Here is a 56,180-nt window from a genome sequence, read left to right as displayed (position 1 = left end):
ATAGGCAAGCGCCAACACGCCCCACAAGGCGGAGGCCACCACCAGCAAACTGCCGAGGCTACGCCCGAAGACGGCTGCGCTGCGATGCAGCCAGCCGTGCGCCACCCGCTTATCCCCCCGCATGCTGCGTGATGATTTCAAGGACGCCGTTGATCACGAACTGGACCCCCATGCACACCAGCAGGAAGCCCATGACGCGCGAAATGGCTTCGACGCCGCTTTGGCCGATCACCGCGACGATGCGGCCTGCCGAACGCAGGCAGATCCAGAAGAACACGCCCAGCAAGGCGAACACGATGACCGGCGTCACCGCGATCACCCACGGCGCGTAGTCAGGGGTGATCGCGGTATCCATCGACGCGGCCCCGCTGATGATCATGGCGATGGTGCCCGGCCCCGCGGTGCCGGGCAGCGCCAGCGGCACGAAGGCGATGTTGGGCGTTTGCCGCTGGTGCTGGGCATCGGCGGCCACCTCGGCTTCCAGCATGCGTGACTCGGCCTTTGGAAACAGCATGCTGAACCCGATGCTGACCACGATCAGCCCACCCGCGATCCGCAAGCCGGGGATCGATATGCCGAACGTGTGCATGATCCACGCGCCGGCGTAGTACGTCACCAGCATGATGCCGACCACGTAGAAGGCCGCCTCGGTGACCTGGCGTTCGCGCTCTTTGTAGGGAATCTGCTGCCCGAGGGACAGCAGCAACGTCATGGAGGTCAGCGGATTGGCCAGCGGCAGCATCAGCGCCAGGCCCAGGCTGATCAGTTTGCCCAGTTGGATCAGGTCGTCGATCATGGAGCTCACGGAAATTAGGCGTGGGCCGCAACGAGCGGCTTGCCTGGTTCAACGGTTCAATCGTGTAATGCACTGTACCTCACCTCTTCACGCCGCACCTTGACTCTGACTCCCAAGCCCTTGCTTGCCGCCCTTCTGGCGCTGGCGCCCCTTGCCCCACCCGCGCTGGCCGCGGGCATGAATTGCGCGCAAGCGAAAACCCCTACTGAAGTGGCCATCTGCGCCGACGCGGAGCTGCTGCGCCAGGATAGCGAGCTATCGGCGATATACGGCAAGCTGGGCGCCGCCCGGCCCGACGGCCGCGCCGCGTTGCGGCAGGATCAGCGCGATTGGCTGCGCGCGCGCAACGGCTGCGGCGCGAATGCGGGGTGTCTTCGCGACCAGTACCTGGTACGCGTGAGCGTCTTGCAGGATCAACTGCGCAGCGCCACGGCCTACGTGCCGGATGAAACCGACCGGCAGGCGCTTGAAGACCTGCGCCAAGCGGTAGAGGCAGCAAGCCGGAACAACGCCGAGTTCCCGCTGGAAGACGCGTTGGCGTCCCTGTCCATCAAGCGCGGCACCACCACTTTCTCCAATGTCCGAGCGAACGAGGATGACGATGAAGCCAGGTTCCCGGTCACGCGGCCCGACGGCGTGACGCCGGACGAATGGAACGCGTTGCAAGCGTCCGGCATCGATGCCGGCGGCGAAAACGGCGCCGCCTCCTACACGTTGATGGACCTGGACGGTGACGGCCAGCGCGACCTGGTGATCAATTCCTACACTGGCGGCACCGGCCTGTTCTCGGACATCAGCGCCTTGCGGCACGCGGGCGGCCGCTATGCCGAAGCCATCGACGCCCATGGCAATGCCGCATCCAGCCTGTACACGCTGAACGGCCGCGGCTCGAACCAGGCCGGCGAGTGGATCCGCCTGCGCGGCCGCGTCTACGCGGCATACCGCAACAGCTACTACGGCGTCGATCATGTCCATCTGCTGCGGCCGCTGCATGCCGTGGGCGAAGTCCCCACCCTGACCATCCAGTACCGCTATCAGCTGCAAGTGCCGAAACAGCAGAAGCGCGCCGACAAAGACGCGGTCCGCGTCCTGGACGACGCCTTGCATGCGGGGTTGACGCAGGCGCTGGCAACCGTCGACGCCGAATCCGCGCGTGGCGACGGGGATGCAGACAACCTGGCCGGCGCGCCGGACCGGCCGTTGTGCCCGATTCCCGCCGATGTGAAAGAGGACGAGCGGGACCGCTACTACCAATACGGAGCGGGCCACTATTCCTACGAGACCGTGGCCGACGTGGCGGTGCATGTGGGCACGCATTGCTACGTCGCGCGGCTTATCGACTGGTTCGGCGGCTATGACGCGAAATTCGGCTTGTCCGCCATGATGTGGCTGCGTGAGCCCGGCGCGGACGACGGCGATGAAGAGATCTCGGTGCAGGGCAAGCGCCGCGCCATCCGTTTCGGAACGTCGGTCGGACCGATCTAGAACAGCGGCGGGCGATCCTTCGCCCGCCTTGCCAAGTTGCCCGCACCGCAACGCGGCGCCGGCTGGCCCATCATGTCAGTCCGCTTGCGGCGCTTGCCAGCGGCTGGCGGCCAGCGCCAGCAAGGCCTCGTCGGTGCCGGCTGCGGCGACCAGTTGCAAGCCCACGGGCATGCCGTTCACCCAGCCCGCGGGCAGGCTGATGGCAGGCAACCCCAACACGTTCCACGGGTTAGTCAGGCCTAGCAACGTTTCGCGCACGCCAGCGCTGCCCGGGCCCGCCACGGTGCGTTGCTGCAACGCGGGCGCGGTAATGGCGACGGCGGGCAGCGCCAGAACATCCACCTGCTGGAACAGCCGCGCGAACTCGGCTTGCAGGCGGGTTCTTTCCTTCAGGGCCCGCACATATTCCCACCCCTGCACGGGGCGCGAGGCGCGCAAGCGTTCCAGCACCTCCGGGTCGAACTTTCCCGGTTCGGATTCGACGCGCTCGGCGTGGACTTCGTAGGCTTCGGCGCGTTGGATCGCGCCGAGTGCGCTTTGCAAGGCGCGCGCGTGCTGCGTGACGGCGGGCGCCGGCTGCACCGCGCCGCCGGCGAAGCGCTCCGCCGCGGCGCGCACGCACGCGGTGACGGCCGCATCGTCGATCGCGAACGGCGCGTTGGCCACCCAGCCCACCTTCACGCCATCGGCGGCCACTGAAGCAGGCGCCAGCGTGCCGCCGCTTAATGCCTGCATGAAAACCTGCGCGTCTTCCACGCAATTGGCCAGCACGCCCGGATCTTCCAGCGTAGGCGCAAGGGGAAACACCCCCGCGTCGGACACTCGGCCATGGGTGGGCTTGAAGCCGACCAGGCCGCACAGGGCGGAAGGCACGCGCACGGAACCGCCGGTGTCCGTGCCCAGCGCCACGGGCACCATGCCGGACGCGACGGCCGCCGCGCTGCCCGCGCTGGAACCGCCCGTCATCTGGGTGGTGCGCCAGGGATTGCGCGCCGCGCCCTGCACGCTGCGGTCGCCGGTGGGGCCATAAGCGAACTCGTGCGTCAACGTCTTGCCGACAACGATGGCGCCGGCTTCGCGCAACAGCGCCACGCAGCGCGCGTCGGCCTGCGGGCGGTGGCCCAGGAAGTGGGCGGCGCCCATCGTGGTGGGCATGTCGGCCGTGTCGACGTTGTCTTTGATGGCGACGGGGATGCCGTGCAACGGCCCCCTGACCTTGCCGCTTGCGCGTTCGGCGTCGCGTTCACCGGCGACGGCCAACGCGGCGGCGATGTCGACATGGACGAAGGCGTTCAACTGCGGGTTCAGCCGTTCAATGGCGGCGCCCGCGTGACGCACGAGGTCCTGGGCTGTCAGGCTGCCGCTGGCCATGGCCTCTTGCAGGTCGGCGATGCGGCGCCCGCGGAAGAATCCGGGTTCCACGGCAAGGTGGGGAAAAGAAGAAGAAGGTTGGGTCATTTGGCGGCTTCCGATGGCAAGGCCTGGCTGGCGGGCATGCGCGGGCCCACGCCCGGGCGCACCTGAAGCATAGCGACCATGCCGACGGCTGTCGCGACCGACGCGGCGATGAACATCACCGAGTAGCCGTGGCGCGCCGTCAGGTAGCCCGTCAGCGTCGGGGCCAGAATCGAGGCGATATTGGCGAAAAAGTGCATCAGGCCGCTGAACGTGCCCACGCGGTTGGACGGCGCGGTATCGATCACGACTGCCCAGTACACCGAATTGGGCAGGGCGTTCAGCGCATTGGCCAGAGTCATCAGGGCGATGACGGCGAATACCGACTGCGCCTGCGACACCAGCAGGAAGCACAACGTAGTGGCCAGCAGGCAGGCGGCGGCGAACCAGCTGCGCGCGATTTTCAGGCTGCCCGTGCGCTTGAACAGCAAGTCCGAAATGCGGCCGCCCAACAACACGGTGACGCAGGCGCCCGTCCAGGGAATCATGCCCATGTACCAAAGGGAGGACAGGCTATAGCCGAAGTTGTCCTGCAGGTACTTGGGCGTCCAGGTCAGCAGCAGGAAGTTCACGTACATGAACGCGAAATAGCCCAGCGTATTCAGCAGCAGCGTCTTGCTGCGGAAGAAGCTCCACCACGGCAACACGGGCGCATCGGCCGCTTGGGCGCCCGTGGCCGATTGGGCGCGCGATGACTGGATTTCGGCCAGCTCTTGCGGCGACACGCGGGGATTGGTTTCGGGGCGGTCCGTGAAGATGCGCATGAAGAACACCAACACCACCAGCCCCGCCCCGCCCAGGATGAAGAACATGGCGCGCCAGCTGTCGGTCAGCGTCAGCAGGCCCACCGCCACAGGCGCCGTCAGCAAGGCGCCCAGCGGCGTGCTGAGCAGGCCGAACCCCACGACGAAGCCGCGTTCGCGGGTGGTCGCCCAGTTGGCGATGGTCTTGTTGATGATGGAATACGCCGGGCCTTCGGCGGCGCCGAACAGGATGCGGATGGTCGCGAAGCCGGCCAGCGCCGAACCGCCCAGGAACGCCAGGCCGAAATCCCCTGCCCAGGCGGTAGCGATTTCGAACACGGACCAGGCCACGCCCGCCACGATCCAGACTTTGCGCGGGCCGTAGCGGTCGGCCAGCATGCCGCCGAACAGCGCGCCGACCATGTAGCCATAGCCGAAGTAACCCAGCACCGACCCCCATGCGCCGCGGTCGAGGCCGTATTCGCCCGTGATGTGCGCGGCCGCGTAGGACATGGCGCCGCGGTCGATGTAATTGATCAGCGCCAGCAGCACGACCATGGTGAATATCCGGTACCGGAACCGGGAATCCTGGCTTTCAGTTGTCATTGCGTTTCGATCCAGTCGGTTTACCCAAACGTTTGGGTTGCGCAATGCTAAGGGCTCCAAACCCAAAAATCGACTCGGTGAAAACCCTAGGTTGCCGGGATACGCCCTGCCGCGCTATTTCCGCGTGTATTCTCCAGCCCCATGAATAGATCGCGCCCTGTCACGCTGCAAAGCCTGGCGCGGCAGCTCGGGTTGAACGTTTCAACCGTGTCCCGGGTCCTGAACGGATCCGCAGACGATGCGCGCGGCGCAGCGGCCCCGGACACGGTGAAACGCATCCGCGCGCTGGCCGCCGAATTGCAGTACCAGACCAATCCCCATGCGGCCAGCTTGAAGACGCGCCGCAGCCGCACGATCGGCGTGCTGGTGCCCCGGCTGTCGGACATGGTGCTGGCCACCATTTACGAAGGTATCGACGAGGCCGCCGCCGAACACGGCTACCTGACCTTCGTGTCCAACACGCAAGACGAGCCGGACAAGCAGCGCAAACTGATTGACATGGCGCTGGCGCGCCGCGTCGATGGCCTGATCCTGGGCGATGCGCACAGCGCGCCCGCGAATGCGCCGCCCAACCCGCTATTGGCCGAACTGGCGCAACGCGACGTGCCTTTCGTGCTGGTCAGCCGCCATGCCGATCACCATTGCGCGGTCACCTGCGATGACCTGGAAGGCGGCCGACTGGCGGCCAGGCACTTGCTTGACATGGGCCATCGGCGCATTGCCGTGATGGTGGGCGAACCGTTCGCCAGCACGGGCCGCGACCGCTCCGACGGCTTCTTCAGTTACTGCGCCCAGCACGGCGTGGACGTGCCCGCGCACTGGCGCATCGAAAGCCCGTTCGACACGGACGCGGGCCGCGACATCGGCGCCAGGCTCCTGGCGCCCGCCGACCGCCCCACCGCGATCTTCGCCGTCAACGACTTCCTGGCCGTCGGCGTCATGGGCGCCGCCCGCGAGCAGGGCCTGGAAGCCGGCCGCGACGTCGCCATCGTGGGCTACAACGACACGCCGCTGGCGGGCGCGCTGCCCATCGGCCTGACGACGGTGCATTCGCCCATGCACGAGATGGGCCGGATGGGCCTGGAGCTACTGTTGCAGAAGCTGGCGGGCGGCCAGCCCGGCAGCGTGCGACTGGCGCCCCATCTGGTCGTGCGCGACAGCAGCAAGCGCCGCATCGCGGGCTGAGGCCGGCGCGCGGCCCGAACATAAGCGGCGGTTCAGGCCAGAACTCAGGCCCCGGCGGAGGCGTGAGCCATGGCCGCGGCCTCGTCGACCAGCGGGTGGAAACAGGCCGCTGACCGGCCCCCGCCCAAGGACGCAAGCGGCGGCACGCGCTGGGCGCAATCCGCCTGGACCCGCGCGCAGCGCGGATGAAACGTGCAGCCGGGCGGCAAGTGCGTGGGCGCGGGAATCTCGCCTTCGATCTTGAGCAAGCGGATGCGCGCCGCCGGGTCCGGTACGGGCGAAGAATCCCGCAAGACCCGGCTGTACGGATGCAAGGGACGGTCCAGCACCTGCGCGGTGGGCCCGTGCTCGATGATGCGGCCCAGGTACATCACGCTGACCGTGTCGCAAAAGTGGCGCACCACGCCCAGATCATGCGAGACGAACACGAACGACAGGCCGCGGTCCCGCTTCAGGCGTTCCATCAGCTGCAGGATCTGCGCCTGGACCGACACGTCCAGCGCCGACACGGGCTCGTCCGCCACGATCAGTTCCGGGTCCAGCACCAATGCGCGGGCGATGCCGATACGCTGGCGCTGGCCTCCCGAGAACTCGTGCGGATAGCGGTCCAGCGCCGACACCGGCAATCCCACTTCGCCAATGGCCTGCTCCACCTTGGCGGCGATCTGCCTCGCATCGCCCAGCTTATGGACGACCAGCGGTTCGGACAGCGCCTGGCGAACGCTGCGCCGCGGATTAAGCGACGCATAGGGATCCTGGAACACGATCTGGATGCGGCGGCGCAATGCGCGCATGGCGGACGCGCCCGCCTGCCGGACGTCCAACCCGTCGAACACGATGCTGCCCTCGTCGGGTTCGATCAACCGCAACAAGGTGCGCGCCACGGTCGACTTTCCGCAGCCCGATTCTCCGACCAGCCCCAGCGACTGTCCCCGCGCGACGCTGAACGATACGTCGTTCACCGCCCGCACCACCTGTTTTTCGCCGCCCAGCCAGCCGCCGCCGCTTTCAAAGCGCTTGACCAGGTTGCGGACTTGCAGAAGATCGCTCATGCCTTGCCTCCATGCGGTTCGGCGCGCACCACGCAACGCACCTGGTGAGACGGGCCGATGCGGGTCAGCGCGGGCCGTTCGGCCTCGCACCGCGCCTCCTTCAGACGGCAGCGCGGCGCGAATGCACAGCCTTTCGGCATCGCCGTAATGGCCGGCACCCCGCCCGGAATGGATTCCAGCACCGCGCTATCTGCATCCACACGCGGCATCGCGCGCAGCAGCGCCTCGGTATAAGGGTGCGTGGGCCGTGCAAAAAGCGTCTGCACATCGGCGGTCTCGACGACTTCACCGGCGTACATCACCGCGACGCGGTCAGCGATTTGCGCCACCACGCCCAGGTTGTGCGTAATGAACAGCACCGCCATGCCATGCGCGGCCTTCAAATCAGACAGCAGCGTGAGGATCTGCGCCTGGATCGTGACGTCCAGGGCCGTGGTCGGCTCGTCGGCCAGCAGCACCCGGGGCTTGCATGCCAGGGCCATCGCGATCATGACGCGCTGGCGCATGCCGCCCGAGAACTGGTGCGGATAGTCGCCAAAGCGCTTGGCGGCGGCCGGAATCTTCACTTCTTCCAGCACGGCCAGCGCCAGCCGGCGTGCCTCTGCCCACGGCAGCCGGCGGTGCTGGCGAATGGCCTCGGCGATCTGGTCGCCCACCGTCATCGTCGGGTTCAGCGACGTCATCGGCTCCTGGAAGATCATGGCGATGGATTCGCCGCGCAGTTTCATCATCTGCTTTTCGGACAGCGCGGCCAGGTCGGCGCCATCCAGCAGGATCTGCCCGCCGCCATGGCGGGCGCCCGCTTCCGGCAGCAGGCGCAGCACCGACAAGGCCGTCACGCTTTTGCCGCTGCCGGATTCGCCGACCACCGCCAACGTTTCATTGCGCCCCACTTGCAGCGACACGTCGCGCACGGCGGCATGCCAGGCGCCGCCCACGCGGAACTCCGTGCGCAGGTCGCGAAGCTCCAGCACGGGGGCCTGAGAGCCAGAGAGAGGGTTCGGGTGAGGATTCATGAACGCTCCGAACGCAGCTTGGGATCAATGGCGTCGCGCAGGGCATCGCCCAGCAGATTCAGCGCCAAAACGGTCAACAGGATGGCAACGCTGGGAAACACCGTCAGCCACCAGGCGTCCAGGATGTTCTCGAACCCTTCGCGGATCATGCTGCCCCATGTGGCTGCGGGGGGGGGCACGCCCAGGCCGATGAAGCTCAAGGACGCCTCGGTGCGGATGGCCGAGGCCATCCACAGTGATCCCAGCACCACCACGTCCGACACCATGTTGGGCAGGATGTGCACGCCCATCAGGCGCAACGGGCCATAGCCCAGCGCCCTGCCCGCTTCGACGAAATCGCGTTGTTTCAAGGCGATGGTGGGCGCGCGCGCCACCCGCACGAACGGCGCGATTTCGGTGATGGCGATGGCAATGATCAGGTTTTCCAGGCTGGCGCCGAGCATGGCGGCCACCATCAGGCCCAGCAGCAAGGTGGGAAAGGACAGCAGGACGTCGACCAGGCCCATGATGAGCTGATCGACCAGGCCGCCCAGATAGCCCGCCAGGATGCCCAGCGCCGAGCCGATGCACATGGCGATCAGGATGGCGACAAAACCCACCAGCAGCGACACGCGGGCGCCGTAGACCAGGCGCGACAGCACGTCGCGCCCGTAGCTGTCGGTGCCCAGCCAGAACTCCGCAGAGGGCGGCTCCAGCCGATACGCGATGTTCTGCTGCAAGGGATCGTGGGGCGCCAGCCACGGCGCGAACACGGCGGCCAGCACGATCACGAGCAGCAGCCCAAGGCCGATCCACGACAGCCGGTTCTTGGCCAATGCCTGCCACAAGGCATTGGGACGGGACGAGGGGATAGCGGCGACAGCGCTCATTTGTATTTCACCCTGGGATCGACCAGCCCGTACACCAGGTCGGTCAGCAGATTGACGACGATCACACATGACGCGAACACCACCATCAGCCCTTGCAGCAGCGTGTAGTCGCGGCTGTTGAGCGCGCCCAGGATCAGCTTGCCCAGGCCCGGCCGGTTGAACACGATTTCGGTCAGCACCGAGTTGCCGATCAGCGTTCCGAAGTACAGGCCCACCACGGTCACGATGGGAATAAGCGCATTGCGCAACCCATGGCGCAGGATCAGGCGCATCGGCCGCACGCCTTTGGCCCGCGCGGTGCGCACGTAGTCTTCGCCCATCACGCCCAGCATCGACGACCGGGTGACACGCATCACGTACGCCATCATGATCAGGCCCAGGTTGAACGCGGGCAGCGCCAGCCCGCGCAATTGCGTCGTCCAGTCGCCCGCGCCGACGGCGCCGATGACGGGAAACCAGCGCAGCTGGATGGCAAACACCAACAGCATCAGGATGGCGGACACAAAAGCCGGAAAGGACAGTCCCGTAAGCGACAGCAGGCGGCCCAGGTAGTCCGGCCAGGCATTGCGGCGCAGCGCCGCCCAGATACCCATGGGCAGGCCGAACGCCACGCCGATCACGATGGCCGCCGCCGTCAGTTGCAGCGTCCAGGGCAGCACCAGCGACACCTCCTGCAGCACGGTGCGGCCGCTGGCCATGGACACGCCGAAATTGCCCGTGAGCATGTCGCCCAGAAAGCGCAGGTACTGCACGTGCGTGGGCAGATCCAGCCCCAGGCGCAAACGCAGCGCCGCCAGGGCTTCGGCGCTGGCCTGATCGCCCAGCATCACCGCGGCCGGATCGCCCGGCACCAGCCGCACCAGGATGAAGACGGCTGTCAACATGGCCAGCAGCGTCGGGACGGCCAGCAGCAGGCGCTTGATGGCGTAGCGCATCATGATGAATGCTCCGAAGCGGACGGCGCGGCGCCCTTCACCCGCATCAGGCGCTGCGCCTGCAGGTTGCCGATGGCGCGGCCGGTTTTTCCATGGACCACCAGGTCGGTCAGCGCGGCGCCAACCACGGGCACCAGCTCGAAGCCGTGTCCCGAAAAGCCGAATGCGTGGAACACCCCTGGCGCATTGGGCGACGGGCCGACGATGGGCAGCATGTCGTCCGTTTTTGCTTCCAGGCCCGCCCACACCCGGACGATGCGAATGTCGCGCACGGCCGGGAACAGATCCGTGGCGGCATGCGCGCCTTTGGCCAGCACCCGCATGCGCGCCGTGGACGTTTCACGGTCCAGGTCGGGGATGCCCTGCAGGCCGCCCCCGATCACCAGCGTGCCCTGGTCCGACTGCTTGAACGACAGCGACCGGCCCATGATGGCCACCACGGGTTTGATGAAGGGTCGCAAGCGCTCGCTGACCATCATCATGGACGACTTGGTCGCCAGCGGGATGTCGTCGCCCACCATGGCGGCGATGCGGGCGGACCACGCGCCGGCCGCGTTGATCACATACGGCGCGGTCCAGGCCCCGGCGTCGGTCTGCGCGCGCCAATCCTGGCCCACGCGCGCCAGGCCGGTCACGCCGCAATGTTCGATGATCGTCACGCCGGCCGCTTCGGCGCTGTGCCGAAATGCGCGCAATGCGCGGTGCGGGTCGGCCGCGCCGTCGCGCCGCGCGATCGATGCGCCCAGGCAATGGTGGCTGAGTTCCGGCAACAGCCGCCGCAGCTCGTCCGGGCCGATCAGTTCTTCGTGCGTGTAGCCACTGGCGCGCAACCCGTCGACGCGGGTCCGCAGCGCGGCGAGCGCGGCAGGCGTTTCGGCCACGCATATCTGTCCGTTGGCATGAAAGCCGCAGTCGTCGCCGACCAGCGAAGCCATGTCGTGCCACATGTCCATCGCCTCCAATGACAGATCCAGTTCGCCCTGGTCGCGGTTCAGCGTGCGCACGCCGGCCGCCGTGGCGCCCGACGCGTGCCGTCCAACCCAATGACGTTCGATCACCACGACGCGTTTGCCTTGGCGCGCCATCTGCAACGCGGCCGACAGGCCGTGCAGGCCGCCGCCAACCACGATCACATCGCAAGTGCGCGCGCTCATGGTTGCGCTTCCTCGATGTCGAGCGACGCCAGTTCGCCCAGCGTCAACGGCTTGAGCGGCGGGCGGATGCGATAGAACCCCACTTCGGCCACCGGCCGCTTCTGTTCCGCCGCGAGGATATGCGCGATCGTGTAGCCGCACTGACGGCCTTGGCACGGGCCCATGCCGGCGCGCGTATAGGACTTGATTTGATTGGGTCCGGGCTGGCCGATGGCCGCCGCCTTGCGGATGTCGCCCGCCGTCAGCTCTTCGCAGCGGCACACGATGGTGTCGTCAGGCGGGGAAAAAATGCCTGGCCGTGGCGGATACATGGCATCCAGCATGGGGCGCAGACGCAGCAGCGACGCCAGCTTGCCGCGCAACGGCGCGGCTGTCGCCGCGGCGGCCTGCGGCGTCAGCCGGCCCGCCGCCGCCGCTACGCCAACCGCGACGAGCTCGCCGCGCACGCAAGCGGCTTGCGCGCCGCCGATGCCCGCCCCGTCTCCCGCCACGTAGACGCCCTGGCGGCTGGTCTGGCCCCATTCGTCCAGATCCGGCGCCAGGCAGGACTGCTGGACGTTCCAGGAATGGTCGCATTCCAGCGCGCGGGTCATGTGGATGGACGGCACCACGCCTTCGTGCGAGAGCAGCACGCTGGCCGGCGCGCGCGCCGTGTTGCCGTCGGCATCGGTGTACTGCACTTCCTGCAAACGCCCGTCGCCCAGCGCGCGCACCGCCGTGACGCCGCGCACGCGCTTGACGCCCGCGGACTTGATCTCGTGCAGCCACGCCAGCCCCTTGGCGATGTCGGCCCGTCCCGCCAGCGCCGCGCCGGCCCAAGGCACCGCCCGGCGCCATCCGCCCGGCGGCGAGGTGTCCAGCCAGCCGGCGATCTTGCCGCCCGCGCGCAACAGCTGCGCCATGTAGAGCAACGGCAACGGCCCGCTGCCCACGACCCACACCGGCTCCGCCGGCACCTGGCGCGACGTCTTCAACAGGATCTGCGCCGCCCCCACGGTCAAGACGCCCGGCAAGGTCCAGCCCGGAAACGGCGCGGGCCGTTCCTGCGCGCCCATCGCCAGCACAATGCGGTCAGCGCGCACCGCCTCGGCCTGCCCGGCCTGCGTCATGTACACATGCCAGCCCGGCTCGACCTGCCAGACCTGCGTCTGCGGTTGATAAATCGCGCCGCTGTCGCGGAACGCGCGCGCCAGCGCCGCGCCCGCTCGGTACTCACTGCCCAGCAGCTTGCCCGCCGGCGTGTCCGCCACGGCCTCGACCGCCCGCCAGATCTGGCCGCCAGGGGCGGGCTGCTCGTCCACCACCAGCACCGACAAGCCCTGGCCGCGCAGGCCGATGGCCGCGCTCATGCCGGCCGGGCCGGCGCCAATCACCACGACATCGAATTCACGCTTCATGGCAAGACGCTCCGGCGGCCGAACTGGCGCTCGACGCACATGCCGTCGCGCACCGTGACCAGACAGGTCTGGGTGGAGGCCACGCCATCCACGATAGCCAGGCAGTCGAAGCACACGCCCATCATGCAATACGGCGCGCGCGGGCTTTCCAGCACGGGGGTGCTGCGGGTGGCCGGCGTTTGCTGCCGCAGCAACACCGCCGCCACGGTCTCGCCGGCTTCGGCGGCGACGGACTGGCCGTCTATCGTGAGTGTCAGCGCGGGCGCGCCGGACTCATGCAGCTTTCTGAACATTGAAACGCTCATGGTGAAAGGCATCCAAGGGATCTAGCGGCGCGCCGCCGGCCAATGCGCGGGCATAGGGCCCGGCATGGAATGAAGCCAGCGTCACGCCCGAGTGGCACAGCGCGATATCCACGCCGGGGTGAAGAGGAGAACTTGCGTAGACGGGGCACCCGTCGGGTGTCATGATCCGCAGGCACGACCATTGCCGCACCAGCCTTGCCCGCGCCAGATCGGGCAGGATGCGCAACGCGTTGCGCGTCATGCGCACCGCGGCCGACGACGTGGTGCCCAGGTCGTACCCGACCTCTTCCTGCGTCAGCCCAACCATGACGGTGCCTTCGGCGGTCTGGCGGATGCCGCTGGCGGGTATCGGCAACAGGGGCGCCAGTCGTTCGGTGACGAGGATCTGGCCGCGCTGCGGCCGCAATGGCACGTCCAGCCCGACCATTGCCCCCAAGGCGACCGAGCCCAATCCCGCGGCGATCACCACGCGTTCGGCGCGCGCCTGGAAGCCGCCGGCCCCCACGGAGAATCCGCCGCCGGGCAACGGATCGATGGCGGTGACGGCATGACGGTTAAGCAGGGTTCCGCCGCGTTTCAAGAACGCGGTTTGCAGCGCAGCCAGAAGCCGCAGCGGATTGACGTGGCCATCCAGCCCGCCGATGCTTGCGCCCGCCACGTCGGCGCCAAGACGCATCGACGGAAAGCGGCGCAGCAGCTCGCCGCGATCCAGCAACTGCGTACAGGGCGCCAGCTCCGGCGCCTGCGCATGCCAGGCGGCAAGGCGCGCCGCGCGGGCGGAAAGTTCGGCATCGCCCAGGCAGAAATGCAGCCCGCCCCGGCGCTCGTAGGCAAGCGTCATGCCGCTGTCGGCTTCCAGTGCCTGCGCGAAGTCCGGCCACGCCTGCACCGCCAGATGCGACAGGCGTTGGTAGGCGGGGTGGCCGTGGCCCTTGCCTTGCAGCCACACCAGTCCGAAGTTGGCCTTGGCCGCGCGAAAATCGGTGTCGGCGCCGTCCAGCATCAGCACGCGCCGCCCGTGTCCCGTCAGCCCGTAGGCGATGGCGGCGCCGACCATGCCGGCGCCCGCCACGATGACGTCGAACTCATGCCGCATGGCGGCTCCTTCTTGTGCGCGCGATGCCGACGCTATAACCTTTGCGACTGCAAACCAAGCTTCCATCCAACCGGGTTATGGCATGAATCAGACGTTGAACTTGCGGCAGATCGAAGCGTTCAAGGCGGTCGTCGAACACGGCACCGCCAGCCAGGCGGCCGTGGCGCTGGGCGTGTCGCAGCCGGCCGTCAGCAAACTGCTGTCGCACCTGGAGACGGAAACGGGTCTGGCGCTTTTTGACCGGGTGCGCGGCAAGCTGGCGCTGACCAATCAAGGCATGCGGCTGTACGAAGAGATCGACCGCGTGTTCAGCGGCCTGCGCCAGGTGGAACAAGCCGTCGATTCCATCCGCCGCGACGAACAGCGCACGCTGAACGTCGGCGTCCTGCCCGCCCTGGCCGGCCCGTTTATCCGCCGCGTGACCATGCAGTTTCTGAAGCGGCATCCCGACGTGCGCGTGTCGATCCAAAGCCGCGGATCGCTGTTCCTGGCGGACTGGCTGGCGACCCGACACATCGACGTCGCGCTGGTGGGCAGCCGCGTCGACAACCCCTACATCGATCGCGAGCCGCTGTTCCAGTACCCGTTGTTCTGCGCCATGCCCACGAATCACGAGCTGACGCGCAAGCGCGTGGTGCGGCCGCGCGATCTGAGCGGCCTGCCCTTCGTCTCCTTCGGAGCCGACAGCCAGACGCAAGAACTGGTGCGCCAGGCGTTCAGCCAGGGGGGGGCCCGGTTGAATGTGGTGCTGGACACCAACACGGCGCCCACGGCCTGCGAATTCGTCGCGGCGGGGCTGGGGGTTTCCTTGATTCATCCGTTGTTCGCCGAAGGGTTGCATAGCCGCATGGTGTTGCGGCGCTTTGATCCGGAGCTGCTGTTCCACTTCCAGTTGTGCCGCGTGCACACCTCGCGCAACGCGGCGCTGGTCGAGGCCTTTGTCGAGGAAGCCCGCGACGTCGCCGCGCAGGTTTCCCGCGAAGTGCTCAAGGGCCAATGACAGCCGGCACGCCGCTCAGGGCGTGCTTACCGTCGTCAGTTCGGTGATGGGAGGTTGCAGGTTCAGCGCGCCCTTCAAGGCGTAGCCATAGTTCACGCGATCCCCGCGCGCCCACACCTGCTTCAGCCCGAACAGGGGAACGGCGCAGACGTCGCCGTGGATCTTCACCTGCGCGTCTTTCCACAAGGCCAGCTGCTTCTGCGCATCCGGTTCCATCCGGGCCTGGCGGATGGCGTCATCGGCCACCGAGCAATGCGAGAAATTCGACATCGCGCCGGGCGCGCCGATCGCAGCGGCCGAATCGTAGAACTCCGTCAGGTACGTATCAGCGTTGGGGAATCGCGCCGCGCCGTAGAACACCAGGCCGCTCAAGTCCTGGCGGCTCTTGGCCTGGTAGGTCGCGTGGTCCACCACTTCCATATTGAGTTTGATGCCGGCCTTGGCCAATTGCGCCTGCACGATTTCCATGATGGGCTGCTGTGCCGAAATGTTCGACACGACGGACTTGATCTCGACGCCGTTGGGATAGCCCGCTTCCGCCAGCAGCTTCTTGGCGCGGTCCACGTCGTAGGTATAAGCGCCCGCGCTGCAGTCCTGGCCCAGATAACCGTTGGGCACCACCGAACAGCCCTTGTCGGCAACGTCCTTGCCTGCGTAGCGCACGATCTCATCCACGTTGATCGCGGCCGCGACGGCCTGGCGCACCTTCAGGTTGTCCAGCGGCTTGACGTTGCGGTTGAGATGCAGCGTGCGGAACTCGGCGGGCTCGAAGATATCGATCTTCATGCCGCGCTTGGCCGACCGTTCGACCCACCGCTGCTCGCGCTTGCCCTGCATCACGTCGATTTCGTTCGACGTGAAAGCCAGTTCGCGCGCGCTGTCCGATGGGATCATGCGGTACAGGATCCCGCCCAGCTTGGGCTTGCCGCGAAAGTACGCGTCGTTGGCCACCAGCTTCACGTACTGCTGGGTGACGTGTTCGCCGAAGGCGAACGGGCCGGTGCCGATGGGGCCGGCGCCGAACTTGTCGCCCAGCTTCTCGGCCGCCTTCTTGCTGACGATGTTGCCGCCGTGATAGTTGGATACGCGGCCCAGGAAGGTCGCGTCGGGGTACTTCAGCGTGAAGCGCACGGTGTAGTCATCCAGCGCTTCGACCTTGTCGATGATGGCGAAGGTGGCGGCGAAGCTGGAACGATTGGGATCGCCCGCGCGTTGGATCGAATAGACCACGTCCTCGGCTTTCAATTCGCCATAGCCGCCATGAAACTGAACGCCGTGGCGCAGGTGGAACGTCCAGACCTTGCTGTCTGCCGAGGCCTCCCAACGTTCGGCCAGATCCGGCTCCAACGCTTTGGGATCGGCGCTGCCCGCCGGAAACTGCACCAGCGCATCGAACATCTGCGCGGCCACCCCTTTGTCGGCGGTGGACGTCGCGCGGTGGGGGTCGAGCGTGGCGTTGTCCGCAGCGCCCGAACTGACGCGCAGCATGGGGCGCTCTTGCGCTTGCGCCGGCGTTGCCAGAGCGGTGCTACAGACCGCCAGCAACGCGGCCGCCAGGGCGAGAGGTACAGGACGTTTCATGGCTTCCCTTGTGCGCCGCACGCTGGCGGCATTCGAAGTTTGCAGTCGGAGATACGGCGTGACTGCAGACTAGGATCGGGACACCATGGCGTCAAAGTCCTTCAGGTGCTTGGGCTATTCCCCATGGTTATACGCGGGCGCTTTGCCCCGCCCGCCGCTCAGGGGCGGCGGGCAAAGGCTAATGGTTAGTACTGAGAGATGAAAAAACGCGTCTCTTCGGGAAAACACCGAGGGCCAGGAGAGACGCGGGCGGCTTGACGGCGCACGTTGTCGCGAACATCAGCGGGTAGCGGTCGGCACGGGGAAGATCTTCCGGTTCCCTGAAATGGCCGGCGCTACCGGCATGCCGAACCGGCATCAGGCGTTCGCCGGGGCTGCCGCCACGCCCATAGCGCGCCCGCCGGCAACAACATGCATGCCGCGGCCAGCCACAGGTTCACGCGCAAGCCCAGCGCATCCACGCTGGGCACGCCCAGCAACGATCCGGCGGCGATACCCAGATTGAACATCGCCACGAACAGGGCCGTGGCGGCCTCGACGGCATCCGGCGCGGCCCGCAACATCCAGGCCTGAAGCGATACCGACACGCCGCCATACGCCAGCCCCCACGCCACCAGCAAGACGCCGCCGGCAAACCGCAAATGCCCGAATCCGGCCAGCAACGCCAACGTCAGCAGCAAGGCTAGCGCGATCATCAGCAACACGCGGCCCGGCTGGCGCGCGGCCGCCGCCCCCGCTACGAAATTGCCGGCCACTCCGGCCGCGCCATAGGTGAACAACAGCGGGCCGATCCACGACTGGCTGAAGCCCGCGTGCGATTGCAGCAGCGGCCGGACGAAGGTGTAGGCCATGAAATGGCCGGCCACGAGGAACACGGTGACCAGCAGGCCAAGGCGCACGGCGGGATTCGAAAACTGCCCGGCCAGTTGGCGCGCGGACAGGCTGCGCACCGCCGGCAAGGGCGGCAAGGCCAGCCCGATCAGCAACAGCACGGCCGCGCACAGCGCCGCCATCGCGCCGAACGCGGCGCGCCAACCCGCCAGGTCGCCGATGAAGGCGCCCAGCGGCACGCCCAGCACGGACGCCACGGCCACGCCGCCGAAGATGATGGCCGTGGCCATCCCCACCGCCTGCGGCGGGACGATCCTGCCCGCCAGGCCGCCGGCAATGGCCCAGATGCCGCCGATGCAGAATCCCACGAGCATCCGCGCCCCCAGGAACCAGGGCATGGACGGCGCCAGCGCGCTGGCCAGATTGGCGGCGGTCAACACGGCCAGCAGGCCGCAAAGCAGCCAACGGCGGTCGGCGCCTTTCGCGCCGACAACGACAAGCGGCGCAAACAGCGCCGCCAGAGTCGCGGGCACGAAAAGCATCAGGCCGCCCTCGCCCACCGACACATCCAGGTCGTGCGTGATGGGCACCAGCAAGCCCACCGGCAACATTTCGGTGGTGACGACGCTGAACGTGGCCAAGCCCGCGGCAAGGACGCCAAGCCAGGCGCGTCGAGAAGTCCGGACGGGCGGCTGACGAAGGGTTTGAGCGGGTGAAGGCGTGGTGCGGGACATAGGACGGCGCGATCCGGAAAGGCCCGTTGCCAGGCCGACCCCTACGCAGTCTACTGTTTCCAAGCAGCTGATAAAGTAGGCGAAAAGCGAAACACAAGGGACAATTCGTGGACAATAAACCCGCCTCTTCCCACCGTCTGGATCACATCGGCGATCTGCTGGCTTTCGTGCGCGTGGCCGATGCGCAGAGCTTCACGGCGGCCGCCGACAAGCTGGGCCTGTCGCGATCCGCCATCGGCAAGTGCATTACCCGGCTTGAGCAAGGCCTGGGCGCCCGGCTGCTGCATCGAAGCACGCGCAGCGTCAGCCTGAGCGACGACGGCCGGATCTTCTACGAGCACGCGCAGCGCATTCTGTCCGAAGTGGACAACGCCACCGATGCGATGGCCAGCCGCAAGCAAGCCCCGCGTGGCCGCCTGCGCATCGACCTGCCCGTGTCGCTGGGCCGCTTGCATCTGATGCCGATGCTGCGTGCCTACCTGCGCCGTTGGCCCGACGTGGAAGCAGAAGTCAGCTTCTCGGACGACTACACCGATCTGGTGCGCGACGGCATCGACGTGGCGATCCGCATCGGCGGCGAATCGGACAGCCGGCTGGTGCGACGCGTGCTGGCGCCGCACCGGCTGATCACCTGCGCGGCGCCGGAATATCTGGAACGCCACGGCGCGCCGGCCACGCCCGATGCGTTGAATCAGCATCACACCCTGGTCTACACCCACGCGGGGCAACGGGTGCCGTGGCGTTTTGCCATCCAGGGCCTGGCGCGCCAGGTGCCGATGACCGGGCGCCTGCGGCTGGGGCATACCGAAGCCCTGCGCGATGCCGCGCTGGCGGGCGACGGGATCGCGCAACTGGGCGCGTTCCTTGTCGCCGACGACCTGCGCGCGGGCCGCCTGATGCCGGTGCTGGAATCCGTGGCTCCGCCGGGCGCGCCGGTCTGCGCCGTCTATCCGCACCGCCGGCACCTGTCGCCCAAGGTTCGCGTGCTGATCGACGAGATCGCCGGCGTCTGGAACACGGATCCGCCTTGGGCTCCCTACGCCCAGCCGATGCGCCCCTAACCCTTTGCATCACGCAGCTCGATCATCAACATCCATTAAACTGATGCAATTACCGCGGCGGGCCGCGCTGCCTAGCATACAAGCGCCCGCCAACTGCGGCTGGCCCCGCAGCGCACCGTCTTTGTTACCCGGAGTTTTCCCTTGAGCGATATCTTTCATTTCAGCCGCGGCACCGCCCCGCTGCTGATCTCCATCCCCCACTTGGGCAGCCAGATCCCCGACGCGCAACGCGCGCAGATGACGCCGCTGGGGCTGGAGTCCGGCGACACCGACTGGCATCTGGACACGCTGTACCAGTTTGCCCAGGCGCTGGGCGCGTCCGTGCTTGGCGCGCGCTATTCCCGCTATGTGGTGGACCTGAACCGCCCGCCCAACGACGAAAGCCTGTACCCCGGCCAGACCAAGACCGGCCTGTGCCCGACCCAGACGTTCCGCGGCGACGCGCTCTACCAGAACGACGCCGTGCTGACGGATGCCGAACGCGCGCACCGCCTGCAGACCTATTGGCATCCCTATCACGCCCAGCTGCGTGAAGAGCTGGACCGCATCAAGGCCGAGCATGGCACCGTGCTGCTGTGGGAAGCCCATTCCATCGCCAGCGTGCTGCCGCGCCTGTTCGACGGCAAGCTGCCCGACCTGAACATCGGCACCTCCGACGGCGCAGCCTGCGCGCCGGACATCCTGGCGGCGGTCAAGCAACAGTTGGACGCCTGCGCCGACTACACCTGGGCGATCAACGGCCGCTTCAAGGGCGGCTACATCACGCGCCACTATGGCGCGCCGGCCGACAACATCCACGCGATCCAACTGGAAATGTGCCAGTCCACCTACATGGATGAAACCCATCCCTACGGCTGGCGCGCCGACCTGGCCGGCAAGGTCATCCCGGTGGTCGAAGGCATGGTGCAAGCCGCCCTGCGGCAGACCACCGCGCGGCAGCGCTGACCCGCCGCCCCCGCCCAGGACACGCCAGGCGATGAACCGATTTTCGTTCAGCACGACGGAAAACTATCCGGAATGGAGCCTGTTGCTGACCTGGGTGGCGGTGGTGGAAGCCGCCTCCGTGTCCGGCGCGGCGCGCCTCTTGGGCCTGTCGCAGGCGGCCGTGTCGCAGCGGATCAAGCAGCTGGAAGGCGCGATGTCGACCGAACTGCTGGACCGCAGCACGCGGCCGGCGCGGCCCACGCCCGCCGGTGAACTCCTGTTCGACCATGCCGCGCGTTTGCTGGCCCAGGCCGGCGACATGACCGAAAGCGTGCGCAATCTGAGCCGGGCCAAACGGAACATCGTGCGCTTTGGCTGCGTGGATTCCTTCGCGGGCACCTTGGGGCCCACGCTGATCCACGGCCTGTCGGGCGCGTCGCGCCAGATCCGCCTGTGGTCCGGCATCACGCCCGTGCTGGACAAGCAGCTGGAAGACCGGCAACTGGACCTGGTGGTCACCACCAGCGCCGTGGCCGGCAAGCCCACCATCAAAAAGGTCAGCCTGTTCAGCGAACCCTACGTGCTGATCGTGCCGCGCACGATGGACATGGACAAGATCGATACGCTGAAGGAATTGGGCAAGCGCATGCAGTTCATCCGCTACAGCGCCCGTTCGTTCATTGGCGCCGAGATCGACCGCCTGATCGAATCGCACGACGTGATGATCGAGCGCACCTTTGAATTCGACAATACGGATCCGCTGCTTAGCCTGGTTACGGCGGGCATCGGTTTCGCGATCAGCACGCCGCTGTGCATCTGGCAGTCACGCCATTTCGTGGACCAGTTGCGCGTTCTGCCGCTGGCGCCCTACCTGGGCGTGGCCCGTGCCGACGATCCCAGCCTGTCGCGCACGCTGTATCTGGCGGCGCGGCAGCAGGAAGTCGGCAAACTGCCCACCGAGGCCCGGGACGTGATCCTGATGGCGATGGAACGCCTGATCCAGAAAGACATCGCCCCGGCCCTGGGGCTGCCGCCCGCCACGCTGTGGCGCAGCATGCGGCGCTGATGGGGCGTTGACGGGGACGGTTGACGAGGCGCTGATGGGGCGCACGAAAGCGCCCTTGAAGCGACATCAGCGCGGCGTCACAGCCCTGCCGTAAAAGCGGGAACCGCGTCGAACAGATCGCCGACCACGCCGTAATCCGCCACGCCGAAGATCGGCGCGTCGCCGTCCTTGTTGATGGCGACGATGGTCTTGGAATCCTTCATGCCGGCCAGATGCTGGATGGCGCCCGAAATTCCGACGGCCACGTACAGCGCCGGCGCTACGATTTTGCCGGTCTGCCCCACCTGCCAGTCATTCGGCGCATAGCCGGCGTCCACGGCGGCACGGGACGCGCCCAATGCCGCGCCCAGCTTGTGGGCCAACGGGTCCAGCAGCTTGAAGTTTTCGGCGCTGCCCAACCCGCGCCCGCCCGACACCACCACGCGTGCCGCACCCAGTTCCGGACGCTCGGACACCGCAAGCTCGCGACTGACGATGCGCGCCCGGCCGCTGTCGGCCACGGCCGCCACCGTGTCCACCTGCGCGCAGCCGCCCTCGGCGGGCGCCGCGTCGAAAGCGGTCGGGCGGATCGTTGCCACAACAACTGCATAGCCGCTTTTGACCGTCGCGATCGCGTTGCCCGCATAGATGGGACGCTTGAACGTATCGGCCGACAACACCTCGACCACGTCCGACACCTGCGCCACGTCCAGCAAGGCGGCAATGCGCGGCCCCACGCTTTTGCCTTGCGTGGTCGCGGCCAGGAACAGATGCGAATACGCGCCCGCCACCGTCAGCGCCTGCGCGGCCAGGTTCTCGGCCAGGCCGTCGCCAAGATGCGGCGCGTCCGCCAGCAGCACTTTTTCAACTCCTGCGGTACGTGCCGTGGCGTCCGCCACGGCTTGCGCCCCCGCGCCGGCCACCAGCACGTGGATCGGCACACCCAGTCTGGCGGCGGCGGCAATGGCGCTGCGCGTTGCGCCGGCCAGCACGTGGTTGTCGTGTTCGGCAATAACCAGGACCGTCATCAGATCACCTTCGCTTCGTTTTTGAGTTTGTCGATCAACGCCGCCACATCCGCCACCTTGATGCCAGGCGCCCGTGCGGCGGGTTCTTCCACGCGCAACGTTTCCAGGCGCGACCCCGGGTCCACGCCCAGCGCTTCGGGCGTCAGGACGTCCACGGGCTTTTTCTTGGCTTTCATGATGTTGGGCAACGTGACATAGCGCGGCTCGTTCAGGCGAAGGTCGGCGGTGATGATGGCGGGAAGCACCAATTCCAGCACTTCCAGGCCGCCGTCCACCTCCCGGGTCACGCGCGCCATGCCGCCGTCGATACCGATCGCGCTGGCGTTGGTGGCTTGCGGCCACCCCAGCAGCGCCGCCAGCATTTGCCCGGTCTGGCAGGCGTCATCGTCGATCGCCTGCTTGCCCAGGATCACCAGCGCGGGCTGCTCCCGCTGCACGACGGCGCACAGCAGCTTGGCCACGGCCAGCGGCTGCAACGAGGCGTCGGTCTGCACCAGCACGCCGCGGTCGGCGCCAATCGCCAAGGCGGTGCGCAGCGTTTCCTGCGACGCCGCCGCGCCGCAAGTCACGGCAACCACCTCCGCTGCCGCCCCCTGCTCTTTCAAGCGCACGGCCGCTTCGACGGCGATTTCATCGAACGGGTTCATCGACATCTTGACGTTGCCGATGTCCACATCACTCTGGTCGGCCTTGACGCGCACCTTGACGTTGTAGTCCACCACGCGCTTGACCGCGGTTAGTACCTTCATGCGAACACTCCTGGATTAAGGATTCTTGGGCTGCCTCCGTGCCAGCGGCACGCGGGGCAGGAACAGTCAGGCGGCATGCGGGGCGGCCACGCGCAAGTCCAGTTGCACCGCATCCGGCCCGTCGCCGGCCTCGACGGTGAAGCCGAACGCCTGCGCCCGGCCGGCGTCTCGCGCCAGCGAGCCGGCGACCAAGACGGGCGACGCGGATGGCCCCCCACCGAAACCCGACACGGCGGCCTGGGCCGCGCCACGCAGCACGAACAGGTTCAAGACCCGCACGGGGCCGTCCTGCAAGCGGGACTGGAACGCGACGTCGCCGGCAAAGGCCGTCGGCACGCCGGGCAGCAAGCGGATCTCCTTGCCGTCGCCTTGCAGCGTCACGCCTTGCCCCGACAGCACGACCGATACGCGGTCATGTCCGGGGAACCGGGAATACGGGCCGTCGCGATCGATATCCGCGATGCTGACGCGCCACCGCGGCACCGGCTGCGTATCCACGGCCAGCGTCCGGGTGACGCCCGCGCCGTTCTTCCACGGCTCGGGCGGCAAGCCCGACCAGTCCGCCTGCGCGATGCGCACGCGTTCAGGAGACGGCGCCAAGGCCGTACTTCCCGGTCAGCAACGCACCGCTTTCGAAACGGCCGATGTCGTAAGGCTTGAGCGACACGTCGGTCGCCAGGCCCAACGCCTCTTGCGCCAGCACGCGGCCCACGGTGGGCGACAACTTGAAGCCATGGCCCGAAAACCCGAAGCCCACGATCAAGCCCGCCACCCCAGGCACGCGGCCCAAGACGGGATTCCAGTCCGGCGTCACGTCGTACACGCCGGTCCAGGACGACGCCAGCCCGGCGGTCTCATAGGCCGGGAAACGCGCCGCCACCTGCTCGCCGACTTCCGCCACGTAGTCCAGCGGGATGTCGCCCTGTTCGGCGTCGCTCTTTTGCAGCGCCTCGCCCACGATGCCCTCGCTGACCAGCATCTGGTTGCCGCCGTAGCTGCGGCAATACAGCATGCCGGGGGACGCCAGGTCCTTGTAGACCGGCATCGAATAGGTGTAGGGCGCGGCCGCGCATTCCAGCGCCAGCACCGCGTGGCGTTCCGGCACGACGGGCATGGACACCCCGGTCCAGGCAGCCAGCTCGGACGTCCAGATGTTTTGCGTGCTGATCACCAGCGGACTGGCGTAGTCGCCTTCCGAGGTGGACACCCCCACCACCTGGCCGCCCTCGACCCGCAGGCCAAGAACGTCGACGTTTTCGCGGATGGTGACGCCACGGCGGCGCGCCCCGCGCGCAAAGCTGGTGGCTACCAGATACGCGTCGGCAAAGCCGGCCTCGGGCTCAAAGCCGATCAGCGCCGCGTCGTCGAACGAAGCGATGGGCAGCAATTCACGCGCCTGGGCGGCGGTCAGCAGTTCCAGCGCGATGCCCTGCGCGCGCTGCTGCGCAAGGGCGCCACGCAACGGCTCCAGCTTGTCGTTGTCGGCCGCGCTGATCAGATAACCGCACTTGACCAGGCCGCAAGAGGCCTCGTCATCGCCCACGTAGCTGGCGAAATTGTTGAACACGTTCCAGGACCGCTGGGCCAACTCCACGTTCTCGCGCACCGAATAATGGGTGCGCAGAATGCCGGACGATTGCGACGTCGTGCCGGCGCCAATCGTCGCCCGGTCCAGCACCAGCACATTCTTTGCGCCCAGCTCGGCCAGATGGAAGGCTACCGAGCTGCCGATCACGCCGGCACCAATCACGATCACGTCAAAACTTTTCACGGACAAGGCTCCAAGGACAAGTGGCGCGAGTGTGAACCCGCCCTTTCCCTGCCGCCGCAATATAAGCAGCGCGAATACTTAATAAAGCCGCCGATGAAATGCCGCCCGCCCTGGCGGATTGCTTAAGCACGACGAATTTTGACCATCGCCGCTCCTTATATTCACGCCGCCGCGCAGCTACCGGGTGACAGTCTGCCCTGCCGCGCCCCAGCGTGCCGGCGACATGATATCTATCGGTCAAACTACATTCAGTAGGGGAAAAATATGAACATGACTCGCCGCGCCATGCTGGTGCGCACCGCAGCTTTGGCGGGCGCCAGCGCCCTGGGCTTTCCCATGGTCGGCCGCGCCGCCAACGCCTCGTACACCTATGGCGGGTCGGCCTGGCTGGGCCACTATTCGGCCTACATCGCCTTGAAGACGGGCCTGTTCGCCAAGCAGGGCCTGGACATCAAGTGGCAGAGCTTCGCCACGTCGTCGGACCGCATGAGCGCCGTGATGGCCGGCAACATCGATTTGGCCGGCACCGGCGTCGTCTCTTCGCTGGCGCTGATGGCCGCGGGCGCGCGCCAGTTCCAGGTGATCGCCACGCCCAACAACTTCGGTCGTGCCGAAGGCGTGCTGGTGCGCGATGACGTGAAGTCCGTGGCGGATCTGAAGGGCAAGAAGATCGGCGTGACCTACGCGTCCAGCGCCCATGTGCTGCTGTTGGATGTGCTGCGCCAGGCGGGGCTGAACCCCGATCGCGACGTCTCCATCATCAATCTTCCCGCCACCAACCTGCTGTCCGCCTATCAGGGCAAGCAGATTGACGCGGCCGTGGCCTGGACGCCGGCGTTCGACCGCATCAAGGCCGTGCCGGGCACCCACGTGCTGTTGGACGACACTGCGTTCTCGCTCTACAAGCAGTACGCCATCACGCCCGGGCCGGACGTGTTGCTGACGCATGCCAAGCTGGGGCGCGAAAACCCGGAGGCCGTGAAGAAATTCCTGCACGCCGTCTTCCAGGCCAACGCCATGCTCACCGCGCAACCCGAAGAGGCCGCCGGCGTACTGCTGGAACTGACCGGCCTGTCGAAGGATGACCAACTGGCCGTCATCAAGCAGACGCAGTGGTATTCCGCCGCCGACCAGAGGGGCCTGATGGTGGACCCGGGCAATTTCGTCGCCGGCATGCAGCAACTGGCCGAGATGCTGGTGACGCTCAAGCAGATCGACAAGGCGCCCCAGGTCAAGGACTGGGTCCAGGCCTCGTACCTGTAAGCGGGACGTTCGCCTATGTCCTCGCGTTCGTCTTCAAGGGAAACTCGGCTGATCTGGGTCAGCGCGCTTTCGCTTCTTGGTTTCCTGTTGCTGTGGGAAGGCTTGTGCCGCGCCGGCGCGGTCGATCCCATTTTCCTGCCCGCGCCGTCCCAGGTCCTGGCGCGGGCCTTGTCGCTATCCGACCAGGGCACCCTGTTCTACAACGTGCTGGCCTCGACCCGACGCGTGATGGTGGGTTTTCTGGCCGCGGTCATCGTCGCCATTCCGCTGGGCATCTTGCTGGGCACCTCAAAAGTGGCGCGCGCGGTGTTCGACCCCATCATCTCGTTCCTGCGGCCGTTGCCTTCCATGAGCTGGATCCCGCTGTCGCTGCTGTGGTTCGGCATCACCGAAACGCAGAAATACAGCATCGTGTTCATGGGGTCGTTCGTGCCGGCGCTGCTATACGTGATGGAAGCGTCGCGCAGCATCGACCCGGTGCTGGTGCGGGCGGCACGCAACCTGGGCGCCAACCGCTGGCAGGTGATGCGCGAAGTGCTGTTTCCGGGCTGCCTGCCGCAGATTCTGTCGGGCATGAAGATCATCCTGGGCCTGTCCTGGACCTGTGTGATTTCAGCGGAACTGGTGGCGTCCAAGGAAGGCCTTGGGTTCATGATCATGAACGGCAAGGAGTTTTTCCAGACCGACACCGTGGTGCTTGGCATGGTGCTGATCAGCTTCACCGTGCTGGTGACCGATCTGTGTTTGCGGCTTCTTGAACGATGGGTGCTGGCATGGCAACGATGAACGACACGATGATCCAGCTGAAAGGCGTCTCGAAATCCTATGGCGACGTGCCGGTTCTGGACAGCGTCGACCTGGAGGTCAAGCGGGGCGAATTCCTGGTGCTGCTGGGCGCGTCCGGCTGCGGCAAGTCCACTTTGCTGAACCTGATGGCGGGCTTCATCACGCCCAACACCGGCACCGTCGCCATCAACGGCCGTCTTGTCACCGACGTGACCGCCGCCTGCGGCATGGTGTTCCAGCAGTACGCGCTGTTTCCGTGGCGCACCGTGCAGGAAAACGTGGAATTCGGCCTGAAGATGCGCGGCCTGTCCAAGCAGGAACGCGCGCCCATTGCCCGCAAGTACATCGAAATGGTGGGGTTGAAAGCGGCGGCCGACAAATATCCGCACGCGCTATCCGGCGGCATGAAGCAACGCGTATCGATTGCGCGGGTGCTGGCCAACGACCCGGACGTGATGCTGTTCGACGAGCCGTTCGCGGCGCTGGACGCGATGACGCGGCAGGTACTTCAGGACCAGCTGCTGTCCATCTATGAGCAAAGCGGCAAGACGATTGTCTTCATCACGCATTCGATCGACGAGGCGCTGACGCTGTCCACCCGCATGGCGGTGATGGGCTCCAAACCCGGCCGGATCGTGCAAGACATCCACAACGACCTGCCGCACCCGCGCAGCGCCGACGTGCAGTTGTCGCCGCGCTTCGTGGAACTGAAGCGGTCCATCTGGGAACGCGTGCAGGAAGAAGTCACGCGCAGCATGGAACTGGCCGTATAGGGCGCAGCCGCCCTCCCCGCGCGACACGGATCCTACGGCAGCTCGCGGAATACGGCGACGGTGATGTTGAAGTACGGGATCTTCTGCCATTGCTCCCGGACATAGCTGGGCGTCTCGACGCCCATGCCAACCATCACCGTGGGACCGTCCGACGGGTAGCGCGTGGAATACGGGGGTGAGCCCCATCCGCAACAGACGAACGCCAGCGGCGGCATGCCGAATACCTTGTGCAGATGGGCCTCCATGCGCGCCGCCGCCGCGCCACTTACGCGGTAGCTGGCGGTCAAGGGCTTCATCTGCATGTCGTCTCCACGCTCGCAGCCCAGGTACTCGACGTAATCAGGCTTTTGCCCCATCGCCAGCAGAAAATCCTGGCACGGCGTATCCGGCCGCGCCAGCCCTGCCGCGCGGCCATGGGCGTCCCAGTCGGCCAAGGCGTCCGCCAGGGTCAGACCCGGGTCCTGGCTCGGCGTCTGCGCCCACGCGGCGCCCGCCAGCCCCAGCAGGCAAAACAGCGATACGGCGCGGCCCAGGCTCGTGTGGCACGACATTCTGTTCACGGCACCCTCGATATCGGATCGGCAGTCAGGGGCGTCACGTCCTGCCACACGCCCATGCTGCGCCCTTCTTCGGCCAGGAATTCCACCAGCGCCGGCAGCGAGGCGTCCATCGGCCGGTTGGCTTGCAAGCGCATCACGTAGCCCCATGAGCCGGGCATGCGCAGCTGGGGCATCAGCGGCACCAACCGGCCATTGGCCAGATCTTCGTCGATCAGCGGCGCGCGGCCCAGCGCGATGCCGACCCCGGCGGCGGCGGCCGCGACGATGGTGCTCAGCCCGCTCAACACCATCGGGGCCTGCCGGTCGGAATCGGCCAGGCCCAGCCGTTGGCTCCACGTGCGCCAATCAGTTTCGGGGCTGTCGATGTGCTTCTCTTCCAGCCAGCGATGGCGCAGGAAGACGCGGGGATCGTTGCGGTCGGCTTCGGCGATCAGCGCGGGGCTGCATACCGGCACGACGGTTTCGGTCATGAGCGGTATGTCGCCCGGTTCGGCCAGATGCGGCCCCTGGGCCCGCACGTGCAGGAACGCCAGGTCGATGTCTTGCGTCTTCCAGGCGGGGTCCTGGCTGGCGTGCAGGTAAACCTGGACGCCGATGTCGGGGTGCAGCGCGATGAAGCGGCCGATGCGCGGCGCCAGCCACAAGGCGGCCAGCGACGGATTGGCCGATACGTTCAGCGTATAGCGCCGGCGGTCACGCGCCGTGGCCCGCGCGTGGCGGCAGGCGGTATCCAGAAGGGTCAAGGCCTGTTGTACGGAAGCCAGCAAATCGGCGCCCGCTTCGGTGGTTTCGGCGCGGCGCACGGTGCCCCCGCGCCGCAGCAACGGCACGCCCAAGTCGGTTTCCAACGCGCGCAACTGGTGGCTGACGGCGCTCTTGGTGACGTGCAGTTCCGCGGCGGCGCGGCTCAGGCTGCCCAGCCGGGCAACGGCTTCAAAGGCGCGCAAGGCAGCGAGCGGCGGCGTGTGGGTGGGAAGGTCGGCCATGAGTTGAGTTTATCTCAACCCATGATTGAAAAACTATCGCTTTCGCGCGCGCATCGGATCAGTGACCATGCAGGCTCTGGATGGAGCATTGATATGTATTTCGACTCTCGATTGTGGCAACTGACCGCGGGCCTGCGCGCCAGCATGGCCGGCGGGATCTTCCTGGGCCTGCTGGCGCTGGCGGCCGGCATCGCCCGCTACGTGTTCCTGGGCCAATTGCTGGCGCGCGTGTTCGACGGCGCGCCCTGGCAGGACTGGATCGCGCCCGCCTTGTGCGTGGGCGCGATGGTGCTGCTGCGCGCCGGGTTCGACCACTGGCGCACGGTGCAGGCCAACCGCACATCGGCCGCGATTCAACAGACGCTGCGCGGCAAACTCTACGACCGCATCGTTGCCCTGGGACCGGCCTGGTTCGCCAACCAACGCACGGGCGGCGTCATGCTGACGGTGGTGGACGGCGTCGAACAGCTGCAGACGTTCTTCGGCCAGTACCTGCCGCAAGTCGCCATCGCGGCGGCCGCGCCCTTTGCCATCTTTGCCGTGATCGCGTTCTGGGACGTGCCCACCGCGCTGGTCTTCCTGGCCGCGGCGCTGTTCGCCCTGTTCGGCCCGATGGCGGTCCACATGCTGGACCGCCGCGCCAGCCAGGCGCGCACCCGCGCGCTGAATGCCTTTGGCGAAGACTTCCTGGACGCGGTGCAAGGCTTGCCTACCCTGAAGTCGTATGGCCAGGGCAAGGCCTGGGGCCAGCGTCTGGCCGCACGCGCGCGCAGCCTGTCGGACAACACCTTCTGGGTGCTGTCGGTCAGCCTGCTGACGCGTGGCATCAGCGACCTGGGCGTGGCGTTGGGCGCGGCGCTGGCCCTGACGCTGGGCGCCTGGCGCGTCGCTGCCGGCGACATGAGCGTCGAAGCCCTGCTGATCGTGCTGATGGCGGGCACGGAGATCTTCCGCCCCTTGCGCGACCTGCGGTCGGTCTTGCACCGCGGCATGCTGGGCCAATCCGCCGCCGTCAGCATCCACGCGCTGATGGATGCGAAGCCGTTGACGCCGGTGCCGGACACCGGCGCCGCAAGCGCCGCGCCCGCCCGGCTGGCGCCCACCATCGAATTCGACGATGTGGCGTTCTCGTACACGCCTGAGCGCCCCGCCCACCAAGGGCTGGCGTTTCGCATTGCGGCCGGTGAACGCGTGGGCATCGTCGGCCCCAGCGGCGCGGGCAAGTCCACCATCGTGCGCTTGCTGCTGCGCGAAGGCGTGCCTCAGTCGGGCAGCATCCGCGTCGGCGGCCATGATGTGAACACGCTGGACACGCAGACGCTCCTGTCGCACATCGCGCTGGTCAGCCAGGACATCACGCTGTTTCACGGCACCATCGACGACAACCTGCGTCTGGGGCGCCCCGACGCCACCCATGAACAGGTGCGCGCGGCGGCCCGCGCCGCCAATATCGACGACTTCATCATGGCGCTGCCAGACGGCTACGCCACCCGCATTGGCGAACGCGGCCTGCAACTGTCGGGCGGCCAGCGCCAGCGCGTGGCGATCGCCCGCGCGCTGCTGCGCGACGCGCCCATCCTGATCCTGGACGAAGCGCTGTCGTCGGTGGACACCGAAAACGAAGCCCTGATCCAGCAGGCGCTGGACCGCCTGATGGCGGGCCGCACCACGCTGATCCTGGCCCATCGCCTGGCCAGCGTGATCGGCGCCGACCGCAGCCTGGTGCTGGACCAGGGCCGCGTCGTGGAAGCGGGCCCGCATGCCGAGCTCATGGCGCAACGCGGGCTGTACTACCGCCTGATGCACGAGCAGGCGGCCGCGCACCTGAACCCGTCGGCCGGCTTGCCGTCCGCCGCGGGCAACCCGATTTCCGCCGCGCAACCGGCGGACGCGCCCGACGCCAACCTGGACGACAAGCAAGGCCCCGCCCTGCGCTCGCTGGACGAAGATGCGGAGCACGTCGGCTGGCGCGCCACGCTGGGCACGCTGCTGTCGGTGGTGCGGCCCTGGCGCGGCACGCTCGCCGCAACCATCCTGCTGGGCGTGGCCCGCGTGGCGGCGTTCATCGGCGTGGGCGTGTTCAGCGCATTGATCGTGGCCGCCATCCGCGACGGCCGAGAGACTTCCGGGCTGATCGTCGGGCTATTGATCGCCGCGCCGCTGGCCGCGCTGTTCCACTGGCTGGAATCGTGGCTGGCGCATGCCATGGCATACCAGCTGCTGGCCGACATGCGGGTCAAGCTTTACGACAAGCTGGAACGCCTGGCGCCCGCCTACCTGCTGCAACGCCGGTCCGGCGACCTGGTGGCACTGGCGACGCAAGACGTCGAGATGGTCGAGTATTTCTATGCGCACACCATCGCACCCGCCATCGTGTCGGTGCTGGTGCCGCTGTCGGTGCTGGGTTTCCTGGGCGTATACAGCTGGCCGGTGGCGTTGGCGCTGCTGCCCTTCCTGGCCTATGCCCTGGTATCGCCGGTGCGCGGCCGCCGCCACATCGACGCGCTGGGCGACAAGGCCCGCCACGCCCTGGGCGAAATGAGCGCCCACACCACCGACACCATCCAGGGCCTGGCCGACCTGACGGCGTTCCAGGCCACGGGCCGCCGGCGCGACCAGTTCCTGAAAGTCGCCGACCACTACCGCATCCGCCGCCTGGATATCCTGCGCGACCTGTCCCGTCAGACCGCATGGTTCGAAGTGGCGATGGGACTGGGCGGCCTGGCGGTGGCTGTCGTCGGCGCATTGCAGGTGTCGGCCGGCACGTTGTCGGCCAGCATGCTGCCCCTGCTGGTGCTGGTCGCGCTGGCGACCTTCCTGCCCGTCTCGGAAATCTCGCAGGTCAGCCGGCAACTGGCCGACACCATCGCCGCCACCCGCCGCCTGCACGTGGTCGCCAACGAACCGGAACCCGTCACCGACGGTCCGCTGGCGCCGCCGGTGGCGACGCACGGCCTGTCACTGGCGTTCGAACATGTCAGCTTCGCCTATCCGGGCAAGCAGGAAGATACGCTGAAAGACCTGAGCTTCAAGGCGCCCGCCGGCGCCACGGTCGCGGTGGTGGGCGCGTCCGGCGCGGGCAAGAGCACGGTTGCCAGCCTGCTGCTGCGCTTCTGGGACCCGCGCCAGGGCGTCGTGAGGCTGGACGGCGTCGACGTGCGCCAACTGCAATTGGACGGCCTGCGCGAACGCGTGGCGCTGGTCACCCAGGACACCTATCTGTTCAACGACACACTGGAAGGCAATATCCGGCTGGCGCGTCCCGAAGCCACGCCCGACGACCTGGCCCGCGCGCTGGACCAGGCGGCCCTGACGGACTTCGTGCGCGCGCTGCCCGAAGGCCTGGCCACCCCCGTCGGCGAACGCGGCGTGCAGTTGTCGGGCGGGCAACGCCAGCGCATCTCGATCGCCCGGGCCTTCCTGAAGAATGCGCCGGTCCTGATCCTGGACGAGGCCACCTCGCATCTGGACACCTTATCCGAGATGCAGGTACGCGGCGCGCTGGACACCCTCATGCGCCATCGCACCACGCTCGTGATCGCGCACCGGCTGTCCACGATTCGCGACGCCGACCTGATCCTGGTGCTGGATCGCGGCACCTTGGCGGAGGCCGGCACGCATGACCAGTTGCTGAGAAAGCAAGGGGCCTACGCGCGCCTGGCCAGCCACCAGGGCGGCTACGCGGTCAATAGCGCAACGTCTCTACCGACTTAGCGTTGGCGCGTACCTCTGCGTCGGTGAACCAGACGCGCTTGTTGCCGAAACGGTTGTACAGGTCGAACTGGTCCCCGGCGTGGACGGACGGCGTGCCGTCCGGGGCGACGAAACCGCTTTGTCCCGGCGCGACCACGTCCACGGCACGCACGCCCTGGCCGTCGAACACCGTCATGTTGTTTTCGGTGCCGCGGTTCTGGGTGGCCGGATAACTCAGCACCGCCTTGCCGTCCGCCTGCGGCACGCCCAGGAAGTTCTTGGGCGCGAACACCATCGGCGGCGCGGGGATGCGCCACGCGGCGGGGTCCGGACCATACGCCTTCTGCAACACGGCCACGGCCTCGTCCAGGGCGGCCAGGCTGACGGCTTGCGGGCGGCGCCCATTGAAGAAGTCGTATTGCTGTGGCACCCCGGCGCTTGGGCCAGCCAGCGCATTGAACAGCACCTTGACGCCGACGGTCAGGTTGACCGAGCCGGTCGCGGGCGCGGCCGGCGTAGGGTAGCCCGTGGCGCTGTACCACTTGAAGAAGTCGGCCGGCATCTCGTCGGCCAGCGTCGCCTTCAGCATGGCGCGCAGCCATGCGTCCATCACCGCCGGGCCGGCATTGTCATAGAACCCCGGCCGCTTGTCGCTGGTGCCCATCCCGTCCCACGATTGCAGGCCCGCGACCAGCTTCGCCCGGGGATCATCCGCGGGCAGCCCCGCTACCGCCTGCTGCAGGAACGGCAGGAAATGGCGGCGATTGACGTCGGCATAGCTGGTGGTGCGGATCAGGTCCCACATCTGTTGCGGGCTGACTTTTCCGCCGTTGGCGGTCATGGCTTTCAGGCGCGTCTCGATCTCGGCGTAGCGGTCGGCCTGGCCCCAGACGATCGCGAACAGGTCGGTGGAAGGATAGCCGCGCATGGGCTGGTTGTTCCAGTTGGCGATGAAGCCCTGGCGCGGGTTGTACACCTGCGGATTGGTCGCGAACGGCAGCATGCCGTCCCAGTCCATTTCCCCCGTACCAGGCACGGGCAGGCGTGGATCGTGCCCCGGCCTGCGCTTGGGATAGAAGCCCGTGTGTGCGTAGCCGATGTTGCCGCGGTCATCGGCGTAATACCAGTTGATGGTCAGCGCATGGCGCGCGGCCTGCTGCTTCCATTGGTCCCAGTTGCGCGATTGCGTCTTGTGCGTCCAGGCCACCAGCGATTGCAGTTCGTAGCCCTCCCAGGCGCGTGCCTTGGCATAGGCCACATGCTGCGTGTCGTCGAACTTGGTGACAATGCCGTGCACGGTGCGGTAGACGTCCATCAGGACCGGCTCACCGCCCTTGACCGCAATCAGCTCGGTGCGCTTTTCCATCGTCTTCCACTCGCCATTGTGAAAGTACCGCGTGCGGTCGGCCGGATCGAGCTTTTCGGCATAGATGTCCACGTCGTCGCCAAAGCCCGCCGTCGAACCCCAGGTGACGTGCGCGTTGTGGCCGAACAAGATACTGGGATAGGCAAAGGGCGTATTGCCCACCACATCGAAACCCGCGCCATGCAGGCCGATGCCATAGGTGTAGGCGGGATTCCACCAGCCGAACTGCGGGCCATTCAAGAGGATCGAGCGCGCGTCCTTGGCGTGGTCGCGGCCCACGATCCACATGTTGCTGGTGGTGGGAAAGCCGGCGATACCGGGCTGGCCCGATTCCGCGAACTGCGCCAGCACGCGCGCCCGGGCATCGGCAGGCGCCTCGTCCAGCACGCCGCGCGTTTGCGGGTCGCGCGCCACGCGTTCCAGCATCGGCGGCGTGCCGTCATAGCGCGGCAACGCGTAGGACAGTTTTGCGGGGCCGCGCGCCGCAGCGTCCGTGCCGGGCGGGTACACGCCCTCTTCCTCGGGCACCGTCGTGGGCGCCCGGCTGTCGGTCATCCAGCGCAACTGGTTGAATATCTGCATGGCGCGCGCGTCGCCATGCTTGTCCTTCAGCGCGGTCAGCAGCGCCAGGTTATCGACCTCGCTGTTGGCGTCCGAAAACCGGTTAGCCATGGTGCCCACGAAGACCATCGCCACATCGTAGGGCGTCCAGTCGGACGGCTGGAATTGCAAGTCGTTGAATTCCTTAGGCATCAGGCTGCCCGGCCTGTCGCGTATCTGCGCGATCCAGGCATTCATACCCGCTGCGTAGCCGTCCAGGATCTGGCGTTCGGAGGCCGGCAGCGCGGCCAGCTGGCGCTGGATGCGTTCAGGCGAGAAATTGCCTCGGATCGACTTGTCGAATGCCACCATCTTTTCGCCCAGCACTTCGGCCACCCGGCCCTGGGTACTGCGGCGCGCCATCTCCATCTGGAACAGGCGGTCCTGCGCGACGGCGTACCCATACCCGTAAAAGAGGCCGTACACGGTACCGGCATAAACGTGGGGCATGCCGTATTCGTCGCGCCGGATCGTGACCTGTCCGCTGGCCGCGCGCGGTGCGCGGACCTCTTCGCGGGCAGGTGCGGCCGAGGCGGGTTGGGGTTGGGGTTGGGGTTGGGCGTGGGCGACGCCCGCGCCGGCGCAGACCGCCAGGATGGCGGCCGACAACAAATGCTGCTTCATGTGAATCTGTCTCCGTTTCTATGGACCGCGCCGCGTTGCAAGTCCCGGGCGCGGGGCGCGGCGCCTCTTGCGGGCACCGTCTACGGACCATGATACGAAGCGCCAAACTATAATTCCAATGCATTTATTTCATAGATTTCATGCGCTTCACGCCGGCGTCCCTGCTGCTGTCGCCTTTCCTGACCCACATGGCGGCCAATCATCCCCAGGTGCGCGTGGGGATCGAACTGGGCGCGACCGCGGCGCTGCTCGAGATGCTGCGCGGCGAACACATCGACGCGATGGTCTGCGACGCGCGCATGCTGTACGACGCGACCGATATCGACACGCGTCCGCTCGCGCCGTTGCGCGCCGGCATGGTGTGCCGCAAGGGCCATCCCATTCTGGCGCACAAGCGAGTCGGCATCGAACAGATCCGCCAGTATCCGGTGGCATCCAGCACCCTCAGCCCCGAGGTCTCGCTGCGGTTGGCCGAAACGTTGGGCCCGGGCGGCGCGCCGGAATCGATGGTGACGACGCGCTGCGAGAACCTGGACCCGCTGGTGGACCTGGCGTTGCATACCGACACGCTGCTGCTGGGCGTAATCTGCGTCACCCGCCATGAACAGGCCGCCGGCAAACTGGTGGAAGTGCCGATTCCGCCCGACCGGCAGCGACAGGGCCACTACGTGCTGGCGCGCCTGGCGGGGCGGACGCCCCTGACGGCGCAAGACGCGCTGTACGCCTTCACGCAGCAATGCTGGGCGGGATTCGCGGCGGTTAATCCGGCACGGCGACCGTATAGTTCAGCGCCAGCCGCCCCCCGTCGACGTACACCGTCTGCCCGGTGACGTAGCTGGCGTCGTCGCCCGCCAGGAACACGGCCACCTTCGCCACTTCGTCCGTCTGCCCCAGGCGCTGCATCGGAATCCGGGACAAGACGGTGCGCCGGGCGACGGGGTCGCTGGTGATCGTTGCCAGGATCTCGGTGTCGATGCTGCCGGGCCCGATGGCGTTCACCCGAATGCCGTGGGGCGCCAGCGACAAGGCCATCGATTTCGTCATCTGCCGGACAGCGCCCTTGCTGGCCCCGTACGCCAATTGGTCCGGCATGGCCAGCTCTGCAGTCATCGACGACAGCGTCACGATCGCGCCATTGCGCCGGCCGCCCGCCACCATCGCACGCGCCGCGGCCTGGGCCACCAGGAAGGTGCCGCGCACATTGACGTTCATGACGGCATCCAGGTCTTCAAGCGTCAGGTCCAGGAAATCCGCCGCGCGGATGACGCCGGCATTGCAGACGCAGATGTCCAGGCCGCCCCAGCGCGTCACGCAATCGTCCGCCAGCGCCTGGGCCGCGGCCGGATCGGTCACGTCGGCCACGCTTGCCGCCGCGCGTTCACCCAGGGCGCGCGCGGCCGCCGTCAGTTCGGCGGTTTTGCGGTCGGCCAGCAGCACGTAGGCGCCCTCGGCCACGAACCGCCGCGCAATCGCCAGCCCGATGCCGCCCGCCGCGCCGGTCACCAGCGCCACCTTGTCCCGCAGTTTCATTTCAGACTCCCACATAAGCGGCCACCAGATCGGGCCGCGCGGACAATTCCGCCGAACTGCCGCGCCACGCCGTGGCGCCTTTGTCCAGAATGACGTTCCGGTCGGACAGGCGCAGCAGCGCCGTGGTGTTCTTGTCCACCACGATCATCGACAGCCCTTCGGCTTTCAGTTGCGCCAGCACGCGCCAGATCTCGGCCCGCACGACGGGCGCCAGGCCTTCGGTGGCTTCGTCCAGCACCAGCAGGCTGGGGTTGGTCATCAGCGCGCGTCCCAGCGCCAGCATCTGCTGTTCGCCGCCCGACAGCTGGGTGCCCAGATTGGTGCGCCGTTCCTGCAACCGGGGAAACAGCGCGTAGACGCGGGACAGCGTCCAGGCCGGCGCACGCCCCCGGCCGCTGGCGGTGGCCACCAGATTCTCTTCGACGGTAAGCGTGGGAAAGATCTGGCGCCCTTCCGGCACCAGCGACAAGCCCAGCCGCCCGATCCGGTACGGCGCCATGCCGCGCAACGACCGGTCGCCGTACTGAATGCTGCCCTGGCTGGCGGGCAGCAGGCCAAACAGGCATTTGATGACCGTGCTGCGGCCCATGCCATTGCGGCCGATCAGGCCCACCACTTCGCCTTGCCCGACGTCCAGGTCCACGCCGAACAGCGCCTGGCAGTGGCCGTAGCCCGCCGTCAATCCGCGTATCGTCAACATCGCGGCTCTCCTTCAAGCGTCGGCGTCGTCGCCCAGATAGGCGCGGCGCACGTCGGGGTGGTTGCGGATCGCGTCGGCGGTGCCGGTCGCGATGACCTTGCCGTAGACCAGCACGCTGATGCGGTCGGCCAGCGCGAAGACGGCGTTCATGTCGTGTTCCACCAGCACGATCGTGTAGCGGCCCTTCAGGCTTTGCAGCAAGGCGATGACCCCCGCGCTTTCGGCCGCGCTCATGCCTGCCATCGGCTCATCCAGCAGCAAGACGGACGGCTGGCCCGCCAGCGCCATGGCGATCTCCAGCTGGCGCCGCTGCCCGTAGGCCAGGCTTTCCACCGGCGACTCCGCCACGGCGTCCAGCTGGCAGGCGCGCAGGGCTTCGCGCGCGGCCTCCACCACGTCGGCGCAGTCGCGTAGCGCGGTCCAGGCCGACAGCCCGCGCCGGCGCTTGCGCAGCGCCGCCAGACAGGCGTTCTCCAGCACCGTGTAGCTATCGAAGACCGAGGTCACCTGATACGAGCGCAGCATGCCCAACGCGACGCGTTCCTGGACGGTCGCCCGCGAGACATCCGCCGCGCCCAGGCTGACCGACCCGCCGTCGGGCCGCAGTTCGCCGGACAGCAGGTTGATCAGCGTGGTCTTGCCGGCGCCGTTGGGGCCGATCAACGCATGCAGCTCGCCTGGCGCGACATCCAGCGACACGCCATCCGTGGCGGCCAGCCCGCCGAAGCGGCGGACCAGATCCCGAGTGGCCAGCGCGGCCGGCGCGCTCATCGCGGCGGTCGTCATACCGAGGCCTCGTGGATCTTGATCTGGGCCGGGGCCTGGGCTTCCATGACCAGCGCTGGCTGCGCGCGGCGCCGCGGCCGCAGCCACGCCAGCGACCGGCCGTAACCGCCCCGGGCCAGCATCGCGATCACCACCACCACCGGCCCCATCAGCAGCATCCAATGCTGGGTCACGCTCTTGAAGGCCTCTTCCAGCAGCAGGTACGCCACCGCGCCGAAGATCGGGCCCAGTACATTGCCCAGGCCTCCGATCACCACCATGACGATCAGTTCGCCGGACACCGGCCACGACATGTAGCTGGGCGACGCGAACGCGGTCAGGTTGGCCAGCAGCAGGCCCGCGATGCCCGTCAGCACGCCCGAGGCCACATAGGCCGCCAGCCGCACGCCGAACACCGAATAGCCCAGCGCGTCGACCCGCCGCGGATTGGCGTGCGTGGCCCGCAGGATCATGCCGAAAGGCGATCGCCGCAATCGCAGCATCGCCAGGCTGGCCGCCAGCAGCAGCGCCCAGGCCGCCCAATACACGGGCTGGCTGCCGTCCAGGTCGAACAGACCGAATGCGCTGGCCTCATAGATGTTCAGTCCGTCGTCGCCGCCGTACTCGCGCAGGCTGACCGCCAGGAAATAGAACATCTGCGCAAAGGCCAGCGTGATCATGATGAAACCGATGCCCGAAGTACGCAGGCACACCGTCCCGACCACCAGGGCGACCAGCGCGCAGACCCCGATGCAAACGGCCAACTGCACCCAGCCATTGCCGATGCCGTAGAAGCTCAGGATGCCCACCGCGTAACAGCCCAGGCCCAGGAACATGGCGTGGCCGAAGCTCACCAGGCCGGCAAAGCCCAGCACCAGGTTCAGCGCCAGCGCCGCCAGCGCGTAGATCAGGATGCGTGCGCCCAGCGTCACGTAAAAGGGTTCGCCCAGCCACTGCGCCACGAACGGAACGGCGGCCAGGACCAGAAACAGCAGCGGCAGCGCCCAGCGCCGGCCAATAGGTTCTTGCATGATCGATTGCCCCTGTGCAGTGGCGCGCAGCTTAGCGGCGCGCCGAAAAGACCAGGCCTTGCGGGCGGACCGCCAGCACCACGGCCATGAGTACGTAGATCAGCATCGACGCCAGCGCCGGCCCGACCGCATTGGCGACCGGCGCGTCGAACACGGCGCGCAGCAGGTCCGGCAGGAAGGCGCGTCCCAGCGTGTCGATCATCGCAATCAGCAACGCGGCGATCAGCGTGCCGCGCACCGAACCGATGCCGCCCACCACGATCACCACCAACGCCAGGATCAACACCGGTTCGCCCATGCCCGACTGCACCGACAGGATCGGCCCCGCCAGCGCGCCCGCCACGCCGGCCAGCACCGACCCCAGCAGAAACAGCAGCGTTTTCAACAGATCGACATTGGCGCCCAGCACGCTGGCGATGGGCGCGTTGCTGGCCCCGGCGCGGATCAGCATGCCGAAGCGCGTGCGCTGAATCAGAAACCACGCCCCCACGGCCACCAGCGCGCCGATGCCGATGATCATCAGCCGGTACACCGGATAATCGCTGCCGAACAGGCTGACGGCGCCCTCCAGCCCCTGCGGGATCGCGGCGTAGTACGGCCGGCTGCCCCAGATGACCGAAGCCAGCTCATTGAAGAACATCATCAACCCGAACGTGGCCAGCACCTGGTACAGATGGTCGTGCCGGTACAGCGGCCGCGCGATCAGCCGTTCAAGCACCACGCCGACGAACGCGCTTCCCGCCACGGCGGCCAGGATCGAGAACGCGAACGAGCCGCTGGCGTTATAGGCCGTGGCCCCCAGGAAGGCGCCGATCATGTATAGGGAACCGTGCGCCAGGTTGATGAAATTCATGATGCCGAAGATCAGGGTCAGCCCCGACGACATCAGGAACAGCAACGCACCCAGTTGCAGGCCATTCAGCAATTGCGACAACAGCAACGATCCATTCATCGGACGTCTCCCGAGGGCCGCGGGCCCTTCACTTCAGCGGGCAGTCCGCCACGTAGGCGTCCTGATGATCCGTCAACACCGTGGCAAGCTGTTTCAGGCCGATGCCGTCGCCCTCCTTCACCACCTGGTAGGCATACAGGTTCTGTACCGGCATGTTGTTGGTGTTGAAGCGGAACTTGCCGCGCACCGATGGAAACGTGGCGCCCGCCGCCTTCACGGCGGCCGCCAGCGATTTGCTGTCGCCCACTTTTCCGCCCTGCGCGCGCACCGCCGCATCCAGCAGGTAGGCCGCGTCGTAGCCGCCCACGGCATACTCCGACGGCAGGCGGCCGTACCTGGCCTTGAAGGACTCGACGAATTTGCGGTTCTGCGGGTTGTCCAGCGTGGTGGCCCACGGCGTACCGTAGATGGCGCCCACGGCCTGCTCCTTCAACGCGGTCAGGGTGTTGGAATCGATCAGGCTTTCCGAAAAGAACGGCAGCTTTTCCATCAACCCGGCCTGGCGCAGCTGGCGCACGAAGTTCACGCCCACGCCACCGGTATAGAAGGCGAACAGCGCATCGGGGCCGGCCGACTGCATGCGCGAGATCTCGGCCGAATAGTCCAGTTGCCCCAGCTGCGTATAGACCTCGTCGGCCGGCGACGCGCCGTAGAAACGCTTGAAGCCCGCCAGCTTGTCTTTGCCCGCCTGGTAATTCGCCGACATCAGGTACGCGCGCTTGTAGCCCTGGTCTTTCACATACTTGCCCATGGCCTCCGACATGCTGTCGTTCTGCCAGCCCAGCACGAACAGATTTGGCAGACACATGCGGCCGGCGATCGGCGCCGGACCCGCATTGGTGGACAGCGCCACCACGCCGGACTCCTTGATGCGCCGCAGCTCGGCCATCAGCACATTCGAAAAGCCCAGCCCGACCATCACGTCGACCTTGTCCTTTTCGATGAATTTCTGCACGATCTGCGCGCCCACGTCGGGCTTGAGCTGATCGTCGTCGCGGATCACCACCGCCTTTTGCCCGCCCAGGCTGCCGCCCAACTGCTCGATGCCCAGCATCAGTCCGTCGTACTGGTCCTGGCCCAGCGCCGCTTGCGGTCCGGACAGCACGCCCGTGAAGCCGATGCGGATGTCGGCGCGCGCCGATTGCGGCGCCACCACGGTCAGGGCCGCCGCCGCAGCCAGCGCGGCCAGGCCGCTTGGGATTGCTTGCATGAAATGTCTCCTTGGGGGTTGGGCGGCGGCGCCGTTCTGCGCGGCGCCTGCCTTGACGCGTCAGAGCTTCACGCAGACATTGCGCAGCTCGGTGTAGAACTCCAGCGAATGCACGCCGCCTTCGCGGCCGATGCCCGATTGCTTGGCGCCGCCGAACGCCGTGCGCAGGTCGCGCAGGAACCACGAATTGATCCAGCAGATGCCCACGTCCAGCGCCGCGCCCAGCCGGTGGGCCGTGCCGACATTGCTTGTCCATACGGTCGCGGCCAGGCCGTAGGGCGTGGCGTTGGCCAGGGCGATGGCTTCTTCTTCCGTATCGAACGGCGCGATGTGGCAACACGGCCCGAAGATCTCCTGCTGGATGACCGCCGACGATTCCGGCAGGCCGGTCCAGACGGTGGGCTGGATCCACGCGCCGGCGGCCAGGCCGTCCGGCATGTCCGGCACGCCGCCGCCCGCCACCACGTTTGCGCCCTCTTCCTTGGCGCGGGCGTAAAAGCCCAGCACCTTGTCGCGATGGCGCTGCGAAATCAGGGGCCCCAGGTTCACGCCCGGGTCCTTGGGTCGGCCCAGCTTGAAGCCGCGCGCCCGCGCGCCCAGCGCCGCGACGAAACGCTCGAAGATGGGGCGCTGCACGTAAACGCGCTCGGTGCCCAGGCAGACCTGCCCCGTGTTGTCGAACGCCGCCCGGGCGATGCCCGCCACGGCGCGGTCGAAATCGGCGTCCGCGAATACGATGCCCGCGTTCTTGCCGCCCAGTTCGAACGACACTGGCCGCACGCCCACCGCCGCCGCCTGCATGATGGCTTCACCCGTGCGGGTCTCGCCGGTGAACGTGATGCCATCCACCAAGGGATGGCGGCTGAGCTTTTCGCCTGCCGAGCCTGGCCCGAAACCGTGGACCACGTTGTAGACGCCGGCCGGCACCCCGACATCGTTCATGACTTCGCCCAGCAAGGTGGCGGTGCCCGGCGTGTCTTCGGACGGCTTGACCACGACCGTATTGCCGCAGGCCAGCGCCGGCCCGACCTTCCAGGTCATCAGCAGCAACGGCAGATTCCACGGACAGATCACCCCGATGACCCCGCGCGGCACGCGCATGCCGTAGTTCAGCGCATGGCCGCCGTCAGGCGTTTCCAGGTCAAAGGTTTCGTTGGGAACATTGCGGATCAGGTCCGCGAAGATCTTGAAATTGGCCGCGCCGCGCGGAATGTCCAGATGGCTGGCCAGGTCGTATGGCTTGCCGGTGTCGGCGATCTCGGCGTCGACGAAATCATCGAAGCGGCGGGTGATGCCGTCGGCCACCGCATGCAGCAGTTCCACCCGCTGCTGGGTTTTCAGCTGGCCCCAAGGACCGCGTAGCGCCGCCTTGGCCGCCCGCGCCGCGGCGTCGACTTCCGCGTCGCCCGCCTCGTGCACCCGCCCGATGAGCCGGTTGTCGACCGGATCGCGGTTATCAAAGGTCTTTCCCGTTTCGACCCAACGGCCGTCGATGAAATTGCGGAAATCGGTCATTGCGCTCTCGGTTGTGACAGGTCGGCCAGCGCGCCCTCGGGGTCGCCGGCGGTCAGGAATTCCCACATGCGTTCATAGATGCGTCCCGTGCCTACCGCGCGGACAGCGGCCTCTTCGGGCGACAGCACGGGCGCGCCATCGGCCAGCCCCGCGGCGCGCAGTTGCCACTCGATGCGGGCGGCGTCTTCCAGATACCAGGTCAGCACGGTGGCATGCATCAACGACTCGGCCGCCACCACGGCGCCGTTGCCGCGCATCGCGATCGCGCTGGCGGCGCCCAGCGTCTGGGCCACCCCACGCGCCTGCGCATCGGTGCGCACCAGCTGGGGGTCGTCCCACAGCGGCACGGCGGGCGAGAAATAAGCGCCCATGCCGTGGCGTGGCGCGGGCGTGAGGCGCGCCGAAGACAGGGTCATCACCGTGGGCGGCATGGAACGCACCACGCCCCCGACATCGGGGCGCAAGCGATAGATGTGCTGATGGATGCGCACTTCGCCCAGCACGCCGTCGGGCAACTCTTCGTGCACCGGCACCACCGTGCCCGCCTCGCCCGGCGTGATCAGCCCCATGGGCCGCGCCGCGCACACCAGGAAATGGCCCGCATCCAGCCGGCTGCTGCAATGCCCGTAGGCGTGGACCAGATTGGCCCGCGCCAGCGCGCGCGCGGCGACGCGCACCAGCGCCTCCTGCCCGCCGCTGGCGTCCTTGCGCACGGCGCTCATGTCTTGAACTCCGGGATATCGGGCTTGGCGCCCCACATGCAGAACGACGACGGCACCGCCGGGAAGCTGCGCGGCCGGTGGGTCTTTTCCTCTTCGGCGCTGATCAGCCGCACGCCGGTGGAGTATTCGTAGATCATTCCGTCCGGGCCGTCGAAGTACAGGAACATCGCGCCCGAGGTCGGATGGCGGCCGGGGCCGAAGCGGATCGGCACGTTCCATTCGCGCAGCTGATACCAGGCGCGCATGATGTCGTCGATGCTCTCGACCTGATGGTTGATGTGCTGCACGCCCGGATACGTCGACGGGAACAGCGCGATCTTGTGATGGACTTCATCGATGCGCAGCAGTGGCGCCTCGCCGATACGGTCACTGACGCGGGCGGATAGCAACCCCGTCCAGAAGGCTTCATCGCGCCGCGGGTCCAGGGTGCGCAACCCGATGTGCGAGAACCCCGTGACGCCGGCGTCGCGGCCAGGGAAATACCGCCGGCCGCTGTGGTGCGGCGCCAGCACCAGTTCGATGCGGTTGCCGGACGGGTCGGTGAATTGCAGGAAATCGCGCACATAGCGCTGCTCGGCGTCTTCACGGCGCCCGGCGGCCACCCGATAACCGCTGCGTTCCAGCACGGCGCCGGCGCGCTCCAGCTCTTCCGGCGAATCCACCTCGAACGCGGCCGTATGGTCGCGCGGATCGCCTTCGAAATAGCAAAGGGTGTGGTCGCGGGAGTCGGACTTGAAGTACGCCGCCCCATGTTCCTTGCGGGCCAGCTCCAGCCCCAGCACCGTGGTCGCGTAGCGCACCGCGGCGTCCAGATCACGGGTGCCCAGCCGGACGTACCGGATGTCGTGTAGCCGTATCACTGCTTGTCTCCTGGTGCGCCTGCCGCCGGCCGGTGCCGGGGGAATTTTTCCGCAGGATGGCGGCGCTTTTTTCTACGATAGGCAGCACAAATCTCGAAGTCAACAATTTTTATCGAGATTTTTTCAGCGTAGTGCTACAGTGTTCTTCATGTCAGATGGAACCCCGCTCCCCTCGCTTGCCCATACCGCCTCGGCCAACACGCTGGTGGGCACGGCCTATGTCAACCTGCGACGCGACATCATCCAGGGCAAGCATCCGCCGGGTTCGCGCCTGCGCGTCGAACACCTGAAGGACGACTACGGCGTGGGCGCGGGCACGCTGCGTGAAGCGCTGGCGCTGCTGGTGTCCGATGCGCTGGTCATCGCGCAGGGACAGCGCGGCTTTCACGTCACCCCCATTTCACTGGACGACTTCCGCGACATCACCGAAAACCGGGTGTTGCTGGAAACCGAAGCGTTGCGCCAGTCGATCGCCGTGGGCGACGACACCTGGGAAAGCGCGGTGCTGGGCGCCTTCCATCGCCTCAGCAAAGCGGAACAGCGCCTGGCGGCCGATCCCGAGGCCCGCTTCGAAGAATGGGAGCAGCGCAACCGCGAGTTCCACCGCGAATTGATCAGCGCCTGTCCGTCGCGCTGGATGCACCACTTCCTGGGCATCCTGTATCAACAGGCCGAGCGCTACCGCCGCCTGACGGTCACGCGCAAGCCCATCGCGCGCGATCTGCACGATGAGCATCAGGGCATTCTTGACGCCACGTTGGCGCGCGATGCCGACCAGGCCTGCACGCTGCTGGCGGCCCACATCCGCCTGACTTACGAGGCCGTCGCGCAACTGCCCGCGGACCTGTTCACGTCGGCGTGATGCGCCGAATGCCAAGTTGAAAAAAACCCACACTCGGCATGGCGTGGGCGCCGCCCCCGTTGATTCGCCTACATCACTTCTATAGAATCAGCAATACGGGCCTTTGCTCATTTCCTTTTTTCGTCCACTCAAATCACCGACAGGGAGGCTGCATGATGACTCACCCCATGCTCAACGCCGTCCCGCGCGTGTCCCCGCGACGCCATTAAGTCGTCGCCCGCGCGGATCCATCGCTAGACCGTTACCTGGCGACTGGTCCTCCGTGCCCGCTCCAAACTCCTGAACGCAGTCGCCGGTGCCTTGGGCATCCGGCTTGTTATCCCCTCTTTCCTCACAAGGACATCCTGGCGTGTCTTGTGCCGCCGGGCCATTGTTATGGCTAGAAAAAAAATAGACTTTCGAGGACAGGCCTTTAAGGATGTCCTGGGCTTTACCTTCCGCCACTGGGGCCTGCAACCCTGGCGCACGCTTGTCATCGTGCTGCTGGCGCTGCTGTCGGCCGTGGCCGATATCCTGACCCCGATGTACGCGGGCCGGCTGGTCGACGCCGTCGCTTCGGGCTCAAGCGGCAACGACCTGGCGTGGAACGCCGCCATCACGGCCTTCTGGCTGCTGGTGGCGCTAGGCGTGGGCGGCACCCTGCTGCGCCAGGCCGTGTTCCAGAACATCATCACCTTCACGTTGAAGATGATGAACGGCATTGTGTCCAACGCCTTCTACCGCGTGCAGCGCTTTTCCACCGACTGGCATGCCAACAGCTTCGCCGGATCCACGGTGCGCAAGATCACGCGCGGCATGTGGGCCGTCGACATCCTGAACGACACGCTGCTGGTCGCCCTGCTGCCGTCCATCGTGATGCTGGTGGGCGCCACGGCGTTGCTGGGCGCGCACTGGCCGCTGATGGGGCTGGTGGTGGGCCTGGGTTCGGTGCTGTACATCGCCGTCACCGCGGCGCTGTCGCTCGGCTTCGTGGCGCCGGCCGCGCGCCTGGGCAACGCCTGGGATACCCGCATGGGCGGCGCGCTGGCCGACGCCGTCAGCTGCAACGCGGTCGTCAAGGCCTTCGGCGCGGAAACGCGCGAGGAAGTCCGGCTGGACCGCGTGGTCAACAAATGGCGCAACCGCACGCGGCGCACCTGGGTGCGCGCCACGCTGAACGGCGGTATCCAGGGCGCGATGCTGGTGACGATGCAAGCGGCCATCCTGGGTGCGTCGCTGCTGCTGTGGTCGCGCAACCAGGCGACCGTGGGCGACATCACCTTCACGTTGACGATGTTCTTCGTGCTGCAAGGCTATCTGCGCGACGTGGGCATGCACATCCGCAACCTGCAGCGCTCGGTCAACGACATGGAGGAACTGGTGGCGATGGAACGCCAGCCTCTCGGCGTGTCCGACCAGCCCGGCGCAGGCGCGATCCGGATCACCGCCGGCGAAATCCGCTTCGAAGACGTGACCTTCCGTTATGGTTCGCACAACACCGCGCTGTACGACAAATTCTCCGCGCGCATCGCGCCGGGCGAACGCGTCGGGCTGGTGGGCCATTCGGGTTCGGGCAAAACCACGTTCATCAAGCTGATCCAGCGCCTGTATGACGTGAACGACGGCCGCATCACCATCGACGGGCAGGATATTGCCCGGGTGAAGCAGGCGTCGCTGCGCAGCCAGATCGCCATCGTGCAGCAGGATCCGGTGCTGTTCCACCGCACGCTGGCGGAGAACATCGCCTACGCGCGGCCGGGCGCCACCCAGGCCCAGATCGAGCAAGCGGCCAGGCTGGCCAGCGCGCACGACTTCATCATGTCGCTGCCCAAGGGCTACGACACGCTGGTGGGTGAACGCGGCGTGAAGTTGTCGGGCGGCGAACGCCAGCGCGTGGCCATCGCGCGGGCGTTCCTGGCGGATTCGCCCATCCTGATCCTGGACGAGGCGACCTCCAGCCTGGACAGTGAAAGCGAAGTGCTGATCCAGCAAGCCATGGACCGGCTGATGGAAGGCCGCACCACGCTGGTGGTGGCGCACCGCCTGTCGACCGTCCGCGCGCTGGACCGCCTGTTGGTGATGGATCGTGGCCGCATCATCGAAGAAGGCAGCCACGATGCGCTGATCCGCTTGAAGGGCGGCCTGTACCGGCGCCTGTTCGAGCGCCAGGCCCTGGAATTGACCAAGGGCATGACGCCGGCGGAAATGTTGCAGGACGGCGCCACGCCGCCTGCCGTCAAGGAAGAAGACCTGGACGAAGACGCCTACGCGTTCGGCAAGTAAGCGGCCTGGCCGCTTTGGAAAAGGGCCTGGCGCGGCGACGCGTCAGGCCCTTTGTTCATGCTGGCAAGCACCGCCCCTATTCGCTTCAGGCAGGGCGTTGCGCGAAGGTCAGCCGCAAGCCGAAGCCAATCAGCGCGGTGCCGAAGACCACGCTCTGCACCTTCTGTGCGCGCGGGCTGGACGACATCCAGCGCCCCACCGCTCCGCCCGCCAACGCGCACACGACGTCGAACGCCAACCCGAGACTGACCAGGATGACGCCCAGCAACGCGAACTGCGGGCCGATCGGCCCGTGGGCCGGCGACACGAACTGCGGCAGCAGCACCGAGCAGAACAGCAACGCCTTGGGGTTGAGCACGTTGGTCAGCACGCCGGCAAGCAGCGCGCCGCCCCAGCCGGCTCCACGCGGCGGCTCCTGGCCGGCGGCGTCGAATGCGACGGGTCCGGCGCGCAGCAGCCGCACGCCCAACCACATCAGATAAACGCCGCCCACCGTGCGCGCGGCGTCGAACGCCCAGGGGTGGGTCTTGAACAAGGCAGCCAGCCCCAGCGCTGCCAGCGTCACATGGGCGGCGCGCGCGATGGCCAGCCCGACGGCCACCGCCAAGGCCTGTCCGCGGCCACGCAACAGCCCGGTTTCCAGCAACAGGATCATGTCCGGTCCAGGCACCACGTAGACAATCAGCAACGCCCCAAGAAACATCGCCATATCGGCCATCACCGCGCTCCCACGCATGCTCGTCAAGGCGATCATTCTAGGAAAATCGGGCTGGCATGTGCTTGCGATTCATGCCAATCCCGCTACCATGATTGGCATATTCAACTTACACACCACTCATTTTTCCGAATCCATGCCAAAACACGTGCTGGACGCCTATGACAGGCGCATTCTCGAGGCATTGCAGCAGAACGGCCGCCTGACCAATGTCGAGCTTGCCGAACAGATCGGCCTGTCGCCCTCGCCGTGCCTGCGCCGCGTGCGCATGCTGGAAGAAGCCGGCGTGATCCAGGGCTACGAAGCCCGGCTGGCGCCGGACGAAGTCGGTCTGGGCCTGACCGTGTTCGTCGGCGTCAAGGTGGAACGGCACCACGAACGCGACGCCGAACAGTTTCGCAAGGAGGTCAGCGCGCTGCCGGAAGTGATCGCCGCGCATCTGGTGTCCGGCGAGTCCGACTTCCTGTTGCAAGTCGTGGTGCCGGACCTGCGCGGCTACGAACGCTTTCTGTTGGGCACGCTTCTGAAGCTGCCTGGCGTGAAGGACATCCGCAGCAATTTCGCCATCCAGACCGTCAAGCCCCAAAGCCCGCTGCCGCTGGATCACCTGGGCAAGTAGCGCGGCGCGGCCTACGGCATGGCCGCCGCGGCCTGCTCCACCGCGGCCCGCCGCCGCTCGAAGCGCGCCTGCGACCGCTCCAGGTAGCGCTCGACCACGGCCGGCTCCGACGTTTTGGGCGTGCCGCCGGGAAACGGCGGCTTGGGGTCGTATTCGATCTGCAACTGGATCAGCTTGGCCACGTCGTCGCCACATAGCGCCGCCACCACTTTCAGCCCCATGTCGATGCCCGACGTCACGCCGCCCGCGGTATAGAGGTTGCCGTCCACGCACAGGCGTTCTTCGCTGGGCGTGGCGCCAAAATACGAGAGCAGTTCGCGCGCCCGCCAATGGCTGGACGCCCGCTTGCCGCGCAAGAGGCCCGCCGCGCCCAACAGCAGCGACCCCGTGCAAATGCCGAACAGATACTGCGCGCCCAAGCCCTGCCGCCGCGTGAACGCCACCCACTCGGGGTCGACAATGGCATCATCCGTGCCCGGCCCGCCCGGCACGACAAGCAGATCGCAGGGCGGCGCGGAAGCCAGTGTCTGGGTGGGCACGAATTGCAATCCGCGGTCGCAACGCACCGGATCGCGCGTTTTTGCGACAAAATCCACGGTGAAGCCCGGCGCATTCGCCAGAACCTCATAGGGACCGGTCATATCCAGCTGGGTCAGCCCTTCGAACAAGAGAAAATTCACATGCATGACGATGCTCCCTCAAGAACGCCAGTGCCCAGCATAGGCGGACGCGCCCGCTCCGTTGCGCCACAAATGCCGGAAAACGCGCCACGGCGCGTGCTGTTCATGCTGTTCGACGGCTTCCAGCCGCTGGACCTGGCCGGCCCCTGGCAGGCATTCAGTTCCGCCAACGAAGAGGCGGGAAAGCCCCTCTACCAGTTGAACACCATCGCTGCCACCCCCGTCGTCAGCACCTGGGAGCAAGGGTTGCGCATACAGGTGGACGGCACCTTCGAAGACGATGGCGACGCCCCGATCGACATGCTGCTGGTGCCGGGCGGCCCGGGTGTCGACCGCGCCAGCGCCCACGGGGAAACGCGCGCCTGGTTGCGCCGCCGCGACGCTGGCGCGGCGCGCACGTGCAGCGTCTGCACCGGCGCGTTCATCCTGGCCGCGGCAGACCTGCTCCACGGCCTGGCCGTCACCACGCATTGGCGCTCGGCGGACCGGCTGCGCCAGCGGTACCCCACCCTGCGCGTGCAGGACGACCGCATTTTCATCGAAAGCGGCAAGTACTGGACCTCCGCGGGCGTCACCGCGGGCATCGACCTGGCCTTGGCGCTGATCGAACGCGACCACGGCGCGGCGCTGGCACAGCAAGTGGCGCGCCGGCTGGTCGTCTTCATGCGCCGCGACGGCGACCAGCGCCAATACAGCCAGACGCTGCGCCTGCAGGATCGCGTGGCCGCGCCGTTCCGCGATCTGGTTGAAAAAATCGAAGCCCGTCTGTCGGCACGCTGGTCGGTGGACGACATGGCGGATGCCTGCCATATGTCGCGGCGCACGTTCCAGCGTAAATTCGCGGCGCATTTCGGCGTAACCCCCACCGAAGTGCTGCGGCGCCTGCGCGAAGAAAGGGCCGGCGCGCTGCAAAGCGCCGGAAAAATGCCGCGCAAGGCGGTCGAGCGCCATGTAGGGCGGTTCCACGACCGGCCGGACACGCGAGCCTGACATGCCGATCACCGACACCCCTTGCCCGGAATGCGGCCATCCCCAGGCGTCCCGCACGCAGGGCATGAGTTTGATCGCGGAATGCGGACATTGCGGCTGGATGGTGGCCTTTAGCCGGCCAGTCCCACGGATATGCCGCCGCACACGTACAGCAACTGCCCCGTGATGAAGCCCGCGCGCGGGTCCAGGAACATGGCGACGCCGTGCGCCACCTCTTCCGGCCGCCCGACGCGGCCCACGGGGATGGACGCTTCCAGCGCCAGCGTCTTGGGCTGGCCCGGCGGATTCGACTGATTGAACAGTTCGGTCGCGATCGGCCCCGGCGACACGGTGTTCACGGTGATCCCGTCGGCCGCCAGCTCCAGCGCCCAGGTGCGCGTCATGCCGGCCAGCCCGGCCTTGGACGCCCCGTAGGCCGTCCGTCCGCCTTTGCCCAGCGCGGCACGGCTGCCGATGTTGACCACCCGGCCATAGCCTGCCTGACGCATGCCGGGCAACAACGCCTGCAACAGCAGCACGGGCGCCGTGAGGTTCAAGGCCATGGTGCGCAGCAGGTCTTCTTCCGACACCTCATCAATGTTGGCAACCTGGATCATCCCGGCGTTGTTGACCAGATGCAGCACGGGCCGCTCGGCCGCCAGCTCGCGGGCCGCCTGGCGGGTCGCGGCCGCATCGCCCAGGTCGACCGAACGGAACGTTTCGCCGGGCAGCGCCTCGTCGGGCGGCCGGCGGCTGAAATTGACGACCTGATAGCCGTCCTGAAGCAGCCGCGCCACGATGGCGCGGCCGATGCCCCGGCTGCCGCCGGTGACCAGTGCGATGGGGGTGTTCATTGCGCGGTGATTCCTTTTTCCTTGATGAGACCGCCCCATTTCTTGCGTTCGTCGCGTTCGAAGGCGGCCAGGTCGCTGCCGAAAAGCGTACCGGGTTTAGCGCCCATGGTGGCGAACTGGGTCGCCACGGCGGGACTTTGCAAGCCGCTGCGTGCCGCGTCGATCAATTGCTTGACCACCGGCGCCGGCGTATCGCGCGGGGCGTACAGGGCGAACCAGGCCGTGACGTCGAAACCCGGCAGGCCGGATTCGGCGACGGTGGGCAGATTCGGCACCGAAGGGTCGCGCTGGCCGGAGGTGACCGCCACGCCGCGCACCAGACCGCCGTCCTTGATCTGCGCCAGCGCGCCCGGCAGGTTATCGAACAGCAGGTCCACCTGGCCGCCGGCCACGGCCGGCAAGGATGCCGACGTGCCCTTGAACGGCACATGCAGCATCGTCACCCCCGCCATGGACTCGAAATACGCGCCCGTCAGATGGACCGACGAGCCAATGCCCGGCGACGCGTAGGTCAGTTTCTTGTCCGGCGATTGCTTGGCCGCCTTGATGACGTCAGCCACCGTCTTGTACGGCGACTTGGCGCTGACGGCGATCACGTTGGGCGTCGTGGACACCAGCGCGATCGGCACCAGATCGCGTTCGGGATCGAACGGCATGTTGCTGTAGAGGAACGGGTTGATGGTTTGCGTGCCGATCGTGCCCAGGCCCAGCGTGTAGCCGTCCGCCTTGGCGCGGGCCACGTAGGCCATGCCGATGTTGCCACCCGCGCCCGGCTTGTTTTCCACCAGCACGGTCTGCTTCAGGCCGGGCTGCAAGGCATTGGCGATGGCGCGGCCAAACATGTCCGCGCCGCCGCCCGGCGGATACGGCACGACGACGGTGACGGGATGGTCGGGATAGCCGGCGGCATGGGCCGCGGGCAACGTCGCGGCGGCCAGGGCGGCAGCGGCCAGCCAGCGCCGCGCGGCGCGCGGATGCACGGATTGCGTCATGGATTTGTCTCCTATCGAACCCGCTGATTGCGGATTTCTTCTTAAGGCTTTCGAGGATACTCAAAGTACGTAAATACGTACTATAGTTATAAAAACACAGAAAACGGATAGGAGACAAGCAAATGAAACGCTGGACGCAACGCCCTGAAGGATCCACCTGGGGCGACTTCGGGCCGGATGACGAACTTGGCCGGTTGAACCTGCTGACGGAAGAAAAGGTGCTGCAGGCGGTGCGCGAAGTGCGCGCGGGCAAGGTGTTCTGCCTGTCGCTTCCACTGGACCTGCCGGGGGGCAATGTGCTGAATCCGCGCCGGCATGCGCCCACGCTCAAGCCGACGTTCCGCGAAGGCACGCCCTATCTGAACTTTGCGATGTCCCAGGTGCAGCCCGACGCCGTCGACGTGCTGTCGGACGACCAGGTGACCCTGTCCATGCAGTACTCCACGCAATGGGACGGCCTGTGCCACGTGGGCGCCCTGTTCGACATCCAGGGCGACGGCGAGCCCCGCCGCGTCTACTACAACGGCTACGCGGCCGGCGTGGACGTATTCGGCGGCGCCGACCCGGACCCCTCCAGTGATGCCTGCTGCCCGCCGGGCGGCTCGTACGCCCGCAAGCTCAGCGTCAGCCGCTATGCTGAAAAGGGCATGCAGGGCCGCGGCGTGCTGGTAGACCTGGCGCGGGCATTCGGCACCGGCCGCACGCTGGTGGGCCACGAGCAATTGCAGGCCGCGATGCGCGACCAGAACGTAGTCGTCGAGCCTGGCGACATGCTGGTGCTGCGCACGGGTTTCGCCGAAAGCCTCGTCGCCATGAATGGCCAGCCGGACCCGCACGCGCTTGAACAGACCGGCGCCGTGCTGGACGGCGCAGACGCCGCCCTGCTGGCCTGGATCACGGCCAGCGGCGTGGCCGCCCTGTGCGCGGACAACTATGCGGTGGAATCCTACCCGGCGCGCACGTCCGGCCCCGGCCATTCGATCCTGCCGCTGCATCACCATTGCCTGTTCAAGCTGGGCGTGCCGCTGGCGGAACTCTGGTATTTGAAGGACCTGGCCGATTGGCTGCATGCGCAGGGACGCAACCGCTTCCTGCTGACCGCCCCGCCCTTGCGCATGCCCGGCGCCGTGGGCTCCCCCGTGACGCCGATCGCCACGGTGTAAGCCATGAACATGCCGATCTCGACATTCTCCGGCCATCTGGACGGGCTGGCCGCGCGCCGCCCCGACGCCACCCTGTTGATCGACCAGGACCAACGGATCAGCGCCGCGCAACTGCGTGCGCGCAGCCGGGCACTGGCGGCCGGGCTGGCCCGCATCGGCGTGCAGCCCGGCCACCGCGTGGCGGTCTGGTTGCCCAACGGCGCCGCCTGGGTGGAATCGTTTCTGGCCTGCGCGCACCTGGGCGCCCTGGTGCTGGCCGTCAACACGCGTTTCCGGGCGTTGGAAGTGGCCGACATCCTGGGCCGCGGACAAGCAGACTGGCTGGTGTTCTGGCCCGGATTCAAGGGCATCGATTTCCAAGGCATCCTTGATGGCGTCGACCCCGGCCAATTGACGCGCCTGCAAGGCGTGGTGGCGCTGACCGAGGCGGATGAACCTGCCCCCGCCACCATCGCCGGCAAACCGGCGCACCGCTACGTGGACGTGCTGGCCACGACCGCCCCGGCGCCTGCCGCGCACGGCAACGCGGGCGTGCTGTGCTTCACCACGTCGGGCACCACCTCCAAACCAAAGTTCGTCCTGCATGACCAGCAGACCCTGTTGCGCCACGGCGCGGCGGTGGCGCAGGCATTCGGCTACGACGACGGCAGCTGCGTGCTGGCCAGCGCGCCGTTTTGCGGCGCATTCGGCTTTGCGACACTGGTGGGCGGCCTGGCCCAAGGGGTGCCCGTCGTCTGCGCGCCGGTGTTCAACGCGGCACAGTCGGCCGAGGCCGTGGCCCGCTACGCCGTCACGCACACCTACGCCAACAACGAGGCGCTGGTGGGCATGATGCAGGCCGCGCCGCCGGGCGCCTTCGCCTCGGCGCGCCTGTTCGGCTTCGCCAGCTTCACGCCCGCGCTGGACAACATGCTGGATCTGGCCCGCGAGGCCGACGTGCCGCTGACAGGCCTGTACGGGTCCAGCGAGCTGATCGCGCTGGTGGCAGGCCAGCCGCGCGACCCCGCCGACGGCGACGTGTCGGCGCGGCACCAGCCCGGCGGCACGCTGGTCTACCCCGAAGCCCGCGTGCGCGCCCGCGACCCCGAATCGGGGCAGGTGCTGCCGCACGGCGAGTCCGGCGAAATCGAGATCCTGTCGCCCAGCCTGATGCAAGGCTATCTGGACAACCCCGAGGCCACTCGCAACGCCGTCACGGACGACGGCTATTTCAAGACCGGCGACCTGGGCTATACGCTGACGCCACGCCAGTTCGTGTTCCAGACGCGCATGGGCGATTCCCTGCGGCTGTCCGGCTTCCTGGTGAACCCGGTTGAAATCGAACAGGTGGTCGAGACCCTGCCCGGCGTGCGCGCCTGCCAGGTGGTGGGCGCCATGCGCCAAGGCAAGACCGTGCCCTACGCATTCGTGCTGCTGCAGGAAGGCGCCACGGCCGACCCCGAGGGCTGGACGGCCGCCTGCAAAGCCGCCATGGCCGGCTTCAAGGCGCCTGCGGGCTTCACCGTCCTGGACGCGTTCCCGTCGGTGGAAAGCGCCAACTCGGTAAAGATACAGAAGCACCGCCTGCGCGACATGGCGGAGGCTATGCTCTCGGATTCTTCACCGCCGCCTGCCCCCTGACCATGTCCGCCCGCAAGCTTTTCTCGCACAGCCCCCAGCCGCTTTATCTGCAAGCGGCGGCGCTGTTCCGCAGCCACATCCAGAACCGCACGTGGCGGCCGGGCCAGCAGATCCCGCCGCTGGAATCGCTGATGGAAACCTATGGCATTTCGCGGGCGACCATCCGGCAGGCGTTCGGCCTGCTGGAGCAAGACGGGCTGATCCGGCGGTCGCGCGGGTCGGGCACGTTCGTCAATGCCGAACTGCCTGAAACCCCGACCCTGCTGATCCCCAAGACCTGGGCCGAAACGGTGGAACTGAGCAATCAGCTGGGCACCGTGTCGCTGGTGGAATCCAGCGCCGATTCCCCCCTGCCGGACACGCTGGGCATGCCTTGCGGCGCGGACCGCGGCGGCAGCTTCCAGTACCTGCGGCGCGTGCACACCACCGACGCGGGCCCCTTTTGCTATAGCGAGGTTTTCCTGGAAAGCGGCCTGTTCCGCAAGCACCGCGCCCGCATCCAGAAAAGCACCGTCGCGCCCGTGCTGGACCAGTTCTACGGCGCCCGCATCACGGAAGCGCGCCAGGTGCTGAACGTCATCGAAGCCGGCCAGGAATCCGCGGAATCGCTGCGGATCCCCGTTTCGTCGCCGGTGGCCGAACTGCGTCGCTATGCCTGCATCGACGGCCGCGTGGTCTATTTCGCGAGGC

At 67.3% G+C, this 56,180-nt stretch carries 52 protein-coding genes (1 of these 52 running past the window's edge); 18 read left to right on the top strand and 34 right to left on the bottom strand.

Annotated elements, in window-relative coordinates; all coding sequences use genetic code 11:
• Window positions 1–123 carry the start of a DUF4105 domain-containing protein gene (locus tag CQ050_RS27335; RefSeq protein WP_105559972.1) on the bottom strand. It extends 933 nt beyond the left edge of the window, so the window shows 123 of its 1,056 coding nt (coding positions 1–123); the start codon lies at window positions 121–123; its stop codon lies off the left edge, out of view.
• The gene (locus CQ050_RS27330) at window positions 110–796 is read right to left on the bottom strand and encodes a MarC family NAAT transporter (RefSeq protein ID WP_105559971.1); all 687 of its coding nucleotides are present in this window, start codon (window positions 794–796) and stop codon (window positions 110–112) included. The genes CQ050_RS27335 and CQ050_RS27330 overlap by 14 nt, the downstream gene beginning before the upstream one ends.
• Window positions 797–895: 99 nt before the next feature.
• On the opposite strand from CQ050_RS27330, the gene CQ050_RS27325 reads away from it, so the two are divergent.
• Window positions 896–2,281: a lysozyme inhibitor LprI family protein gene (locus CQ050_RS27325; protein WP_105559970.1), complete on the top strand. Its 1,386-nt coding sequence runs from the start codon at window positions 896–898 to the stop codon at window positions 2,279–2,281.
• Window positions 2,282–2,356: 75 nt separating this feature from the next.
• Here the strand turns inward: CQ050_RS27325 and CQ050_RS27320 are convergent, their stop codons facing one another.
• Together CQ050_RS27320 and CQ050_RS27315 are read right to left on the bottom strand one after the other, a co-directional pair.
• Complete coding sequence (locus CQ050_RS27320) at window positions 2,357–3,739, bottom strand: amidase (RefSeq protein WP_105559969.1); 1,383 nt, start codon at window positions 3,737–3,739, stop codon at window positions 2,357–2,359.
• Entirely contained in the window at window positions 3,736–5,085 is a 1,350-nt protein-coding gene (locus CQ050_RS27315; protein ID WP_105559968.1) for an MFS transporter, read from the bottom strand. Before CQ050_RS27315 ends, CQ050_RS27320 begins: the two co-directional genes overlap by 4 nt.
• 141 nt (window positions 5,086–5,226) lie before the next feature.
• On the opposite strand from CQ050_RS27315, the gene CQ050_RS27310 reads away from it, so the two are divergent.
• On the top strand, window positions 5,227–6,270 hold the full coding sequence (locus tag CQ050_RS27310) for a LacI family DNA-binding transcriptional regulator (RefSeq protein ID WP_105559967.1): 1,044 nt from the start codon (window positions 5,227–5,229) through the stop codon (window positions 6,268–6,270).
• A 44-nt stretch (window positions 6,271–6,314) separates the two neighbouring features.
• On the opposite strand, the gene CQ050_RS27305 is transcribed toward CQ050_RS27310, so the two are convergent.
• The 8 genes from CQ050_RS27305 to CQ050_RS27270 are packed head-to-tail and all read right to left on the bottom strand — an operon-like array spanning window position 6,315 to window position 14,094.
• Window positions 6,315–7,322, bottom strand: coding sequence for an ABC transporter ATP-binding protein (locus tag CQ050_RS27305; protein WP_105559966.1), 1,008 nt, complete (start codon window positions 7,320–7,322; stop codon window positions 6,315–6,317).
• A complete protein-coding gene (locus CQ050_RS27300) occupies window positions 7,319–8,338 on the bottom strand; it encodes an ABC transporter ATP-binding protein (protein WP_105559965.1) in 1,020 nt (339 codons plus the stop codon). Before CQ050_RS27300 ends, CQ050_RS27305 begins: the two co-directional genes overlap by 4 nt.
• The gene (locus tag CQ050_RS27295) at window positions 8,335–9,207 is read right to left on the bottom strand and encodes an ABC transporter permease (protein WP_105559964.1); all 873 of its coding nucleotides are present in this window, start codon (window positions 9,205–9,207) and stop codon (window positions 8,335–8,337) included. Before CQ050_RS27295 ends, CQ050_RS27300 begins: the two co-directional genes overlap by 4 nt.
• Window positions 9,204–10,145, bottom strand: coding sequence for an ABC transporter permease (locus tag CQ050_RS27290; protein ID WP_105559963.1), 942 nt, complete (start codon window positions 10,143–10,145; stop codon window positions 9,204–9,206). Before CQ050_RS27290 ends, CQ050_RS27295 begins: the two co-directional genes overlap by 4 nt.
• The gene (locus tag CQ050_RS27285) at window positions 10,142–11,296 is read right to left on the bottom strand and encodes an FAD-binding oxidoreductase (RefSeq protein ID WP_105559962.1); all 1,155 of its coding nucleotides are present in this window, start codon (window positions 11,294–11,296) and stop codon (window positions 10,142–10,144) included. Before CQ050_RS27285 ends, CQ050_RS27290 begins: the two co-directional genes overlap by 4 nt.
• Window positions 11,293–12,693: an NAD(P)/FAD-dependent oxidoreductase gene (locus CQ050_RS27280; protein WP_105559961.1), complete on the bottom strand. Its 1,401-nt coding sequence runs from the start codon at window positions 12,691–12,693 to the stop codon at window positions 11,293–11,295. Before CQ050_RS27280 ends, CQ050_RS27285 begins: the two co-directional genes overlap by 4 nt.
• A complete protein-coding gene (locus CQ050_RS27275; RefSeq protein WP_105559960.1) occupies window positions 12,690–12,986 on the bottom strand; it encodes a (2Fe-2S)-binding protein in 297 nt (98 codons plus the stop codon). The genes CQ050_RS27280 and CQ050_RS27275 overlap by 4 nt, the downstream gene beginning before the upstream one ends.
• The gene (locus CQ050_RS27270) at window positions 12,967–14,094 is read right to left on the bottom strand and encodes an FAD-binding oxidoreductase (RefSeq protein WP_199196947.1); all 1,128 of its coding nucleotides are present in this window, start codon (window positions 14,092–14,094) and stop codon (window positions 12,967–12,969) included. Before CQ050_RS27270 ends, CQ050_RS27275 begins: the two co-directional genes overlap by 20 nt.
• Before the next feature lie 82 nt (window positions 14,095–14,176).
• Between CQ050_RS27270 and CQ050_RS27265 the strand changes: the two genes are divergently transcribed.
• Window positions 14,177–15,094, top strand: a complete 918-nt coding sequence (locus CQ050_RS27265; RefSeq protein ID WP_105559959.1) for a LysR family transcriptional regulator — start codon at window positions 14,177–14,179, stop codon at window positions 15,092–15,094.
• Window positions 15,095–15,109: 15 nt separating this feature from the next.
• On the opposite strand, the gene CQ050_RS27260 is transcribed toward CQ050_RS27265, so the two are convergent.
• Window positions 15,110–16,675 (bottom strand): ABC transporter substrate-binding protein, encoded by a 1,566-nt coding sequence (locus tag CQ050_RS27260; protein WP_105559958.1) that lies wholly within the window; start codon window positions 16,673–16,675, stop codon window positions 15,110–15,112.
• A gap of 335 nt (window positions 16,676–17,010) precedes the next feature.
• A complete protein-coding gene (locus tag CQ050_RS27255) occupies window positions 17,011–18,147 on the bottom strand; it encodes an MFS transporter (protein ID WP_233214327.1) in 1,137 nt (378 codons plus the stop codon).
• Between the two features lie 200 nt (window positions 18,148–18,347).
• On the opposite strand from CQ050_RS27255, the gene CQ050_RS27250 reads away from it, so the two are divergent.
• From CQ050_RS27250 to CQ050_RS27240, 3 genes are all read left to right on the top strand, one after another.
• Complete coding sequence (locus CQ050_RS27250) at window positions 18,348–19,301, top strand: LysR family transcriptional regulator (RefSeq protein WP_105559956.1); 954 nt, start codon at window positions 18,348–18,350, stop codon at window positions 19,299–19,301.
• Window positions 19,302–19,442: 141 nt separating this feature from the next.
• Window positions 19,443–20,246, top strand: coding sequence for an N-formylglutamate deformylase (gene hutG, locus CQ050_RS27245; protein WP_105559955.1), 804 nt, complete (start codon window positions 19,443–19,445; stop codon window positions 20,244–20,246).
• A gap of 31 nt (window positions 20,247–20,277) precedes the next feature.
• On the top strand, window positions 20,278–21,291 hold the full coding sequence (locus CQ050_RS27240; RefSeq protein ID WP_105559954.1) for a LysR family transcriptional regulator: 1,014 nt from the start codon (window positions 20,278–20,280) through the stop codon (window positions 21,289–21,291).
• A gap of 77 nt (window positions 21,292–21,368) precedes the next feature.
• Here the strand turns inward: CQ050_RS27240 and CQ050_RS27235 are convergent, their stop codons facing one another.
• From CQ050_RS27235 to CQ050_RS27220, 4 genes are all read right to left on the bottom strand, one after another.
• Window positions 21,369–22,298: an electron transfer flavoprotein subunit alpha/FixB family protein gene (locus CQ050_RS27235; protein WP_105559953.1), complete on the bottom strand. Its 930-nt coding sequence runs from the start codon at window positions 22,296–22,298 to the stop codon at window positions 21,369–21,371.
• Window positions 22,298–23,047: an electron transfer flavoprotein subunit beta/FixA family protein gene (locus CQ050_RS27230; RefSeq protein WP_105559952.1), complete on the bottom strand. Its 750-nt coding sequence runs from the start codon at window positions 23,045–23,047 to the stop codon at window positions 22,298–22,300. Before CQ050_RS27230 ends, CQ050_RS27235 begins: the two co-directional genes overlap by 1 nt.
• 66 nt (window positions 23,048–23,113) lie before the next feature.
• Complete coding sequence (locus CQ050_RS27225) at window positions 23,114–23,647, bottom strand: HutD family protein (RefSeq protein ID WP_233214326.1); 534 nt, start codon at window positions 23,645–23,647, stop codon at window positions 23,114–23,116.
• Complete coding sequence (locus CQ050_RS27220; protein WP_105559983.1) at window positions 23,631–24,818, bottom strand: FAD-binding oxidoreductase; 1,188 nt, start codon at window positions 24,816–24,818, stop codon at window positions 23,631–23,633. Before CQ050_RS27220 ends, CQ050_RS27225 begins: the two co-directional genes overlap by 17 nt.
• Window positions 24,819–25,082: 264 nt before the next feature.
• On the opposite strand from CQ050_RS27220, the gene CQ050_RS27215 reads away from it, so the two are divergent.
• From CQ050_RS27215 to CQ050_RS27205, 3 genes are read left to right on the top strand one after another with little or no spacing between them, the layout of a single operon-like run.
• Complete coding sequence (locus CQ050_RS27215) at window positions 25,083–26,081, top strand: aliphatic sulfonate ABC transporter substrate-binding protein (RefSeq protein WP_199196946.1); 999 nt, start codon at window positions 25,083–25,085, stop codon at window positions 26,079–26,081.
• Between the two features lie 15 nt (window positions 26,082–26,096).
• Entirely contained in the window at window positions 26,097–26,867 is a 771-nt protein-coding gene (locus CQ050_RS27210; protein WP_105559951.1) for an ABC transporter permease, read from the top strand.
• A complete protein-coding gene (locus CQ050_RS27205) occupies window positions 26,855–27,640 on the top strand; it encodes an ABC transporter ATP-binding protein (protein WP_199196945.1) in 786 nt (261 codons plus the stop codon). Before CQ050_RS27210 ends, CQ050_RS27205 begins: the two co-directional genes overlap by 13 nt.
• A gap of 32 nt (window positions 27,641–27,672) precedes the next feature.
• Here the strand turns inward: CQ050_RS27205 and CQ050_RS27200 are convergent, their stop codons facing one another.
• Together CQ050_RS27200 and CQ050_RS27195 are read right to left on the bottom strand one after the other, a co-directional pair.
• Window positions 27,673–28,191 carry a DUF4952 domain-containing protein gene (locus CQ050_RS27200; RefSeq protein WP_105559949.1) on the bottom strand — a complete coding sequence of 173 codons (519 nt, stop codon included), beginning with the start codon at window positions 28,189–28,191 and terminating at the stop codon, window positions 27,673–27,675.
• 5 nt (window positions 28,192–28,196) lie between these two features.
• On the bottom strand, window positions 28,197–29,186 hold the full coding sequence (locus tag CQ050_RS27195) for a LysR substrate-binding domain-containing protein (RefSeq protein ID WP_105559948.1): 990 nt from the start codon (window positions 29,184–29,186) through the stop codon (window positions 28,197–28,199).
• 93 nt (window positions 29,187–29,279) lie between these two features.
• On the opposite strand from CQ050_RS27195, the gene CQ050_RS27190 reads away from it, so the two are divergent.
• Window positions 29,280–32,900 carry an ABC transporter ATP-binding protein gene (locus CQ050_RS27190; protein WP_105559947.1) on the top strand — a complete coding sequence of 1,207 codons (3,621 nt, stop codon included), beginning with the start codon at window positions 29,280–29,282 and terminating at the stop codon, window positions 32,898–32,900.
• Here CQ050_RS27190 and CQ050_RS27185 read toward each other — a convergent pair.
• Window positions 32,872–35,469, bottom strand: a complete 2,598-nt coding sequence (locus CQ050_RS27185) for a penicillin G acylase (RefSeq protein ID WP_105559946.1) — start codon at window positions 35,467–35,469, stop codon at window positions 32,872–32,874. The genes CQ050_RS27190 and CQ050_RS27185 overlap by 29 nt on opposite strands.
• Before the next feature lie 140 nt (window positions 35,470–35,609).
• Here CQ050_RS27185 and CQ050_RS27180 point away from each other — a divergent pair, with 140 nt between their 5' ends.
• Complete coding sequence (locus CQ050_RS27180; protein ID WP_233214325.1) at window positions 35,610–36,299, top strand: substrate-binding domain-containing protein; 690 nt, start codon at window positions 35,610–35,612, stop codon at window positions 36,297–36,299.
• On the opposite strand, the gene CQ050_RS27175 is transcribed toward CQ050_RS27180, so the two are convergent.
• From CQ050_RS27175 to CQ050_RS27135, 9 genes are read right to left on the bottom strand one after another with little or no spacing between them, the layout of a single operon-like run.
• The gene (locus CQ050_RS27175) at window positions 36,229–36,999 is read right to left on the bottom strand and encodes an SDR family NAD(P)-dependent oxidoreductase (protein WP_105559945.1); all 771 of its coding nucleotides are present in this window, start codon (window positions 36,997–36,999) and stop codon (window positions 36,229–36,231) included. The two genes, CQ050_RS27180 and CQ050_RS27175, sit on opposite strands and share 71 nt — an antisense overlap.
• 1 nt (window position 37,000) lies before the next feature.
• Window positions 37,001–37,699 carry an ABC transporter ATP-binding protein gene (locus tag CQ050_RS27170; RefSeq protein ID WP_105559944.1) on the bottom strand — a complete coding sequence of 233 codons (699 nt, stop codon included), beginning with the start codon at window positions 37,697–37,699 and terminating at the stop codon, window positions 37,001–37,003.
• Window positions 37,700–37,711: 12 nt separating this feature from the next.
• Window positions 37,712–38,485, bottom strand: coding sequence for an ABC transporter ATP-binding protein (locus CQ050_RS27165; protein WP_105559943.1), 774 nt, complete (start codon window positions 38,483–38,485; stop codon window positions 37,712–37,714).
• Window positions 38,482–39,495: a branched-chain amino acid ABC transporter permease gene (locus tag CQ050_RS27160; RefSeq protein ID WP_105559942.1), complete on the bottom strand. Its 1,014-nt coding sequence runs from the start codon at window positions 39,493–39,495 to the stop codon at window positions 38,482–38,484. The genes CQ050_RS27165 and CQ050_RS27160 overlap by 4 nt, the downstream gene beginning before the upstream one ends.
• A 31-nt stretch (window positions 39,496–39,526) precedes the next feature.
• Entirely contained in the window at window positions 39,527–40,447 is a 921-nt protein-coding gene (locus CQ050_RS27155) for a branched-chain amino acid ABC transporter permease (RefSeq protein ID WP_105559941.1), read from the bottom strand.
• 28 nt (window positions 40,448–40,475) lie between these two features.
• On the bottom strand, window positions 40,476–41,657 hold the full coding sequence (locus CQ050_RS27150; RefSeq protein ID WP_105559940.1) for an ABC transporter substrate-binding protein: 1,182 nt from the start codon (window positions 41,655–41,657) through the stop codon (window positions 40,476–40,478).
• Window positions 41,658–41,717: 60 nt separating this feature from the next.
• The gene (locus tag CQ050_RS27145) at window positions 41,718–43,172 is read right to left on the bottom strand and encodes a 2-hydroxymuconic semialdehyde dehydrogenase (protein ID WP_105559939.1); all 1,455 of its coding nucleotides are present in this window, start codon (window positions 43,170–43,172) and stop codon (window positions 41,718–41,720) included.
• Window positions 43,169–43,894, bottom strand: a complete 726-nt coding sequence (locus CQ050_RS27140) for a class II aldolase/adducin family protein (protein WP_105559938.1) — start codon at window positions 43,892–43,894, stop codon at window positions 43,169–43,171. The genes CQ050_RS27145 and CQ050_RS27140 overlap by 4 nt, the downstream gene beginning before the upstream one ends.
• The gene (locus tag CQ050_RS27135) at window positions 43,891–44,754 is read right to left on the bottom strand and encodes a VOC family protein (protein ID WP_105559937.1); all 864 of its coding nucleotides are present in this window, start codon (window positions 44,752–44,754) and stop codon (window positions 43,891–43,893) included. The genes CQ050_RS27140 and CQ050_RS27135 overlap by 4 nt, the downstream gene beginning before the upstream one ends.
• A gap of 148 nt (window positions 44,755–44,902) precedes the next feature.
• Between CQ050_RS27135 and CQ050_RS27130 the strand changes: the two genes are divergently transcribed.
• Together CQ050_RS27130 and CQ050_RS27125 are read left to right on the top strand one after the other, a co-directional pair.
• On the top strand, window positions 44,903–45,616 hold the full coding sequence (locus CQ050_RS27130) for a GntR family transcriptional regulator (protein ID WP_105559981.1): 714 nt from the start codon (window positions 44,903–44,905) through the stop codon (window positions 45,614–45,616).
• A gap of 375 nt (window positions 45,617–45,991) precedes the next feature.
• Entirely contained in the window at window positions 45,992–47,878 is a 1,887-nt protein-coding gene (locus tag CQ050_RS27125) for an ABC transporter ATP-binding protein (RefSeq protein ID WP_105559936.1), read from the top strand.
• A gap of 85 nt (window positions 47,879–47,963) precedes the next feature.
• Here CQ050_RS27125 and CQ050_RS27120 read toward each other — a convergent pair whose 3' ends face one another.
• Entirely contained in the window at window positions 47,964–48,632 is a 669-nt protein-coding gene (locus CQ050_RS27120; protein WP_233214324.1) for a LysE family translocator, read from the bottom strand.
• 97 nt (window positions 48,633–48,729) lie between these two features.
• Between CQ050_RS27120 and CQ050_RS27115 the strand changes: the two genes are divergently transcribed.
• On the top strand, window positions 48,730–49,212 hold the full coding sequence (locus tag CQ050_RS27115; protein ID WP_105559980.1) for an Lrp/AsnC family transcriptional regulator: 483 nt from the start codon (window positions 48,730–48,732) through the stop codon (window positions 49,210–49,212).
• An 11-nt stretch (window positions 49,213–49,223) separates the two neighbouring features.
• Here CQ050_RS27115 and CQ050_RS27110 read toward each other — a convergent pair whose 3' ends face one another.
• Window positions 49,224–49,898 (bottom strand): DJ-1/PfpI family protein, encoded by a 675-nt coding sequence (locus tag CQ050_RS27110; protein ID WP_105559934.1) that lies wholly within the window; start codon window positions 49,896–49,898, stop codon window positions 49,224–49,226.
• 66 nt (window positions 49,899–49,964) lie between these two features.
• On the opposite strand from CQ050_RS27110, the gene CQ050_RS27105 reads away from it, so the two are divergent.
• Entirely contained in the window at window positions 49,965–50,882 is a 918-nt protein-coding gene (locus CQ050_RS27105; RefSeq protein ID WP_105559933.1) for a GlxA family transcriptional regulator, read from the top strand.
• 110 nt (window positions 50,883–50,992) lie between these two features.
• Here CQ050_RS27105 and CQ050_RS27100 read toward each other — a convergent pair whose 3' ends face one another.
• On the bottom strand, window positions 50,993–51,715 hold the full coding sequence (locus CQ050_RS27100; RefSeq protein ID WP_105559932.1) for an SDR family NAD(P)-dependent oxidoreductase: 723 nt from the start codon (window positions 51,713–51,715) through the stop codon (window positions 50,993–50,995).
• Window positions 51,712–52,707: a tripartite tricarboxylate transporter substrate binding protein gene (locus CQ050_RS27095; RefSeq protein ID WP_105559931.1), complete on the bottom strand. Its 996-nt coding sequence runs from the start codon at window positions 52,705–52,707 to the stop codon at window positions 51,712–51,714. The genes CQ050_RS27100 and CQ050_RS27095 overlap by 4 nt, the downstream gene beginning before the upstream one ends.
• 122 nt (window positions 52,708–52,829) lie before the next feature.
• On the opposite strand from CQ050_RS27095, the gene CQ050_RS27090 reads away from it, so the two are divergent.
• The 3 genes from CQ050_RS27090 to CQ050_RS27080 form a co-directional block, all read left to right on the top strand.
• Window positions 52,830–53,870, top strand: a complete 1,041-nt coding sequence (locus CQ050_RS27090; protein ID WP_105559930.1) for a cyclase family protein — start codon at window positions 52,830–52,832, stop codon at window positions 53,868–53,870.
• A gap of 3 nt (window positions 53,871–53,873) precedes the next feature.
• Window positions 53,874–55,490, top strand: a complete 1,617-nt coding sequence (locus tag CQ050_RS27085; RefSeq protein WP_105559929.1) for an AMP-binding protein — start codon at window positions 53,874–53,876, stop codon at window positions 55,488–55,490.
• 2 nt (window positions 55,491–55,492) lie between these two features.
• Window positions 55,493–56,180: GntR family transcriptional regulator (locus tag CQ050_RS27080; protein ID WP_105559928.1), on the top strand; the 688-nt coding region annotated here is incomplete at its 3' end.

Source organism: Achromobacter sp. MYb9, from assembly GCF_002975275.1.
Classification (GTDB): domain Bacteria; phylum Pseudomonadota; class Gammaproteobacteria; order Burkholderiales; family Burkholderiaceae_B; genus Achromobacter.
The sequence above is the reverse complement of the archived record's forward strand: the minus strand, read 5'-3'. Positions and strand labels throughout refer to the sequence as shown.

Excerpts from the sequence above, each read along its gene's own strand:
- CQ050_RS27330 (WP_105559971.1), bottom strand. The coding sequence starts at position 796 with ATGATCGACGACCTGATCCAACTGGGCAAACTGATCAGCCTGGGCCTG.
- CQ050_RS27320 (WP_105559969.1), bottom strand. The coding sequence starts at position 3,739 with ATGACCCAACCTTCTTCTTCTTTTCCCCACCTTGCCGTGGAACCCGGA.
- CQ050_RS27315 (WP_105559968.1), bottom strand. The coding sequence starts at position 5,085 with ATGACAACTGAAAGCCAGGATTCCCGGTTCCGGTACCGGATATTCACC.
- CQ050_RS27310 (WP_105559967.1), top strand. The coding sequence starts at position 5,227 with ATGAATAGATCGCGCCCTGTCACGCTGCAAAGCCTGGCGCGGCAGCTC.
- CQ050_RS27305 (WP_105559966.1), bottom strand. The coding sequence starts at position 7,322 with ATGAGCGATCTTCTGCAAGTCCGCAACCTGGTCAAGCGCTTTGAAAGC.
- CQ050_RS27300 (WP_105559965.1), bottom strand. The coding sequence starts at position 8,338 with ATGAATCCTCACCCGAACCCTCTCTCTGGCTCTCAGGCCCCCGTGCTG.
- CQ050_RS27295 (WP_105559964.1), bottom strand. The coding sequence starts at position 9,207 with ATGAGCGCTGTCGCCGCTATCCCCTCGTCCCGTCCCAATGCCTTGTGG.
- CQ050_RS27290 (WP_105559963.1), bottom strand. The coding sequence starts at position 10,145 with ATGATGCGCTACGCCATCAAGCGCCTGCTGCTGGCCGTCCCGACGCTG.
- CQ050_RS27285 (WP_105559962.1), bottom strand. The coding sequence starts at position 11,296 with ATGAGCGCGCGCACTTGCGATGTGATCGTGGTTGGCGGCGGCCTGCAC.
- CQ050_RS27280 (WP_105559961.1), bottom strand. The coding sequence starts at position 12,693 with ATGAAGCGTGAATTCGATGTCGTGGTGATTGGCGCCGGCCCGGCCGGC.
- CQ050_RS27275 (WP_105559960.1), bottom strand. The coding sequence starts at position 12,986 with ATGTTCAGAAAGCTGCATGAGTCCGGCGCGCCCGCGCTGACACTCACG.
- CQ050_RS27270 (WP_199196947.1), bottom strand. The coding sequence starts at position 14,094 with ATGCGGCATGAGTTCGACGTCATCGTGGCGGGCGCCGGCATGGTCGGC.
- CQ050_RS27265 (WP_105559959.1), top strand. The coding sequence starts at position 14,177 with ATGAATCAGACGTTGAACTTGCGGCAGATCGAAGCGTTCAAGGCGGTC.
- CQ050_RS27260 (WP_105559958.1), bottom strand. The coding sequence starts at position 16,675 with ATGAAACGTCCTGTACCTCTCGCCCTGGCGGCCGCGTTGCTGGCGGTC.
- CQ050_RS27240 (WP_105559954.1), top strand. The coding sequence starts at position 20,278 with ATGAACCGATTTTCGTTCAGCACGACGGAAAACTATCCGGAATGGAGC.
- CQ050_RS27235 (WP_105559953.1), bottom strand. The coding sequence starts at position 22,298 with ATGACGGTCCTGGTTATTGCCGAACACGACAACCACGTGCTGGCCGGC.
- CQ050_RS27230 (WP_105559952.1), bottom strand. The coding sequence starts at position 23,047 with ATGAAGGTACTAACCGCGGTCAAGCGCGTGGTGGACTACAACGTCAAG.
- CQ050_RS27215 (WP_199196946.1), top strand. The coding sequence starts at position 25,083 with ATGAACATGACTCGCCGCGCCATGCTGGTGCGCACCGCAGCTTTGGCG.
- CQ050_RS27210 (WP_105559951.1), top strand. The coding sequence starts at position 26,097 with ATGTCCTCGCGTTCGTCTTCAAGGGAAACTCGGCTGATCTGGGTCAGC.
- CQ050_RS27205 (WP_199196945.1), top strand. The coding sequence starts at position 26,855 with ATGGCAACGATGAACGACACGATGATCCAGCTGAAAGGCGTCTCGAAA.
- CQ050_RS27200 (WP_105559949.1), bottom strand. The coding sequence starts at position 28,191 with ATGTCGTGCCACACGAGCCTGGGCCGCGCCGTATCGCTGTTTTGCCTG.
- CQ050_RS27195 (WP_105559948.1), bottom strand. The coding sequence starts at position 29,186 with ATGGCCGACCTTCCCACCCACACGCCGCCGCTCGCTGCCTTGCGCGCC.
- CQ050_RS27190 (WP_105559947.1), top strand. The coding sequence starts at position 29,280 with ATGTATTTCGACTCTCGATTGTGGCAACTGACCGCGGGCCTGCGCGCC.
- CQ050_RS27185 (WP_105559946.1), bottom strand. The coding sequence starts at position 35,469 with ATGAAGCAGCATTTGTTGTCGGCCGCCATCCTGGCGGTCTGCGCCGGC.
- CQ050_RS27180 (WP_233214325.1), top strand. The coding sequence starts at position 35,610 with ATGCGCTTCACGCCGGCGTCCCTGCTGCTGTCGCCTTTCCTGACCCAC.
- CQ050_RS27175 (WP_105559945.1), bottom strand. The coding sequence starts at position 36,999 with ATGAAACTGCGGGACAAGGTGGCGCTGGTGACCGGCGCGGCGGGCGGC.
- CQ050_RS27170 (WP_105559944.1), bottom strand. The coding sequence starts at position 37,699 with ATGTTGACGATACGCGGATTGACGGCGGGCTACGGCCACTGCCAGGCG.
- CQ050_RS27165 (WP_105559943.1), bottom strand. The coding sequence starts at position 38,485 with ATGACGACCGCCGCGATGAGCGCGCCGGCCGCGCTGGCCACTCGGGAT.
- CQ050_RS27160 (WP_105559942.1), bottom strand. The coding sequence starts at position 39,495 with ATGCAAGAACCTATTGGCCGGCGCTGGGCGCTGCCGCTGCTGTTTCTG.
- CQ050_RS27155 (WP_105559941.1), bottom strand. The coding sequence starts at position 40,447 with ATGAATGGATCGTTGCTGTTGTCGCAATTGCTGAATGGCCTGCAACTG.
- CQ050_RS27150 (WP_105559940.1), bottom strand. The coding sequence starts at position 41,657 with ATGCAAGCAATCCCAAGCGGCCTGGCCGCGCTGGCTGCGGCGGCGGCC.
- CQ050_RS27145 (WP_105559939.1), bottom strand. The coding sequence starts at position 43,172 with ATGACCGATTTCCGCAATTTCATCGACGGCCGTTGGGTCGAAACGGGA.
- CQ050_RS27140 (WP_105559938.1), bottom strand. The coding sequence starts at position 43,894 with ATGAGCGCCGTGCGCAAGGACGCCAGCGGCGGGCAGGAGGCGCTGGTG.
- CQ050_RS27130 (WP_105559981.1), top strand. The coding sequence starts at position 44,903 with ATGTCAGATGGAACCCCGCTCCCCTCGCTTGCCCATACCGCCTCGGCC.
- CQ050_RS27125 (WP_105559936.1), top strand. The coding sequence starts at position 45,992 with ATGGCTAGAAAAAAAATAGACTTTCGAGGACAGGCCTTTAAGGATGTC.
- CQ050_RS27120 (WP_233214324.1), bottom strand. The coding sequence starts at position 48,632 with ATGATCGCCTTGACGAGCATGCGTGGGAGCGCGGTGATGGCCGATATG.
- CQ050_RS27115 (WP_105559980.1), top strand. The coding sequence starts at position 48,730 with ATGCCAAAACACGTGCTGGACGCCTATGACAGGCGCATTCTCGAGGCA.
- CQ050_RS27110 (WP_105559934.1), bottom strand. The coding sequence starts at position 49,898 with ATGCATGTGAATTTTCTCTTGTTCGAAGGGCTGACCCAGCTGGATATG.
- CQ050_RS27105 (WP_105559933.1), top strand. The coding sequence starts at position 49,965 with ATGCCGGAAAACGCGCCACGGCGCGTGCTGTTCATGCTGTTCGACGGC.
- CQ050_RS27100 (WP_105559932.1), bottom strand. The coding sequence starts at position 51,715 with ATGAACACCCCCATCGCACTGGTCACCGGCGGCAGCCGGGGCATCGGC.
- CQ050_RS27095 (WP_105559931.1), bottom strand. The coding sequence starts at position 52,707 with ATGACGCAATCCGTGCATCCGCGCGCCGCGCGGCGCTGGCTGGCCGCT.
- CQ050_RS27090 (WP_105559930.1), top strand. The coding sequence starts at position 52,830 with ATGAAACGCTGGACGCAACGCCCTGAAGGATCCACCTGGGGCGACTTC.
- CQ050_RS27085 (WP_105559929.1), top strand. The coding sequence starts at position 53,874 with ATGAACATGCCGATCTCGACATTCTCCGGCCATCTGGACGGGCTGGCC.